Origin of the sequence: Paracoccus lutimaris (assembly GCF_003337565.1) — a bacterium.
In the GTDB taxonomy this organism is placed as follows: Bacteria; Pseudomonadota; Alphaproteobacteria; order Rhodobacterales; family Rhodobacteraceae; genus Paracoccus; species Paracoccus lutimaris.
Genome location: NZ_QPJL01000001.1, coordinates 111615 through 167561, shown reverse-complemented (window position 1 = coordinate 167561; position 55947 = coordinate 111615). Strand labels below are relative to the sequence as shown.

At 65.4% G+C, this 55947-nt stretch carries 54 protein-coding genes, 1 tRNA gene and 1 other RNA gene (2 of these 56 running past the window's edge); 28 read left to right on the top strand and 28 right to left on the bottom strand.

The window, feature by feature from the left end; genetic code table 11:
* Together DFP89_RS00805 and DFP89_RS00800 are read left to right on the top strand one after the other, a co-directional pair.
* Window positions 1-641: the 3' portion of a molecular chaperone DjiA gene (locus tag DFP89_RS00805; protein ID WP_114347481.1), read on the top strand. The gene continues 82 nt to the left of window position 1, outside the view; 641 of the gene's 723 nt are visible here — the last part of the coding sequence; its start codon lies off the left edge, out of view; its stop codon occupies window positions 639-641.
* Window positions 642-698: 57 nt separating this feature from the next.
* A complete protein-coding gene (locus tag DFP89_RS00800) occupies window positions 699-1190 on the top strand; it encodes a hypothetical protein (RefSeq protein ID WP_114347480.1) in 492 nt (163 codons plus the stop codon).
* 22 nt (window positions 1191-1212) lie between these two features.
* Here DFP89_RS00800 and DFP89_RS00795 read toward each other — a convergent pair whose 3' ends face one another.
* From DFP89_RS00795 to DFP89_RS00770, 6 genes are all read right to left on the bottom strand, one after another.
* A complete protein-coding gene (locus DFP89_RS00795) occupies window positions 1213-2430 on the bottom strand; it encodes a glycosyltransferase family 4 protein (protein ID WP_114347479.1) in 1218 nt (405 codons plus the stop codon).
* Window positions 2427-4022: an ABC transporter ATP-binding protein gene (locus DFP89_RS00790; RefSeq protein ID WP_114347478.1), complete on the bottom strand. Its 1596-nt coding sequence runs from the start codon at window positions 4020-4022 to the stop codon at window positions 2427-2429. The genes DFP89_RS00795 and DFP89_RS00790 overlap by 4 nt, the downstream gene beginning before the upstream one ends.
* On the bottom strand, window positions 4019-5125 hold the full coding sequence (locus DFP89_RS00785; RefSeq protein WP_114347477.1) for an ABC transporter permease: 1107 nt from the start codon (window positions 5123-5125) through the stop codon (window positions 4019-4021). The genes DFP89_RS00790 and DFP89_RS00785 overlap by 4 nt, the downstream gene beginning before the upstream one ends.
* Window positions 5125-6267: a microcin C ABC transporter permease YejB gene (locus tag DFP89_RS00780; RefSeq protein WP_114347476.1), complete on the bottom strand. Its 1143-nt coding sequence runs from the start codon at window positions 6265-6267 to the stop codon at window positions 5125-5127. The genes DFP89_RS00785 and DFP89_RS00780 overlap by 1 nt, the downstream gene beginning before the upstream one ends.
* A 36-nt stretch (window positions 6268-6303) precedes the next feature.
* Window positions 6304-8241, bottom strand: a complete 1938-nt coding sequence (locus tag DFP89_RS00775) for an extracellular solute-binding protein (protein ID WP_114347475.1) — start codon at window positions 8239-8241, stop codon at window positions 6304-6306.
* A gap of 211 nt (window positions 8242-8452) precedes the next feature.
* A complete protein-coding gene (locus DFP89_RS00770; RefSeq protein WP_114347474.1) occupies window positions 8453-8995 on the bottom strand; it encodes a c-type cytochrome in 543 nt (180 codons plus the stop codon).
* A gap of 156 nt (window positions 8996-9151) precedes the next feature.
* On the opposite strand from DFP89_RS00770, the gene DFP89_RS00765 reads away from it, so the two are divergent.
* Window positions 9152-10033, top strand: a complete 882-nt coding sequence (locus DFP89_RS00765) for a prephenate dehydratase (RefSeq protein WP_114347473.1) — start codon at window positions 9152-9154, stop codon at window positions 10031-10033.
* A 31-nt stretch (window positions 10034-10064) separates the two neighbouring features.
* Here the strand turns inward: DFP89_RS00765 and DFP89_RS00760 are convergent, their stop codons facing one another.
* A complete protein-coding gene (locus tag DFP89_RS00760) occupies window positions 10065-10526 on the bottom strand; it encodes a hypothetical protein (protein WP_114347472.1) in 462 nt (153 codons plus the stop codon).
* A gap of 149 nt (window positions 10527-10675) precedes the next feature.
* On the opposite strand from DFP89_RS00760, the gene DFP89_RS00755 reads away from it, so the two are divergent.
* Both DFP89_RS00755 and ffs read left to right on the top strand, forming a co-directional pair.
* Window positions 10676-12535: a bifunctional 2',3'-cyclic-nucleotide 2'-phosphodiesterase/3'-nucleotidase gene (locus DFP89_RS00755; protein WP_114347471.1), complete on the top strand. Its 1860-nt coding sequence runs from the start codon at window positions 10676-10678 to the stop codon at window positions 12533-12535.
* A 53-nt stretch (window positions 12536-12588) separates the two neighbouring features.
* An RNA gene (ffs, locus tag DFP89_RS00750) (signal recognition particle sRNA small type) lies at window positions 12589-12685 on the top strand.
* A gap of 73 nt (window positions 12686-12758) precedes the next feature.
* On the opposite strand, the gene DFP89_RS00745 is transcribed toward ffs, so the two are convergent.
* A complete protein-coding gene (locus tag DFP89_RS00745) occupies window positions 12759-13658 on the bottom strand; it encodes a LysR family transcriptional regulator (RefSeq protein ID WP_114347470.1) in 900 nt (299 codons plus the stop codon).
* A gap of 105 nt (window positions 13659-13763) precedes the next feature.
* Here DFP89_RS00745 and DFP89_RS00740 point away from each other — a divergent pair, with 105 nt between their 5' ends.
* The 4 genes from DFP89_RS00740 (at window position 13764) to DFP89_RS00725 (ending at window position 18531) form a co-directional block, all read left to right on the top strand.
* The gene (locus tag DFP89_RS00740) at window positions 13764-14996 is read left to right on the top strand and encodes an aminopeptidase P family protein (RefSeq protein WP_114347469.1); all 1233 of its coding nucleotides are present in this window, start codon (window positions 13764-13766) and stop codon (window positions 14994-14996) included.
* Between the two features lie 164 nt (window positions 14997-15160).
* Window positions 15161-16237, top strand: coding sequence for an ABC transporter substrate-binding protein (locus DFP89_RS00735; protein WP_114347468.1), 1077 nt, complete (start codon window positions 15161-15163; stop codon window positions 16235-16237).
* A gap of 480 nt (window positions 16238-16717) precedes the next feature.
* A complete protein-coding gene (locus DFP89_RS00730) occupies window positions 16718-17611 on the top strand; it encodes a PfkB family carbohydrate kinase (protein WP_114347467.1) in 894 nt (297 codons plus the stop codon).
* Window positions 17611-18531, top strand: a complete 921-nt coding sequence (locus DFP89_RS00725) for a pseudouridine-5'-phosphate glycosidase (RefSeq protein ID WP_114347789.1) — start codon at window positions 17611-17613, stop codon at window positions 18529-18531. The genes DFP89_RS00730 and DFP89_RS00725 overlap by 1 nt, the downstream gene beginning before the upstream one ends.
* A gap of 4 nt (window positions 18532-18535) precedes the next feature.
* Here DFP89_RS00725 and DFP89_RS00720 read toward each other — a convergent pair whose 3' ends face one another.
* From DFP89_RS00720 to DFP89_RS00700, 5 genes are all read right to left on the bottom strand, one after another.
* Window positions 18536-19585, bottom strand: a complete 1050-nt coding sequence (locus DFP89_RS00720; RefSeq protein WP_114347466.1) for a patatin-like phospholipase family protein — start codon at window positions 19583-19585, stop codon at window positions 18536-18538.
* A gap of 123 nt (window positions 19586-19708) precedes the next feature.
* Window positions 19709-20836 carry a peptide chain release factor 2 gene (gene prfB, locus DFP89_RS00715; protein WP_114347465.1) on the bottom strand — a complete coding sequence of 376 codons (1128 nt, stop codon included), beginning with the start codon at window positions 20834-20836 and terminating at the stop codon, window positions 19709-19711.
* Window positions 20837-20936: 100 nt separating this feature from the next.
* The gene (locus DFP89_RS00710; protein ID WP_114347464.1) at window positions 20937-23483 is read right to left on the bottom strand and encodes a penicillin-binding protein 1A; all 2547 of its coding nucleotides are present in this window, start codon (window positions 23481-23483) and stop codon (window positions 20937-20939) included.
* A gap of 70 nt (window positions 23484-23553) precedes the next feature.
* Complete coding sequence (locus DFP89_RS00705) at window positions 23554-24789, bottom strand: N-acetylmuramoyl-L-alanine amidase (RefSeq protein WP_114347463.1); 1236 nt, start codon at window positions 24787-24789, stop codon at window positions 23554-23556.
* The gene (locus tag DFP89_RS00700) at window positions 24786-25922 is read right to left on the bottom strand and encodes a pyridoxal phosphate-dependent aminotransferase (protein ID WP_114347462.1); all 1137 of its coding nucleotides are present in this window, start codon (window positions 25920-25922) and stop codon (window positions 24786-24788) included. The genes DFP89_RS00705 and DFP89_RS00700 overlap by 4 nt, the downstream gene beginning before the upstream one ends.
* A 131-nt stretch (window positions 25923-26053) precedes the next feature.
* On the opposite strand from DFP89_RS00700, the gene DFP89_RS00695 reads away from it, so the two are divergent.
* Window positions 26054-26803, top strand: a complete 750-nt coding sequence (locus DFP89_RS00695) for a DsbA family protein (protein ID WP_114347461.1) — start codon at window positions 26054-26056, stop codon at window positions 26801-26803.
* Window positions 26804-27634: 831 nt separating this feature from the next.
* On the opposite strand, the gene DFP89_RS00685 is transcribed toward DFP89_RS00695, so the two are convergent.
* Window positions 27635-27709, bottom strand: a tRNA-Gln gene (locus DFP89_RS00685).
* Between the two features lie 439 nt (window positions 27710-28148).
* Between DFP89_RS00685 and DFP89_RS00680 the strand changes: the two genes are divergently transcribed.
* Window positions 28149-28961 carry a GNAT family N-acetyltransferase gene (locus DFP89_RS00680; RefSeq protein ID WP_114347459.1) on the top strand — a complete coding sequence of 271 codons (813 nt, stop codon included), beginning with the start codon at window positions 28149-28151 and terminating at the stop codon, window positions 28959-28961.
* Here DFP89_RS00680 and DFP89_RS00675 read toward each other — a convergent pair.
* The 6 genes from DFP89_RS00675 to alr all read right to left on the bottom strand — a co-directional run bounded on the left by DFP89_RS00675 (window position 28958) and on the right by alr (window position 34173).
* Window positions 28958-29890, bottom strand: a complete 933-nt coding sequence (locus tag DFP89_RS00675; protein ID WP_114347458.1) for a CBS domain-containing protein — start codon at window positions 29888-29890, stop codon at window positions 28958-28960. The genes DFP89_RS00680 and DFP89_RS00675 overlap by 4 nt on opposite strands.
* Window positions 29887-30411 carry an rRNA maturation RNase YbeY gene (gene ybeY / locus DFP89_RS00670; RefSeq protein WP_114347457.1) on the bottom strand — a complete coding sequence of 175 codons (525 nt, stop codon included), beginning with the start codon at window positions 30409-30411 and terminating at the stop codon, window positions 29887-29889. Before ybeY ends, DFP89_RS00675 begins: the two co-directional genes overlap by 4 nt.
* Window positions 30404-31513 carry a PhoH family protein gene (locus DFP89_RS00665; RefSeq protein WP_114347456.1) on the bottom strand — a complete coding sequence of 370 codons (1110 nt, stop codon included), beginning with the start codon at window positions 31511-31513 and terminating at the stop codon, window positions 30404-30406. Before DFP89_RS00665 ends, ybeY begins: the two co-directional genes overlap by 8 nt.
* 115 nt (window positions 31514-31628) lie before the next feature.
* Window positions 31629-32399 carry an ABC transporter ATP-binding protein gene (locus tag DFP89_RS00660; protein ID WP_114347455.1) on the bottom strand — a complete coding sequence of 257 codons (771 nt, stop codon included), beginning with the start codon at window positions 32397-32399 and terminating at the stop codon, window positions 31629-31631.
* Entirely contained in the window at window positions 32399-33157 is a 759-nt protein-coding gene (locus DFP89_RS00655; protein ID WP_114347454.1) for an MlaE family ABC transporter permease, read from the bottom strand. The genes DFP89_RS00660 and DFP89_RS00655 overlap by 1 nt, the downstream gene beginning before the upstream one ends.
* A complete protein-coding gene (alr, locus tag DFP89_RS00650) occupies window positions 33154-34173 on the bottom strand; it encodes an alanine racemase (RefSeq protein WP_114347453.1) in 1020 nt (339 codons plus the stop codon). The genes DFP89_RS00655 and alr overlap by 4 nt, the downstream gene beginning before the upstream one ends.
* 162 nt (window positions 34174-34335) lie before the next feature.
* Between alr and DFP89_RS00645 the strand changes: the two genes are divergently transcribed.
* The 8 genes from DFP89_RS00645 to DFP89_RS00615 all read left to right on the top strand — a co-directional run bounded on the left by DFP89_RS00645 (window position 34336) and on the right by DFP89_RS00615 (window position 40907).
* Window positions 34336-35868, top strand: coding sequence for an acyl-CoA carboxylase subunit beta (locus DFP89_RS00645; protein ID WP_114347452.1), 1533 nt, complete (start codon window positions 34336-34338; stop codon window positions 35866-35868).
* Window positions 35869-35877: 9 nt separating this feature from the next.
* Window positions 35878-36555 carry a DUF6497 family protein gene (locus DFP89_RS00640; protein WP_181870202.1) on the top strand — a complete coding sequence of 226 codons (678 nt, stop codon included), beginning with the start codon at window positions 35878-35880 and terminating at the stop codon, window positions 36553-36555.
* 193 nt (window positions 36556-36748) lie between these two features.
* Entirely contained in the window at window positions 36749-36883 is a 135-nt protein-coding gene (locus tag DFP89_RS20970) for a hypothetical protein (RefSeq protein WP_281271178.1), read from the top strand.
* 96 nt (window positions 36884-36979) lie between these two features.
* Window positions 36980-37396, top strand: a complete 417-nt coding sequence (locus DFP89_RS00635; protein ID WP_114347451.1) for a hypothetical protein — start codon at window positions 36980-36982, stop codon at window positions 37394-37396.
* A gap of 130 nt (window positions 37397-37526) precedes the next feature.
* Window positions 37527-37757 (top strand): hypothetical protein, encoded by a 231-nt coding sequence (locus tag DFP89_RS00630; RefSeq protein WP_114347450.1) that lies wholly within the window; start codon window positions 37527-37529, stop codon window positions 37755-37757.
* A 66-nt stretch (window positions 37758-37823) separates the two neighbouring features.
* The gene (locus DFP89_RS00625) at window positions 37824-38036 is read left to right on the top strand and encodes a hypothetical protein (protein WP_114347449.1); all 213 of its coding nucleotides are present in this window, start codon (window positions 37824-37826) and stop codon (window positions 38034-38036) included.
* Window positions 38037-38147: 111 nt separating this feature from the next.
* Window positions 38148-40196 carry an acetyl-CoA carboxylase biotin carboxylase subunit gene (locus DFP89_RS00620; protein ID WP_114347448.1) on the top strand — a complete coding sequence of 683 codons (2049 nt, stop codon included), beginning with the start codon at window positions 38148-38150 and terminating at the stop codon, window positions 40194-40196.
* A gap of 45 nt (window positions 40197-40241) precedes the next feature.
* Complete coding sequence (locus DFP89_RS00615; protein WP_114347447.1) at window positions 40242-40907, top strand: hypothetical protein; 666 nt, start codon at window positions 40242-40244, stop codon at window positions 40905-40907.
* On the opposite strand, the gene DFP89_RS00610 is transcribed toward DFP89_RS00615, so the two are convergent.
* Both DFP89_RS00610 and DFP89_RS00605 read right to left on the bottom strand, forming a co-directional pair.
* Window positions 40873-41067 (bottom strand): hypothetical protein, encoded by a 195-nt coding sequence (locus tag DFP89_RS00610; protein WP_114347446.1) that lies wholly within the window; start codon window positions 41065-41067, stop codon window positions 40873-40875. The two genes, DFP89_RS00615 and DFP89_RS00610, sit on opposite strands and share 35 nt — an antisense overlap.
* A gap of 108 nt (window positions 41068-41175) precedes the next feature.
* Window positions 41176-41688, bottom strand: a complete 513-nt coding sequence (locus DFP89_RS00605) for a DUF4174 domain-containing protein (protein WP_114347788.1) — start codon at window positions 41686-41688, stop codon at window positions 41176-41178.
* Window positions 41689-41745: 57 nt separating this feature from the next.
* Here DFP89_RS00605 and scpA point away from each other — a divergent pair, with 57 nt between their 5' ends.
* The 5 genes from scpA to DFP89_RS00580 all read left to right on the top strand — a co-directional run bounded on the left by scpA (window position 41746) and on the right by DFP89_RS00580 (window position 47321).
* Window positions 41746-43890: a methylmalonyl-CoA mutase gene (gene scpA, locus DFP89_RS00600; RefSeq protein WP_114347445.1), complete on the top strand. Its 2145-nt coding sequence runs from the start codon at window positions 41746-41748 to the stop codon at window positions 43888-43890.
* A gap of 121 nt (window positions 43891-44011) precedes the next feature.
* Complete coding sequence (locus DFP89_RS00595; RefSeq protein ID WP_114347444.1) at window positions 44012-44500, top strand: GNAT family N-acetyltransferase; 489 nt, start codon at window positions 44012-44014, stop codon at window positions 44498-44500.
* A gap of 58 nt (window positions 44501-44558) precedes the next feature.
* The gene (locus tag DFP89_RS00590) at window positions 44559-45383 is read left to right on the top strand and encodes a glycosyl transferase (protein ID WP_114347443.1); all 825 of its coding nucleotides are present in this window, start codon (window positions 44559-44561) and stop codon (window positions 45381-45383) included.
* Window positions 45371-45904, top strand: a complete 534-nt coding sequence (locus DFP89_RS00585) for a hypothetical protein (RefSeq protein ID WP_114347442.1) — start codon at window positions 45371-45373, stop codon at window positions 45902-45904. Before DFP89_RS00590 ends, DFP89_RS00585 begins: the two co-directional genes overlap by 13 nt.
* A 100-nt stretch (window positions 45905-46004) precedes the next feature.
* A complete protein-coding gene (locus tag DFP89_RS00580; RefSeq protein WP_114347441.1) occupies window positions 46005-47321 on the top strand; it encodes a homoserine dehydrogenase in 1317 nt (438 codons plus the stop codon).
* Between the two features lie 63 nt (window positions 47322-47384).
* Here the strand turns inward: DFP89_RS00580 and DFP89_RS00575 are convergent, their stop codons facing one another.
* Both DFP89_RS00575 and DFP89_RS00570 read right to left on the bottom strand, forming a co-directional pair.
* Entirely contained in the window at window positions 47385-48044 is a 660-nt protein-coding gene (locus DFP89_RS00575) for a GntR family transcriptional regulator (RefSeq protein WP_114347440.1), read from the bottom strand.
* A 30-nt stretch (window positions 48045-48074) separates the two neighbouring features.
* Window positions 48075-48788, bottom strand: a complete 714-nt coding sequence (locus DFP89_RS00570) for a M48 family metallopeptidase (RefSeq protein ID WP_114347439.1) — start codon at window positions 48786-48788, stop codon at window positions 48075-48077.
* A gap of 168 nt (window positions 48789-48956) precedes the next feature.
* Here DFP89_RS00570 and DFP89_RS00565 point away from each other — a divergent pair, with 168 nt between their 5' ends.
* Window positions 48957-49280: a TIGR02300 family protein gene (locus DFP89_RS00565; protein WP_114347438.1), complete on the top strand. Its 324-nt coding sequence runs from the start codon at window positions 48957-48959 to the stop codon at window positions 49278-49280.
* A gap of 223 nt (window positions 49281-49503) precedes the next feature.
* On the opposite strand, the gene DFP89_RS00560 is transcribed toward DFP89_RS00565, so the two are convergent.
* Window positions 49504-50937, bottom strand: coding sequence for a cobyric acid synthase (locus DFP89_RS00560; protein ID WP_114347437.1), 1434 nt, complete (start codon window positions 50935-50937; stop codon window positions 49504-49506).
* 54 nt (window positions 50938-50991) lie between these two features.
* On the opposite strand from DFP89_RS00560, the gene secG reads away from it, so the two are divergent.
* Together secG and DFP89_RS00550 are read left to right on the top strand one after the other, a co-directional pair.
* Entirely contained in the window at window positions 50992-51513 is a 522-nt protein-coding gene (secG, locus tag DFP89_RS00555; RefSeq protein ID WP_114347436.1) for a preprotein translocase subunit SecG, read from the top strand.
* Between the two features lie 145 nt (window positions 51514-51658).
* Window positions 51659-53302, top strand: a complete 1644-nt coding sequence (locus DFP89_RS00550) for a CTP synthase (RefSeq protein WP_114347435.1) — start codon at window positions 51659-51661, stop codon at window positions 53300-53302.
* A 192-nt stretch (window positions 53303-53494) separates the two neighbouring features.
* Here the strand turns inward: DFP89_RS00550 and DFP89_RS00545 are convergent, their stop codons facing one another.
* From DFP89_RS00545 to gmk, 3 genes are read right to left on the bottom strand one after another with little or no spacing between them, the layout of a single operon-like run.
* On the bottom strand, window positions 53495-54547 hold the full coding sequence (locus DFP89_RS00545; RefSeq protein WP_114347434.1) for an ATP-binding protein: 1053 nt from the start codon (window positions 54545-54547) through the stop codon (window positions 53495-53497).
* Window positions 54544-55071, bottom strand: coding sequence for a gamma carbonic anhydrase family protein (locus DFP89_RS00540; protein ID WP_114347433.1), 528 nt, complete (start codon window positions 55069-55071; stop codon window positions 54544-54546). Before DFP89_RS00540 ends, DFP89_RS00545 begins: the two co-directional genes overlap by 4 nt.
* Window positions 55068-55709, bottom strand: coding sequence for a guanylate kinase (gene gmk, locus DFP89_RS00535; RefSeq protein ID WP_114347432.1), 642 nt, complete (start codon window positions 55707-55709; stop codon window positions 55068-55070). Before gmk ends, DFP89_RS00540 begins: the two co-directional genes overlap by 4 nt.
* Window positions 55710-55885: 176 nt before the next feature.
* On the opposite strand from gmk, the gene DFP89_RS00530 reads away from it, so the two are divergent.
* Window positions 55886-55947, top strand: the 5' end (the start) of a protein-coding gene (locus tag DFP89_RS00530) for a PAS domain-containing protein (RefSeq protein WP_114347787.1). Its footprint extends 718 nt past the window's final position; the window shows 62 of its 780 coding nt (coding positions 1-62); its start codon is at window positions 55886-55888; its stop codon lies beyond the right edge, outside the window.

Here is a 55947-nt window from a genome sequence, read left to right as displayed (position 1 = left end):
TGGCGGCGATCATCGGCGCGCGACGTCCCGCCACCCCGCCCGAGAAATCCGTGGCCTTTTCGATCGCGGTGATCTCGCTGGGGGCAAAGCTGGCCAAGGCCGACGGCACCGTCGGCCGCTCCGAGGTCGCGGCCTTCCGACGGCTGTTCATCATCCCCCGCGCCGAGGAAAAGAATGCCGGGCGGGTCTTTGATCTGGCGCGGCAGGACGTCGCCGGTTTCGACGCCTGGGCGCGGCGCATCGCGGCGATGTTTCCCAAGGGCGATCCGGTGCTGTCGGACGTGATCGAGGGGCTCTTCATCATCGCCCTGGCCGACAGCGAGTTGCATGAGAACGAGATCATCTTCATCGACGAGGTCGCCCGCATCTTCGGCCTCCCTGAACAAGAGGTGGCGACGATCCGCGCCCGTCATGACCGCAGCCATGGCTGCGCCTCATGCGAGGTGCTGGGCATTGCCCCCGACACGCCCCTGCCCGAGGCGCGCAAGCGCTGGCGCGACTTGATCCGCGAGAACCATCCCGACCGCGCCATCGCCCGTGGCCTGCCCCCCGAGGCGATCCGACTGGCCGAGACCCGCACCCGCGCCCTGAACGAGGCATGGGACGCTTTCCGCAGCATGCGGACCATGCGCACCGCCTGACGGGAACCGAGAGGGGCTGCCGGGGGTTTTACCCCCAGCAGTTTTCAGGACCATTCCATGCGCAGATTTCCCGCCCTGATCCTTGCCGCCGCGCTGTCCTTGCCGGTGGTCGTCATCGCCCAGCAATGGACGCCGCCCGGCGCCGATCAGGACCCCGCCCCCGAAAGCGATTCCGGTGGCAGCATTTTTGAACGCGGCATGGAAAGCTTCATGCAGAATATGCTGAAAGAGGCCGAGCCGCATCTGGACCGGCTGGGCCGCGATCTGGGCGACACGGTCAATTCGCTGCGCCCGGTTCTGGGCGATATCGGCGCGCTGATGGATGATGTGAAGAATTATCAGGCGCCCGAGCGGCTGGAGAATGGCGACATCCTGATCCGCCGCCGTGCCGATGCGCCGCCGCCGCCCCCGGTCGGCAATGCCCTGCGCGACATGCTGCGCCCCGCGCCCGAGGACGATCCGAGCCTGCCCCCGCCCGACGGCGCGGCACCCCGCGTCCCCGACCAGCCCCTTCCCGAGGCCGAGCCGGGCACCGAGATCGAACTTTGAGATCGAACTTTGAGATCGAACTTTAGGGCGCGAAGCTTTCCACCCAGTCGATCAGCCGCGGCAGCGTCCCGGTCTTGAGGTCATAGCCATCGACGATGACCTTGCGCGCGGCCTGGGTGATCCGCTCGCGCTCGGGATCGCCCGCAAGCCCCTTGATCAGCGCCGCCTCAAGCGCGGGCTGGTCGAAGAAGGGCACCAGCCGCCCGGTCTCGCCATCGCGGAGCAGCTCGCGCACCGGCTCGGTATCCGATCCGACGATATAGCAGCCCGCCGCCATCGCCTCGGTCATCGACCAGCTGAGGACGAACGGATAAGTCAGGTAGCAATGCACGCGGCTGACCTGCAAAAGCGACAGATATTGCGGATAAGGCACCCGGCCCATGAAATGGATGCGCGACAGGTCCAGCTGGCCGTCCAGCTCGGCCAGCATCTTGGCCTTCCAGCTTTCGGCATCCTTGGGCTTGGCACCATAGCTGACGCCATCGCCGCCAACCAGTACCACCTGCGCATCCGGCCGCGCCCGCATCACCCCAGGCAGCGCCCGCATGAAGCGGTGAAAGCCGCGATAAGGTTCCAGAGAACGCGAGACATAGGTCAGGATTTCCTGGCCCGCGTGCAGTTTGCGGCCATCGGGCAGCAGGAACTCGGCTTGCGGATTGGGGCGAACCTTTTCGGTGTCGATCCCGTCATGGATCACCGTCAGTTTCTGGCGCAGCTCGGGCGGGAAAGAGCTGGCCTGATACTCGGTCGGCGAAAGCCCGGCATCGGCCTGCACCAGCCCCTGGATCAGATGCGCCGAGCGTGCGACCGTGCCGGCGCGCGCCTCGTCGCTGTCCGAGCCGACCTCGGGATCGAAGCCCACGTCCTGACCGCGCGTGCGGTAAAGCAGCTCGGCATAGACCAGAAGCTTGGCGTCGGGGAAGATCTCGCGCAGGAACAGCGTCTCGCCCCAGCCGCTATGGCCGAAGATCAGATCGGGCCTGAAATTGTGCTTGTCGCGCAGGGCACGGCAACCGCGCGCCGCCAGCCAGCCGCGATCGGTATGTTCGCAATAGGTCCGGCCCAGCATCGGCGGCATCTTGGTCTCGGGCGGGGCCTTGTAGCGCACGACATTGACCGGTGACGGGCGCTGGTTCTTTTCATCCGTCAGCGCCAGAACCTCATGGCCGCGGGCGGCCAGAGCGGGGGCAAGATGCAGGAACTGGCCGGGGAAGTTCTGGTGAACAAACAGGATTTTCATGCGCTTTTCGTCAGGAAGGCCGCATCGATCAGGCGGCGGGTGTAATCATTCTTGGGGTGATCGAATACTTCGTCCGTGCTGCCCTGCTCAACCACTTCTCCGGCGCGCATGACCATGATCTGATGCGACATGGCACGAACGACACGCAGGTCGTGGCTGATGAACAGGAAGGCCAGCCCGTGCTTGCGCTGCAAACGGCGCAACAGCTCGACGATCTGGACCTGCACGGTCATATCCAGCGCGCTGGTCGGCTCATCCAGAACCACCAGCTTGGGTTTCAGGATCATGGCGCGGGCAATGGCGATGCGCTGGCGCTGGCCGCCCGAAAATTCGTGCGGATAGCGGTGCATGCTGGCCGGGTCCAACCCCACCTCGCGCATGATCTCGTCGACCATCTCGCGGCGGTCGCGGCCCGGCTCGACGCCGTGGACGCCCAGGCCTTCGGCGATGATCTGCTCGACCGTCATGCGCGGCGACAGGCTGCCGTAGGGGTCCTGAAAGACGATCTGCATGTCGCGGCGCAATTCGCGCAGCGCCCGGCCTGGCACGCCCGCGATATCGCGGCCCATATAGACGATCGGCCCGTCGCTTTCGATCAGCCGCATGATCGCCAGCGCAAGCGTGGTCTTGCCCGATCCGGATTCGCCCACGATCCCCAGCGTCTCGCCGGCGCGGACCGACAGCGTGGCGCCGTTGACGGCCTTGATATGGCCGACCGTGCGGCGTAGGAAGCCACGCTTGATCGGGAACCAGACCTTGAGGTCCTTGGTCGCCGCGACCTCGGGGGCGTCCTCGGGCAGCGGGTCAGCGCGGCCCCGCGGTTCGGCCGCCAGCAGCATGCGGGTATATTCGTGCTGCGGATCGGCAAAGATCTGTTCGACCGGCCCCTGTTCGACGATCTCGCCCCCCTTCATCACGCAGACCCGGTCGGCGATGCGGCGCACCAGCCCCAGATCATGGCTGATGAACAGCATGGACAGGTTCTCGGCCGCCTTGAGCTCGGCCAGCAGGTCCATGATCTGGGCCTGAATGGTGACGTCCAGCGCCGTCGTCGGCTCATCCGCGATCAAAAGCTCCGGGCCATTCGCCAGCGCCATGGCGATCATCACCCGCTGGCGCTGCCCGCCCGAAAGCTGATGCGGATAATCCGCCAGCCGCGTTTCCGGGTCGCGGATGCCGACGCGGGTCAGCAGCTCGATGATGCGCGCCCGGACCGCCGAACCGCGCAGGTCCTGATGCAGGGTCAGGCTTTCCGCCAATTGCTGTTCCAGCGTGTGCAACGGGTTCAGCGAGGTCATCGGTTCCTGAAAGATGAAGCTGATATCGTTGCCGCGCACCCGGCGCAGTTCGGATTCGGATGCGCCGACCAGCTCGCGCCCCTCATAGCGGACCGAGCCGGTCAGCTGCGCCGATTCCCCCAGAAGGCCCACGGTGGACAGCGCCGTGACCGACTTGCCCGAACCGGATTCGCCCACCAGCGCCACCGTCTCGCCCTTGCCGACGGCAAAGCTGACGCCCTTGACCGCCGGCACCACCTGCCCGTCCTGCCTAAACCCGATGCGCAGGTCTTTGACGTCCAGAACCGGGGTCATCGGAAGGTCTTTCTTGGGTCGAATGCGTCGCGAATCCCCTCGAAGATAAAGATCAGCAGCGACAGCATGATGGCAAAGGAAAAGAACGCGGTGAAGCCCAGCCAGGGCGCCTGCAGGTTCTGCTTGGCCTGCAGGGCCAGTTCCCCCAGCGACGGCGCCGAGGTCGGCAGGCCGTAGCCCAGATAATCCAGCGCCGCCAAGGACGAGATGACCCCGGTGACCACGAAAGGCAGCATGGTCAGCGTCGCCACCATGGCATTGGGCAGGATGTGGCGGAACATGATCTTGCGGTCCGAGACCCCCAGCGCGCGGGCCGCGCGGACATATTCAAAGTTCCGCGCCCGCAGGAATTCGGCCCGCACCACACCCACCAGTGCCGGCCAGCCGAACAGGATCGACACGAACACCAGAAGCCAGAAGCTGCGCCCCAGGATCGCAAACAGGATGATGATGACGAAAAGCGAGGGGGTCGAGCTCCAGATTTCCAGCAGGCGCTGGAAGATCAGGTCAGTGCGCCCGCCGAAATAGCCCTGGATCGCCCCCGCCGAAATCCCGATCACCGAGGCCACGACCGTGACGATCAGCGTGAACAGGATCGACAGCCGGAAACCATAGATCACCCGCGCCAGCACATCGCGCGAAGTGTCATCCGTGCCCAGAAGATGCGCGCTATCGGGGGCGCTGGGGGCGGTGCCCACATTGTTGATGGTGCGGTAGTGATAGGGAATCGGCGGCCAGAGCATCCAGCCCGCCTCGACCGGCTGGCCCGCGATCATGCCGGTTTCTGCCGCCTCGCGCGCGACGCCCTCGGGGTCGTCCCAGCATTCCGGGCGTCCGCCGGTCTTGATCAGGCATTGCACGCCGGGATCGGTATAGATCGCCTCGGTGCCGAAATCGCCGCCAAAGGCGGTTTCCGGGTAAAAGCGATAGACCGGGAAATAATATTCGCCCTTGTAGCTGACCATGATCGGCCGGTCATTGGCGATGAGTTCCGCGAAAAGCGAGGCCACGAACAGCACCGAAAACAGGATCAGCGACCAGAAGGCGCGCCTGTTGCGGCGGAAATTCCGCAGGCGGCGGCGGTTCAGTTCCGACATGGCCATCAGCCGGCCCTCCGCTCGAAATCGATGCGGGGATCGACCAGCACATACATCAGATCCGACAGGATCCCGACCAGCAGGCCCAGCAGGCCAAAGACGTAAAGCGTGCCGAAGATCACCGGATAATCGCGCTGCACGGCGGCCTCGAAGCCCAGCCGGCCAAGGCCATCCAATGAGAAGATCGTCTCGATCAGGATCGAGCTGCCGAAGAACACGCCCAGAAACATCGCCGGAAAACCCGCGATGACGATCAGCATGGCATTGCGGAAGACATGGCCGTAAAGGACGCGCCGCTCGGTCAGGCCCTTGGCGCGGGCGGTCATGACATATTGCTTGTTGATCTCGTCCAGAAAGCTGTTCTTGGTCAGCAGGGTCAGGGTGGCAAAGCTGGAAATCGTCGTCGCCACCACCGGCAGGGTGATGTGCCACAGGTAATCCTTGATCTTGCCGATCAGGCTGAGGCTGTCGAAATTCTCGCTGGTCAGGCCGCGCAGCGGGAAGATCTGCCAATAGCTGCCGCCGGCGAACAGCACCATCAGCAGGACCGCGAACAGAAACGCCGGGATCGCATAGCCGATGATGATGATGCCGCTGGTCCAGGTGTCAAAGGCCGAGCCGTTCCTGACCGCCTTGCGGATGCCCAGCGGGATCGAGATCAGATAGGCGATCAGCGTCGACCACAGCCCCAGCGTGATCGAGACCGGCATCTTTTCCACCACCAGATCGATGACCGAGATCGAGCGGAAGAAGCTGGTCCCGAAATCAAAGCGCAGATAATTGCCCATCATGATCAGGAAGCGTTCGACCGCGCCGATCTTTTCCTTGTGGCATTCGGGCGATTTCAGGTCCGGCTCGCCCTGATGGGCGGGGGTGCAGGTGATGCGGGCAAAGCCCATCTGCACCTCAAGCTGGTCCAGAAGCTCGGGCGGGATGCCGCGGGCGCCGGCATATTCGCTTTGCTGCTGCTGGGTGTCGCCCCCCGCACCGGCGATATTGCGGAATGCGTCGCCCTCGCCCTGGACGCGGGCGATGATCTGTTCGATCGGGCCGCCGGGGACGAATTGCGTCAGGGTGAAGTTGACCAGCATGATGCCGATCAACGTCGGTATGATCAGCAGCAATCGCCGCAGGATATAGGCTGCCATCCGACTGTCTCTTGCGCCCCGCCTGTTTCGCAGCCCTTAGCGCAGCGCGCCAGACTGTTTCAGCTTTGCAGCCTTATCCGCGTCATACCACCAGAAATCAAGCTCACCCAGATCATAGGGGGGCATGTTCTGGGGATGGGCAAAGATATCGTAATAGGCGAGCGTGTATTCCGCCTTGTACCATTGCGGCACCCAGAAGCGCAGCGCGCGCAGGCTGCGGTCCAGCGCCTTGATGACGGCGTCGTTTTCCTCGCGCGTGATGGCCTCGATGCCCTTCTGGATCAGCGCGTCGATGGCCGGGTTCGCCAGCCCCATCGGGTTGAAGACGTCCCCCACATTGGCCGAGCCAAAGGTCTGCTCGTCGCCGCCGCCGACCGTATAGCCCTGCGGGAACTGTTCGGTGACCATGTCGAAATTATGGCTGCGGGTGCGGGTCTCCATCTCGGCATCATCGACGCGGGCATTCACCGCATCGATGCCAAGCGCGCGCAGGTTCTGCACGAAGGGGTTGATGATACGGTCAACGCTTTGATTGTCGTTCAGGATTTCCAGCGTCAGCTTTTCGCCCTTGGCATTGGCACGCATGCCGTCCGGCCCGGCTTTCCATCCCGCCTCATCGAGCAGTGCCGAGGCCCGGCGCAGGTTCTTGCGGTCAAGCTGGGTCTTGCCCGAAACCGGCTGGATCACCGCATCCGCAGTCAGGATCCCGTCCGGCAGATGCTTCAGCAGCGGCTCAAGCAGCAGGCGCTCGGCCTCGGTCGGTTTGCCCACGGCCTTCAGCTCGCTATTGTCCCAGAAAGAGTTGATGCGCGTGTTCAGGCTGTAGAGCAGCGTCTCGTTCGACCATTCGAAATTGAACATCAGCCCGATGGCCTCGCGCACACGGATGTCCTGAAACTTGGCGCGGCGCAGGTTGAAGACCCAGGACTGGCCGCTGGCGACGCCGCCCCGGGGCAGCAGCTCCTGCTTGACCGTGCCAGCTTTCAGCGCCGGAAAATCATAGCGCGTCGCCCAGTGGATCGACGAGACCTCGTTGCGGAAGGTATAGACGCCGGCCTTGAAGGCCTCGAAGGCGGCATCGTAATCGCCGAAATATTCCAGCCGGATCTTGTCGAAATTATGCCGCCCGACATTGATCGGCAGATCCTTACCCCAGTAGTCGGGGTTGCGCCGCACGCTGGCCCAACGCCCCATCTCGGCGGCATCGGCCATATAGGGCCCCGAGCCGATAAAGGGCTTGTCGCTGGATTGTTCGATGTCGCGCTTGTTCTTGCGGAAATCCTCGCGCGAAAAGACGATCTGGCTGCCGACCTGCTGGATCACGTCGCGGCGTGGATAGCCCGGCTGGAAATAGAACTTGATCCGGTGGTCGTCCAGCACCTCGGCCTTGGCCACCATCTTGGCGATGCCGGTGCGATATGAGGACAGGCCCTTGTCGCGCAGGAGTTCGAACGAGAACAGCACGTCATGCGCGGTCAGGGGCGAGCCGTCCGAGAACTTCGCCTCGGGGCGCAGGTTGAAGATCACCCAATCGCGGCTTTCGGGATATTCGATGGTCTCGCAAAGCAGGCAATAGGCGCTGTCGGTTTCATCCGCCGTGCCCTCCATCAGCCGTTCCAGCATGATGACCGACAGGAAATTCGCCCGCCCGCGATGGGTAAAGGGGTTGTAGCTGTCAAAGCCGCCAATGCCGGATTGCGAAATCTCGCCGCCCTTGGGCGCATCGGGGTTCACATAGCGCAGATGCTTGAAATCGGCGGGCAGCTCGGGTTCGCCAAAGGTCGCGATGCCATGGGCGACGGTGATGCCGGGCTTTGGCGCCTGCGCGGGGGGTTGCCCGGCGGTCTGCCCAGCAGTCTGTGCCGGGGCTTGCGCTGGGGTCTGCTGGGGCTGCTGATCTTGGGCAAGGCCAAGACCGGGCAGGACGGCAAGCATCAGGGCCAGCGGGGCATGTCGCAGGAAGGGCGTCGTCATCGGGTCTTTGTGATCCTCTTGGCTCGTCTTGGCTCATCGGGCCCGTTGGTCCGGGCCGCCTCGGGCGCAAGGCTAGCAGGCATCGCCCCGGGTTCAACAAGCAAATGCGTGATCCGCCGCGAGGGTGCCGCGACCGGAGGCCCCGGCCCGCGCGCCAAAAGAAAAGGGCGCCCCAATGGGACGCCCGTGACCTTGTTGCAAGTGCAGGATGTTACGGCTGGCTTTGCAGATAGGCGATCAGGTTGGCGCGGTCCTGCACCTTGGGCAGGCCGGCAAAGGCCATCTTGGTGCCCTTCACGGCGGCTTTCGGGTTCAGCAGGAAATGCTCGAGTGCCTCGGGGGTCCAGTTCGGCGCCTCGGCAGCATGGGCCTTCATCCCGTCGGAATAGCCAAAGCCGCTGACGCTGGCCACGGCGCGGTCGACGACGCCGTTCAGATGCGGGCCGGTGCCGTCGGCGCCATCGAGCTTGTGGCAGGCCTTGCACTTGCCAAAGACCTTTTCGCCGGCAGCGGCATCGGCCGAAGCCATGACGGTGGCGAAGTCGGGGCCTTCCTCGGCTGCGGCGGCCTCATCGCCACCACCCGCATCCTCGACGGCGATGGTATAGGCCTGGGCGTGCTCTTCGCCCTCGCCGTGACCGCCGCTGGTGCCGATATGGTAAATGCCCGAGGCCGCCCAGGTCATCAGCAAAAGGAACAGAAGCGAGCCGATCAGCGCCCCGGCCGCCTTGGTGATGGTCATGGTATCGAACATGTCTGCGGGCCCCTTGTGCGGTCTGTCCGTGGATTTGGCTGTATCTACCCGCTTTTGTTCCGCCGGTTCAAGGTATAGTTGTCGCCCCGACATGACAAAACCGACGGCGTCGCCGTCCCGACACGGGCGCAAGACCCCCAGAGCAAGGTGCGATCCATGACCGATGCCCCGACCCAGAACGTCATCGCATTCCAGGGCGAACCCGGCGCCTACAGCCATCAGGCCTGCCGCTCGTATCGCCCGCAGATGGAGGCGCTGCCCTGCCGCACCTTCGAGGACGTGATCGAGGCCGTGCGCAGCGGGCGGGCCGAACTGGCGATGCTGCCGGTCGAAAACTCCACCTATGGCCGGGTTGCCGACATCCACCACCTGCTGCCCGAAAGCGGGCTGCACATCATCGACGAGGGCTTCGTGCGCGTCCGCATCAGCCTGATGGGCGTGCCGGGCACCAGGCTTGCCGACGTCACCGACGCCATGAGCCACCCGGTCCTGCTGGGCCAGTGCCGGGGCTTCATGCGCCGCCACGGGATTCGCGGCATCGTCGGCGCGGACACGGCCGGCTCGGCGATGGAGATCGCGCGCCGCGGCGAAAAGTCGCTGGCAGCCCTTGCCGCGCCGCTCGCCGCCGAGATCTACGGGCTTGAGGAGTTGGCCGCCGATATCGAGGACCGCCACAACAACACCACGCGCTTCCTGATCATGTCGCGCCAGCCCGATTTCAGCCGCCGGCCCAACAGCGAGGGCGACGGCACCATGATGACCACCTTCGTGTTCCGCGTCCGCAACATCCCCGCCGCGCTTTACAAGGCGATGGGCGGCTTTGCGACCAATGGCGTGAACATGACCAAGCTGGAAAGCTACATGGTGGACGGGGTCTTCACCGCGACCCAGTTCTATGCCGATATCGAGGGCCATCCCGAGGACCCCCATGTCGCCCGCGCGCTTGAAGAACTGGACTATTTCACCTCAAGCCTGAACGTGCTGGGTGTCTATCCGGCCGATCCGCTGCGCGCCCTGCAGGCCGCGGCCGGGGACTGAGGCAAACGCACCGGCACTGCGCGGCCGGCCATCAGACCGTCTGCGCGGCGACAAGCTGGTCGACGAATTCGGCGATTCTTCGGTCGAATTTCCGGTCAAGCTGCGGCTTGCCCAGCTTGGCGGTCTGCAGCAACAGCCGCGCCTTCATGCCGCGCGGCAGAATGTCGGTTTCAAAGATCAGCCGCGATCTGACCGGCGACAGTGCAACGACCGTCATCCGGATCGTCAGGTCGAAATGTTCGGACTGGCCCTGCAGCTCCAGCGTTTCCGGCGGGTCATGGCGCGTCAACTCAAGCGCGATTTCGCGCCGGCGACCGCGCCAGTCGAAATCGATGCGCCAGTTCATTCCGGTGCCCGGCTCGGACAGCGAATCCAGCCTGCGGACCGAGGCGCCCTTGCGTGACAGCGACCGCTCCATGACGTCGAAGTTGCTGATGGTGCGAAACAGCGTGGCTGCCGGGATATCGGCCTCGTGGCGCGTCGAGAACTTCATGTGTTGCGACCGAATTCCTGGCTGTTGCAGTCACGGTTTCTTCCCATGTCGCGACACGGCATGCAAGCATGCCACATGGCTTGCATGGTTTCGCATTTCATATACAATCATAAGTTGCATACAGTCGATGCTGGCCAGCCGCAGGTTTCATGACGTCAGACGCCCGATCCAACGCCACAGACCAGTTCCGCGATCGTATCGATTTGCGGATCATGGCGACGACCGATCTGCATATGCATGTGCTGGGCTATGACTATCTTGCCAACCGCCCCTCGACCCGGCTGGGCCTGTCGCGGACGGCGGCGCTGATCGCGCGCGAACGCAAGACCGCCACGAACAGCCTGCTTTTCGACAATGGCGATTTCCTGCAGGGCAGCCCCATGGGCGACTATCTTGCCGCCGCCGATGACATCGCGCCGCGTCGCCCGCATCCCGCCATCGCGGCCATGAATGCGCTTGATTATGATGCCGGCACCATCGGCAATCATGATTTCAGCTTCGGCATGGGTTTCCTGCGCCGCACTTTGGAAGGCGCAAGCTTTCCCTTCGTGGCGACCAACCTTGTTTCGCGCCGCCCCCTGCCCAGCTTTCCCGACATCCTGCTGCCGCGCAAGTTCCGCGACCGCGCCGGGCGGACGCATCTGCTGCAGATCGGCGTCCTCGGCTTCATGCCGCCGCAGACCGTCGAATGGGAGCCGGAGCTGAAGACCGAGATCCGGGTCGAGGATATCCTGACCGCCGCCCGGGCCGGGATCGCGCGGCTGCAGGCCGCCGGCGCTGATCTGATTCTGGCGCTCTCCCATAGTGGCATCGGCGCATTGGAGCCCGGCCCGATGATGGAGAACGCCGCGACCGCACTGGCCGCCCTGCCCGGCATCGATATGGTGATCGCCGGACATACGCATCGGGTCTTTCCGGCCGCCGATCATCCCAGCGGCCCCGGCATCGATGCGGGCATCGGGACGCTGGCAGGCAAGCCCGCGGTGATGCCGGGTTTCTGGGGATCGCATCTTGGGGTGATCGATCTTGGCCTTGAGCCCGAGGGCGCGGGCTGGCGCATCGCCGAGTTCCGCTGCCGCGCCGAGCCGGTCGACGGCAATGAGGACCATCCCGCCGTCACCGCGCCGGCCATGCCCGCCCATCGCGGAACCCTGCGCCATTTCCGCCGCCGCGTCGGGCGGACCGAGCTGCCGCTCAGCAGCTACTTCACCCTGATCGGCGAGGATCCGGGCCTGCGTCTGGTGACCATGGCGCAGCGCTGGCATGTGCGGCGCGCCCTGCGCGGCACGCGCTGGGAAAGCTTGCCGATCCTGTCGGCGGCGGCGCCGTTTCGCGCCGGCGGCCGTGGTGGCCCCGATCACTATACCGATGTGCCCGCCGGCCGGCTGACCCTGCGCAATATCGCCGATATCTACCTGTTTCCGAATCGCATCTGCGCCATCCGGATCTGCGGCGGCGATGTTCTGGAATGGCTCGAACGTTCGGCCAGCCTGTTTCGCCGCATCGAACCGGGTCAGGCCGACCAGCCGCTGATCGACCCCGAGTTTCCAAGCTATAACTTTGACATCATCGACGGGCTGGACTGGCAGATCGATTTGACGCGACCGCCGCGCTATGCCCCGGACGGGCGTCTGGCCTGCGCCGACTCGCACCGGATCACCGCGCCGACGCATCGCGGCCGGCCGCTGGATCCGGCGCAGGAATTCATTCTGGTGACCAACAGTTTCCGTCTCTCCGATTGCGGCATGTTCGCGCCACTGGTCGCCGGGCGGCCGGTGCTGCTGGACGGCACCTCGCGCACGCGCGAGGTCTTGCAGCGCTATATCGCGCGCCGCCGGGTTCTGGCCCCCGAAGGCGGCGCGGGCTGGCGTTTCGCGCCGATGTCGGGCACCTCGGTGCTGTTCGGGACCAGCCCCGCCGCCGCCCCGCATCTGCACCGCCTGAGCAGGCCGGTCGAGACGGTCGGCATGGATGACAGCGGCTTCCTGCAGCTGCGGCTGCATCTGTAAGATGGCCGCCAACGGGCTTGCATCCCGCCGCGCGCGCGCATATCTAACGCCCCGAGAGGTTGGCGCGGGCGAGCGCCTCGCCAACCCGGTCAGGTCCGGAAGGAAGCAGCCGTAACGAGTCCCGCTTGGGTCGTTGTCCAGCCTCTCACCCCATCCCCAAAGCGTCGAAATTTTGTCCCGGCCCCCGGCCTTCAGGGACCTTTGCCGCAAGCGATGCGCGCGGCTAGCCCGCGGCCTGTTCGGATCTTATCCATGACAGCAAGGTCTGCCTCGCCCGGCGCCGCGCGCCGTCGAGCTGGGGCGCGCCGGATTGCGTCAGGTAATAGTCGAAGTTCTCAAGGACGGATATGGTCGACAGCTGGACAAGCCGTCCCTCGGCCAGATCGGGCCGCACCATCGCCAGCGAGCAAAGCGCGACCCCCTGTCCGGCAAGGGCGGCGGCGCGCAAGAGGTTGAAGTCCTCAAAGACTGCGCCCGGCAACCGATCGGGAACGGCCTGACCGGCGCGGCTGAGCCAGGTCCGCCAGCCCGACAGATCGCTGTCATGCAAAAGCCCGACCTTTAGCAGCCATTGGCTTGTCAGCTGCGCGGGCGACGATCCGAGCAGCGCGGGGCTGGCCACCGGCACGCTGCGCCCGGACAGAAAGGGCTCGGACACGATACCGTCGCCTACCGGGCAGGATTCGGCAAAGGTGAAGGCCAGGTCGGTCGTAGCGAAGTCAATGTCATGACCATGATGGGCATAGATCACCCGCAGCTGGACTTCCGGATGCTGCGCCCGAAAACGCGGCAGTCGCGGAATCAGCCAGCAGATCGCCACCGACGGAATGGCCGCCACGACCAGCGCGCTCTCCGAGGCGGCAGGCCGTGCCCGGCGGCAGGCCGCCTCGATCGCATCAAAGGCCATGGTCAGATCGCGCGCCAGCGATGCGCCTCGGGGCAGCAGCGTCGGAACCCTGCCGCTGCGATCAAACAGCGGCGCCCCGACCCATTGTTCCAGATGTTTCACCTGATGGCTGATGGCGGGTTGGGTCACGAAAAGACTGTCGGCGGCGGCCCGGAAACTGCCGGTCCGGGCAACGGCCTCGAAGGCGCGCAGGGCGTTCAGCGGTGGTTGGGTCATGCGTCTTTTACATGAGAAAATCTAATCATCAGATTACAAAACCTCTTTTGACGACAGCCATCGGCAGATGACACCCTGCAGGAAATCTAACGCAAGGAGGGGCCAATGGCCAAGCGCGAAAGACTACAGAACTTTGTCGACAACGGCGAGAAGGCCAAGGGCACGTTCTCGGCCGGTGAAATGCAGCGCCGGCTGGACGCGATCCGCAAGCACATGGCCGATAGCGCCATCGACGCGGCGCTGTTCACGTCCTACCACAACATCAATTACTATGCCGATTTCATGTATTGCCAGTTCGGGCGGCGCTACGGCTTCTTCGTCGATCAGGACCATGCGACATCGATCAGCGCCGGCATCGATGGCGGCCAGCCCTGGCGCCGGACCTTTGGCGGCAGGAACCTGACCTATACCGACTGGCAGAAGGACAATTACTTCCACGCCATCCGCCAGATCATTGGCACCGCGAAACGCATCGGGATCGAGTTCGACCACGTCAATATCGACCTGCTGGCGCTGCTCAGGGCCGAGTTTGCGGGCGTGGAATTCGTCGATATCGCCGCCCCCGCCATGCGCCTGCGGATGATCAAGTCGGCCGAAGAGATCGCCCATATCACCGAGATGGCCCGCATCGCCGATCTGGGCGGGGCGGCCTGTGTCGAGGCGACCGCCGTCGGCACCCCCGAACACGAGGTCGCGCTGCACTCGACCGCCACCATGGTCCGCGAGATCGCCAGGACCTGGCCGGATGGCGAATTGCTGGACACCTGGACCTGGTTCCAGTCCGGCATCAACACCGATGGCGCGCATAACCCGGTCACCTCGCGCCGGATCGAAGGTGGCGATATCCTGTCGCTGAACTGCTTCCCGATGGTCGCGGGCTATTACGTCGCGCTGGAGCGCACGCTGTTTGCCGAACATGCCAGCGACGAGCATATCCGCCTGTGGGAATTCAACTGCAAGGTCCATGACCGCGGCAAGGAGCTGCTGGTGCCCGGCGCGAAATGCTCGGACATCGCGGCCGAGCTGAACGAGATGTATGCGGCCAGAAACCTGCTGCAATATCGCAGTTTCGGCTATGGCCACAGCTTCGGCGTGCTGTCGCATTACTACGGCCGCGAGGCAGGGCTGGAGCTGCGCGAGGATTGCGACACCGTGCTGGAACCCGGCATGGTCGTCTCGATGGAGCCGATGATCACCCTTCCCGAGGGCATGCCCGGCGCCGGCGGCTACCGCGAACACGACATTCTGGTGATCGAGGACAGCGGCAATCGCAACATCACCGGCTTTCCCTATGGCCCCGAACATCTGATCGTGAAGGGCAAGGCCAAGGCCGCCTGAACGCGCGCAGGCTGCCCCGGCAGCGGCGTCATCTCCGGTGCCCCGGTGACGACCGGGACACCGGCCCATCACATCACGACCCCGGCCGCCCATGGCCCGCAATCATCCCGGCCCGGGCAGCCGTGCCGATGTGAACACAAAAACAATCAACAGGAGAGCCAATCATGCACCGCAAGATCATCCTGACCTCCGCGATGACGCTTCTTGCCACCACCGTCATGGCCGCCGAGATCACCGTCATGTCCTGGGGCGGCACCTATGGCCAAAGCCAGGTCGAAGCCTATCACAAGCCCTTCACCGCCCAGACCGGGATCAATATCGTCGCGCTTGACAGCGACAACCCGGCGATCCCGATCAAGGCGCAGGTCGAGGCGGGCAATGTCACCACGAACGTCGCCGATGTCGAATATGCCGACGCGATCCGGCTTTGCGACGAAGGCCTGCTGGAGCCGATCGATCCGGCGATCCTGCCGCCCGCCCCCGACGGCACCCCCGCGACCGAGGATTTCCTGCCGCAGGGTCTCAGCGATTGCGCAGTCGGCTCGATCGTGTTCTCGACGGTCTTTGCCTATGACCGGAGCAAGTTCCCCGACGCCAAGCCGCAAACCATCTTAGACTTCTTCGACACCCAGAAATTCCCCGGCAAGCGCGGGATCAAGAAAGTGCCCAAGGCCGTGCTGGAAATGGCGCTGATGGGGGACGGGGTTCCGGCGGATCAGGTCTATGCGCAGCTTGCGACCAAAGACGGCGTTGACCGCGCTTTCGCCAAGCTCGACAGCATCAAGAAGGACATCGTCTGGTGGGAGACCGGCGCCCAGCCGCCGCAGCTTCTGGCCGATGGCGAGGTGGCGATGACCATGGCCTATAACGGCCGCATCTTTGGCGCCGCCGTTGCCGAGGGCAAACCCTTCGAGATCGTCTGGGACGGGCAGGTTTATGAATACAACCTGTTCGTCATTCCGAAGGGCGCGCAGAAGCAGGAAGAGGCGCTGGAGTTCATCAAATTCGCCACCGGCACGCAACGGCTGGCGGATCAGGCGAAATGGATCAGCTATGGTCCGGCACGCAAGTCCTCGGCCGGCCTCGTCGGACTCTATCAGGACGGCAAGACCGAGATGGCTCCGCATATGCCGACCAACCCGGCCAATATGCAGAACGCGCTTGGATCATCCTACGAGTTCTGGGTCGACCATGAGGCGGAACTGGCCGAACGCTTCAGCGCATGGCTCAGCCAGAGCTGAGGGATGGGACATGGGCGGGCGCACGGGTTTCGATCGCTGATGAGCGGATTTCGATTGCGCCGTGCCGTCCCGCGCCATGGGAAGCGACAAGCTGCGCAGGTCGGTGCTGTCCCACCGACCTGCCCTGCCTTTGCCGCAGCTCAACCTGCCTGAGCCGGGGAGATCCAAACGGTCTGGACGCATGGGAGATGGCGGGGCCTCGCGGGATCGGCCTTGGAGCGGGCAGGTTCAGGTAGACCAGCCCCCACGCCGCTTGTCACGGCCCTTGAACTGACGTAAGCCGTGACATGTGCCCTTGTTCCTGCGGGGGCCATCTCCGTCCGCGTCTCAGGTTGCCTGTATATTCCTGCGTAACAATTTGAAAATATTTCCATCCGCACGCGCACCGAGAGTTCCGACCTCTCGCCCCACTCTCCGCGAAACACCAGCCGGCCTGCCGTCAAGGGTTCCCTGCAGGCCCCTCGGGAAGGGCCGACCGTCATGACCGACATCCCCAGGATCATCTGCGCAGGCGCGATGCTTTGGGACGTGATCGGCCACAGCCCGACACGGCTGAACCTGGGCGATGACGTTGCCGGCCGCATCAGACGCTTTCCCGGCGGTGTCGCAACGAATATCGGACTGGCGCTGACGCGACGGGGGCACCGTCCGGCCATGCTGTCCAGCGTCGGACATGATGCGCCGGGCGATCTGCTGGTCGCCGATGCCATGCGGCTGGGCCTCGACATGCGCTGGGTCCGGCGTGACACCGACCTGCCGACCGGCATGTATATCGCTGTCGAAAGCCCGGACGGGCTGGTCGCCGCTATCGCCGATGTGCGCGCGCTCGAGGCCGCAGGAACCGGGATCTTCGCACCGCTGCGCGACGGTCGGCTGGGCGATGCCGCCACCCCCTGGCGCGGCACGCTGGTCCTTGACGGCAACCTGACGCTTGCGGTGATCTCGTCGCTTGCGCGTGACCCGTGTCTTGCCGGTGCCGCGCTGTGCATCGCCCCCGCAAGCCCCGACAAGGTGACGCGGCTCTGGCCACTGCTCGGCCTGCCGGAGGCGACCTTCTACCTGAACCGGCGCGAGGCCGAGGCTCTGACCGGTCGCAGCTTTCGCAGCATCGCCCGCGCCGCCGAGGCGGTGATTGCGCTGGGCGCGCGCCGGGTCTTGGTGACCGATAGCGCCAATGCCGTGGCCGATGCCTTGAAGGGCGAGGCGACGCTGACCGAAACACCGCCGCAGGTCGCCGCGATCCGCGTGACCGGTGCCGGCGATGCCTTTGTCGCCGCCCATATCGCCGCCGAGCTGACCGGCACCGGCCGCGCCGAGGCCTTGACCGCCGCGCTTCGCGCCGGCGCAAGCCATGTTGCAGGAATGGAGCAATGATGAACGATCTGATCGCACGCGCGCCCGAAGTCGCTCAGGCTCAGGCCGAGGGCCGGCCCGTCGTGGCGCTGGAATCGACCATCATCACCCATGGCATGCCCTATCCGCAGAACCTCGAAACCGCGCAGAGGGTCGAGGCCGAGGTGCGCGCCGCCGGTGCCGTACCGGCCACCATCGCGGTCATGGACGGGCGGATCCGGGTCGGGCTTGATGCCGATTCTCTCGAGGCACTGGCCTCGACGCCGGGCACGCAGGTCATGAAGCTGTCGCGCGCCGATCTGGCCGCCTGCCTTGCGCTGCGCCGCACCGGCGCGACGACCGTCGCCGCCACCATGATCTGCGCCGATCTGGCCGGCATCCAGACCTTTGCCACCGGCGGCATCGGCGGCGTGCATCGCGGTGCGGAAACCAGCTTCGACGTCTCTGCCGATCTGCAGGAACTGGCGCGCACGCCCGTCACCGTGGTCGCCGCCGGGGCCAAGGCGATTCTCGACCTGCCCAAGACGCTTGAGGTGCTGGAAACGCTGGGCGTGCCGGTCATCGCCTTCGGCCAGGACCAGTTGCCGGCCTTCTGGTCGCGCGAATCGGGCCTGACCGCGCCGCTGCGCATGGACGATCCGGCGCAGATCGCGGCCTCGGCCCGGCTGCGCCGCAGGCTGGGGCTTGGCGGCGGTCAGCTGGTGGTGAACCCGATCCCGCGGGATGCCGAGATTTCTCGCGCGCAGATGATCCCGGTGGTCGAGCAGGCATTGGCCGAGGCCGAGGCGCAGGGCATCGCCGCCAAGACCGTGACCCCGTTTCTTCTGCAGCGCATCTATGAGCTGACCGAGGGTCGCTCGCTTGTCGCCAATATCGCGCTGGTGCTGAACAATGCCCGTCTTGCGGCGCGGATCGCCGCCGCCATGGCCGAGGACGCCTGAGGGATCAGCGAAACAGCTGCGAGATGTCGTAGCTGTCGCGCAGACCGATATCCTTGGCGCCGGTTTCCAGAAAATGATCGGCGGCGGCCTTGCCGGCGGCGCGCATGCTTTCCAGAAGGCCCGGCTTGGGAATCAGCTTGGTGCTGGCGCTCAGCGAATTCATCAGCTCTTCGTCCATGATCGCATGCAGCAGCACGTTCTTCATCGGCCGCCCGGTCAGCCGGTCTTCGGCATGCAGGCGCTTGACGAAGTTGATGGCGCGCAGTTCCGCCAGCAGCGACGAGTTGAAGCTGATCTCGTTCACCCGGTCCTGGATCGCCGAAGGGGTCTTCGGGATCGCATCGCGCAGCATCGGGTTGATGTTCACGATGACGATGTCGCGCGGCAGGTCCGGGCGATACAGCGGGAACAGCGCCGGATTGCCGGAATAGCCGCCATCCCAATAGGCCTCGCGCCGTCCGGTCTTGGGGTCGTCGATCTCGACGGCGCGAAACAGCTCGGGCAGGCAGGCCGAGGCCAGGATCGTGTCCACCGTCACCTCGGCCCCGCCAAAGACGCGGATCAGCCCGGTGCGCACATTGGTGGCCGAAACAAAGAATGCCGGCCCCTCGGAACGGCCCAGCTGCGGATGCGGCATCTCGCGCAGGATCGCCGATAGCGGGTTCGAATAGAACGGCCCGGAATCATAGGGGCTGATCACCCGGGTCAGCGTTTCCAACCAGGCCACGGGTGAAAAGATCTCGGTCAGGCGCTGCCAGGCGCGCGGAATGGGAAACATCGAATGCAGCCAGCGCACGACGCTGTTGTCGCTGACCTCGCCGACCTCGGACCAGATATAGGCGAGGTTCTCGCGCGCCGCCTGGCGCCCGCGCGCGCCCGGCCCGCAAGCCAGCCCCGCCGCCAGGGCCGCCCCGTTCAGCGCCCCGGCCGAGGTGCCGCTGATCCCCGAGATCTCGATCTCGGGCTCATCCAGAAGCCGGTCCAGAACACCCCAGGCGAATGCGCCATGCGCGCCGCCGCCCTGCAAGGCCAGATTGATCCGCTGCTTTGCCATCACGCCCTCCGCAATGATAATCCTATCCGCAGAGCGCGCCGCCCGCGTGTTTCTTCTTCATAAAAATATCCATATCGCGATCGTGTCGACGGGCATGACGGCTCGCCGGTCCGAGCCCCCGGATCAATCCTCGGCCTGCGCCTCGGCCCGCGACTTCCCGGCCACATCGAGCGCCAGCGTCGCCGCCATGAACGCGTCCAGATCGCCGTCCAGCACCCCTTGCGTATCGGATGTCTCATGCGAGGTGCGCAGATCCTTCACCATCTGATAGGGATGCAGCACATAGGACCGGATCTGGTTGCCCCAGCCCGCATCGCCCTTGGCATCATGTTGGGCATTGATCTCGGCATTGCGCTTGTCGAGCTCCAGCTGGTAAAGCCGCGCGCGCAAGGCGTTCATCGCCGCCTCGCGGTTCTGGTGCTGGGATTTCATCGAACTGGTCACCACGATGCCGGTCGGCAGGTGGGTGATGCGCACCGCCGAGTCGGTGGTGTTGACGTGCTGGCCACCCGCCCCGGACGAGCGATAGGTGTCGATCCTGATGTCGTTGTCGGGGATGTTGATCTCGATATTGTCATCCACCACCGGATAGACCCAGATCGAGCTGAACGAGGTGTGCCGCCGCGCCGCCGAATCGTAAGGCGAGATGCGCACCAGCCGGTGCACACCCGATTCCGATTTCAGCCAGCCATAGGCATTGGGGCCGGAAATCTTGTAGGCGGCGGAACGGATGCCGGCCTCTTCGCCGGCCGTTTCCGAAAGCAGCTCGACATTGTAGCCCTTTTTCTCGGCCCAGCGGACATACATGCGCGCCAGCATGCTGGCCCAGTCGGCGCTTTCCGTGCCGCCAGCGCCGGCATTGATCTCAAGGAAGGTGTCGTTGCCATCGGCCTCGCCGTTCAGCAGCGCCTCCAGCTCTTTTTGCGCGGCCATCTCGGCCAGCGCCTTCAGCGTCGCCTCGGCATCGGCGACGATCTCGCCATCGCCCTCGGCCTCGCCCAGTTCGATCAGTTCGGCACTGTCGCGAAGTTCGGTATCGATGCGGCGATAGGTCTCGACGGCATCCGACAGCTTCTGGCGGTCGCGCATCAGCTTTTGCGCGCGGGCCTGATCGGACCAGATGTCGCCGGCCTCGATCATCGCGTTCAGCTCTTCCAGCCGGTGCGGCGCGGTTTCCCAGTCCATGCGCTGGCCGAGCAGTTTCAGCGATTTGCGGATCGCCTCGATCGTGGCTTGGGTTTCGGCGCGCATGGGCACTCTCTTTCAGGTCGGAATTTCGGACGGGTGCGGACAGATAACGCGGGTGGCGGGCGCCTTCAAGCGCCCTGCCCCCGGAAAACCATGGGTCAACTTAGTAGAGCCCGCCCGAGGACAGTGTGCCGAAATCGGCCTTTTTCGGAATGACCTTCTTTTTCCCGGTTGAGGTGGTGACCGCCTGCCCGGTATCGCGCGCCTCGGTGAAAAGCGGCAGCGTGGCGGGATCGGCGCGGCCAAAGCCGCCATCGACCAGCCCCAGACCGCTGGTATCCTGACCGTCGCGGAAATATTCGGCGATGACATTCGGGCCCTTGGCATCGGGGCCAAGGATCGCGCCCGAGAAACGGTCGATGTTCACGAAATGCCCGCCCGGCGGCACGGCGAATGTGGTGCCGCCGAATTCCTTGACCGCTTCCTGCATGAATTCGTTGAAGACCGGCACGCAAAGCGTCCCGCCATAGGCGTTCTGGCCCAGCGTGCGCGGCTGGTCATAGCCCAGATAGCAGCCGGCAACGATATTCGAGGTAAAGCCGATGAACCACACGTCCTTGGCGTCATTGGTGGTCCCGGTCTTGCCGGCGACCGGCACCGGCAGTTCGACCCCGCGCCCCGAGCCTCGCTTGACCACCCCCTCCATCATCGAGGTGAGCTGATAGGCGGTGATCGCATCCATCACCCGTTCGCGATTCGAGCGGATCGAGGGCGAGGACCCGGCCGGCAGCGTCGCCTGATCGCAATTGACGCATTCGCGCTGGTCATGGCGATAGATGGTGCGGCCATAGCGGTCCTGCACGCGGTCGACCAAGGTCGGCTCGACCCGCTCGCCGCCATTGGCGAACATCGCATAGGCCGCGACCATCTTGAACAGCGTGGTTTCCTGCGCGCCAAGGCTGTTGGCCAGGAAATGCCCGAGATGGTCATAGACGCCGAATTTCTCGGCATATTTCGCCACCGTATCCATGCCGACGCCCTGCGCGATCCGGATGGTCATCAGGTTCCGGGACTGTTCGATCCCGGTGCGCATCGGCGTCGGGCCATAGAACTTGCCGCTGGCATTCTTGGGCGTCCATAGCCCCTGCGGCGTGTTCAGGGTGATCGGCTCGTCAACGATGATGGTCGCGGGCGAAAAGCCCGAATCCAGCGCCGCCGCATAAACGAAGGGCTTGAAGCTGGAACCGGGCTGGCGCTGCGCCTGCGTCGCGCGGTTGAAGACCGAGCTTTGATAGCTGAAGCCCCCCTGCATCGAGATGACGCGGCCGGTATTGACGTCCATGGCCATGAAGCCGCCCTGAACCTCGGGCACCTGCCGCAGGGTCCAGCGGATGAAGCTGCCATCGCTGTCATTGGTCATCTGCCGGACCAGCACCACATCGCCCACCTCAAGCAGGTCCGAGGCGACACTGGCCTTGCGCCCCAGCTTGCCATCCGCCAGCCGCTTGCGCGCCCATTGCACGTCCTTGGCCGGGATCCAGTGGCCGTCCTCGTCCTCATCGACGCCCTCGATGCCGATGCGGGCGTCGCTGTCGCTCAGCGACAGGACCACGGCGGGGTGCCAGCTCTCGATGTCGCGGGGCACCTCGGCCTCGGCCAGTGCGGCGCGCCAGTCGGGTTCCGCGCCCAGCTTGTCGGCGGGGATGGTGACGCGGGTGCCCCGCCAGACGCCACGGCCACGGTCATATTGCTCCAGCGCCTTTTGCAGCGCGCGGGCAGCGACCTTTTGCAGGCGCGGCTCGACGGTGGCGCGGATGGCAAGGCCGCCGCCAAAGAACTCGTCCTCGCCGAATTCGCGCGAAAGCTGGCGGCGGATCTCGTCGGTGAAATAGTCGCGCGGCGGCAATTGCTGCTGAAGCGCCGGGAAGTCGCCGTTCTGGACCGAGCGCAGCGGCAGCGCGACCTCGGACTTATAGGTCGCCTCGTCGATAAAGCCGTTCTGCCACATCTCGCGCAGCACATAATCGCGCCGCTCGGTCACCCGCTCCTTGGCGCGGACGGGGTGATAGCGGCCCGGTGCCTGCGGCATCGCGGCCAGCATTGCCGCCTCATGCGGGGCCAGATCGGTCAGCGGCTTGTTGAAATAGGTCTGCGCGGCGGCGGCGACACCAAAACTGTTCTGGCCAAGAAAGATCTCGTTCAGATACAGCTCAAGGATCTGGTCCTTGCTCAGCGTGGTTTCCAGCCGCGTCGCCAGGATCAGTTCCTTGATCTTGCGCTCGACGCTGCGGTCGCTGGAGAGCAGGAAGTTCTTCATCACCTGCTGTGTGATGGTCGAGGCGCCGCGCACATTGGCCCCGCCCGACTTCACCGCCTGAACCAGCGCCCCCATCATGCCGCGCGGGTCAAAGCCGTGATGGTGATAGAAGTTCTTGTCCTCGGCGCTGATGAAGGCCTGTTTCACCAGCGGCGGGATCTCTTCGATCGGGACATAGATGCGGCGTTCCTGCGCGAATTCGTCGATCAGGCGGCCTTCGCCGGAATAGATGCGGCTGATGGTCTTGGGCGAATATTGCGCCAGCTGCGTGTGGCTGGGCAGGTCGCGCGAATACATCCAGAACACCGCCCCCAGAGTCAGGGCGACGAAGAAAACAGCGGTGACGATCCAGGCAAAGATACCGCCAAGGAAGGACAGGACGAAACGGAACAATGGGCAAGCCTCTGGGGATAACCTGGGTCTCTATAGATATCGGGGAACGTCCCGTCAAAGCAACCTTGCGCTACCTGCGCGAAAGTGCGGCTCGGGCGGCGTCGTCCTGCGACCAGCCACCGATGGCGCGCGCCAGTGCCCGCGCCGTCTCGGCCCGCCAGTCCGGGTCGAACAGATTGGCGCGGTCGCCGGGATCGGTCAGAAAACCCAGCTCGATCAGCACCGAAGGGATATCGGGCGATTTCAGGACCGAGAAGGCCGCCCCGCGCACCGGGCGGCGATGCATGGCAACGCCGGCGCGGTTCAGCTCGGAGACGGCGAATTTCGCGAAGGCCTCGGAACGGGGATGGGTTTCCAGCCGCGCCAGATCCATCAGCACATCCGCCACCCCGTCATCGGTGCCGACAAGATCCAGCCCGCCGACCAGATCGGCCCGGTCATGACGCATCGCCAGATCGCGCGTGGCCCGGTCATCGGCATCGGGGTCCCAGGTATAGATCGACATGCCCGCCGCCTCGCCCGCCGGCAGCGCATCGGCATGCAGCGAGATGAACAGATCCGCCCCCGCCGCGCGGGCAATGGTCATGCGCCGCTCCAGCGGGATGAAGCTGTCATCCTGACGGGTGGTCACGACCTCGAACCCCTCGCGGGTCAAAAGCTCGGCCAGCTCCTGCGCAAAGCCCAGCATCACCGCCGCCTCGCTGATCGCGCCGACCTGCGCGCCGGGGTCATGGCCGCCATGGCCGGGATCAAGGGCAATGCGCAGCCGGTCGCCGGGCTTTGCGGCAGGCGCAGTGTTTCCCGTGACGGGCTGAGGCAGATCCCAAAGCGCCGACAACGCATTGCCGCGGGTGACGAAGTCGTCCTGATCGACCGGATCAAGCCGCAGGTGCAGCAGTGCACCGCCCGCGCCGCCCTCGGCCGGGGATTGCAGCGCGACGTTCAGCGCATAGGGGCCGGAAAGTTCCATCACCAGCCGCGACCAGCCCGGCCGGAACTTGCCCCAGCGCAACGCCGGCACCAGATCCGAACCGGGCAGCGACTTTGTGTCCGCGCGCGAAAAATCGACCTGCCGGAAATCGACGACCAGACGCGGCGGGGCGTCCAGAAAATAGACCCGGTAAGGCACGGGCTGGGTCAGGCTCAGCCGCAGGTCCAGCGGGCGCGGCTTGCCGCGATCGCGCCCCTCGGCCTGCAGCGAGGATTGCGCCAGATCGACCCGCGCCAGCGCCGCGCGGCCATTGCCATCGGCCTGCCCCGGCAGCGCCAGCGTGAGCAGCAGAAGGAACGCGCACAGCCATCTCATCGCGCGGCCATGAAAGCGGCCAGCCGGTCCAGCCCCTCAGCAATGTCGGCACTTGCGCCAGCATAGCTGAAGCGCAGCGTGCGCGCCCCGCGCCGGGGATCGAAGTCTAGGCCCGGAGTCACCGCGACGCCCGCCTTTTCAAGGATTTCCGCGGCAAAGCTCAGGCTGTCATCGGTCAGTTCCGAGACATCGGCATAGATATAGAAGGCGCCTTCGGGGGGCGCGATGCGGTCAAAGCCGATCTGCGGCAGGCGCTCAAGCAGCATCTGGCGATTGGCGGCATAGACGGCAAGGTTCGCCTCGGCCTCATCGACGCAATCCAGCGCCGCCAGTGCCGCGACCTGGCTGGCATGGGGCGGGCAGATGAACATGTTCTGGGCGATGCGCTCGACGGTGCGGATCATCGGCTCGGGGACCACCATCCAGCCGATGCGCCAGCCGGTCATGCTGAAATATTTGGAGAAACTGTTGATGACCACGACATCATCCGTGACCTCAAGCGCCGAGTGGAACCCCGCGCCGTAATCCAGCCCGTGATAAATCTCGTCCGAGATCACGCTGACGCCAAGCGCGGCCGCACGCGTGGTCAGCGCCGCCAGTTCCTCGCGGCGCAGGACGGTTCCGGACGGGTTTCCGGGCGAGGCAAGGATCAGGCCCTGCACGTCACCCGGCAGATCCTCGGGACGGGGTTGATAACGGTCCTCGATCCGGGTGGGAATGCCAACGGGCTCCAAGGACATGGCGCGCAGGATCTGGCGATAGCTCGGGTAGCCCGGCTCGCCCAGGGCGACGCGGTCGCCGGCATCGAATAGCGCCGAGAAAGCAAGGATGAAGGCGCCGCTGGAGCCGGGCGTGACCACCACCCGCGCCGGGTCAAGATCGACCCCGTACCAGCGCTGGTAAAGCGCGGCGATGCCCTGACGCAGCGCGGGCAGACCCAGTGCCACGGTATAGCCCAGCGGTTGTTCCAGCGTCCGCGCCAGCGCCTGACGCGCGCCTTTGGGGGCCGGGGTGGCGGGCTGGCCCACCTCCATATGGATGATGCGCCGGCCGGCGGCCTCGGCCTTGCGGGCGGCCTCCATCACATCCATGACGATGAACGGATCGACCTGTCCGCGCTGCGACGTCTTCATCTCTGCCTCATCGTTTTGGGCGGGTATCGGGCCTATGGCCCCTTGGGTCAAGCCCGCGTGAACAGCCGTGCACCGGCTTGCAACGCCGGCGCCGCCGGGCCAAGCTTTGCGCCGATACGAAAGGACCCCGGATGAAAGCCATTCTGACCGCCGCGCTGATGACGGCAACCGCCCTGCCCGCCCTTGCCTTTGACCCCGCAAACATGAGCGAGGCCGAAAAGGACGCCTTTGGCACCGCCGTGCGCGAATATCTGATGGCAAATCCCGAGGTTCTGGTCGAATCGATCAACGTGCTGGAAACCCGCCGCGCCGCGGACGAGGCCAGCAACGACAAGCTGCTGGTCCAGAACAACAAGGACGCGATCTTTGACGACGGCCATAGCTGGGTCGGCGGCAATCCCGAAGGCGACATCACCATGGTCGAGTTCATCGATTACCGTTGCGGCTATTGCAAACAGATCAACCCAGCCGTCGAGAAGCTGCTGAAGGATGACGGCAATATCCGCTGGATCATCAAGGAATTCCCGATCCTGAGCCAGGAAAGCGACATGGCCGCGCGCTTTGCTGTCGCTGTCCAGCAAGAGGCCGGCGCGGATGCCTATAAACAGGCCCATGACGCGCTGATGGAATCGCGCGGACCGGTCAATCTGGAAAGCCTTGGCGCGCTGGCCGACAAGCTGGGGGTGGACAGCAAGGCGGTGCTGAACCGGATGAACACCGAGGAGGTCTCGGCGGTCATTCGCAAGAACCACCAATTGGCCGAGCAGATGCGGATCATGGGCACGCCCACCTTCATCATCGAGGGCGAGATGCTGCGCGGCGTGCCGGCCGACGGGCTGGAGCCGATCGTCGCGCAGATCCGGGCGGCAAAGCAGGGCTGAAGACCCTGCCGTCACGCGGGATGCGCGGGCGGCATGGATATTTGGATGAAGAAGAAAAGACGGGGGCGTCAGACGCTGACGCCTGGCGGGAGCAGCTGCGGCAGGCATTTGTGTCTTGATAAATGCAGTCGCGCTTTGCTGACGGCGCTGGCGGGTCGTTGCGCCGGGGTCTGATTGCGGCCGTCTTCTGATGCATGACGCTACGCCGCGGCCGCGCGAAGGTATCGAGAGGGTGCAGGGGCGAGTATCGGGCGGGGCCCTGCCGGACCGGCTGTGACGGATGACGCGGGCAAGAGCGAAATCACCATGCCCTCCTTTCGTCCCGGGTTGGATTGAATGGAACAGCCCGCGCCACGGGACATGTTCAGATGGGGTTGCATGGCAAAAGGTAATCGAGACCGGGCTGGGCTTAAGTCAAGCTGAACTCTCTCGCGCGGCTCATGAGGCTGCGGAGGTTCCGTTTTCCTGTCAAAGGCAAGCAGCCAGATTCCTTGCTGTTCAGCCTTGGTGTTCCTCCCGAGCTTGCTGCCGATCCATCCGGTGGCAGAGGCGACAGCTGCACCAGCACCTCGCGCAGTGCGCGACAAGCTGGCAACCATGGAGTTCTGTTCATCCAGCGATCGGATAAACCGCTCGATCGCCATCTTCTCTTGTTCGTCCAGTCGGCCACCGCCACGGCAAATGCCGGGCAAAAGCTGGGGCACCTCATGTCTGCCCCTCAAATGCCACCATGATCCCGGGCGATCTTGATGCCTGTCAAACAGATGAGAGTGCAGGAAAAAAACCGGACTCTGTCCAGAACCTGTCTTATTATCAACATCTTGGATGATTTGGCTGGGGCGGTAGGATTCGAACCTACGGTACACGGTACCAAAAACCGTTGCCTTACCACTTGGCCACGCCCCAACTGTGGAGGCGTATCTACCCAAGCCCATGGATGGGTGCAAGGGCAAAATCCGACATTTTTGACAGCATCTTCGTGAAGATTGGCAGGGCCTGACGCAGGACCGGAAAATGATGTGAAGGGACGCTCTCATGCACGGATCGCGGCCGCCACGGCTGGCTCAGGGGACCGCGAATCCGGCGCCATTCGCATTGCCGCCACAGACGCAAAACACCCAAATCATGTCACCTGAGGTCGGTTCCCGCACCAACCGACCTGTTCAATTAGTCAGATCGGGATATCAGGCTTTGACATTGCGGCGCTGCCTTGGCACCAAATAACAAGCGGAGTTTCGCCGATCCGTCCCGACGCCGGATTATTCATTTTTCTCGCTCCGCTCCGGCGATTCTGTGCTGCGTCACACGACCTGTAACGAATAAAGTTGTAACGAAGGAAATCGTCATGACCTGCGCTTGTGGATCACACCACAGACATGTCCAGCCCATCACCCCGGCCGGCGAGGAGATCATTCTGGATGCCCCGATGCTGTCGTTGTCGGGACAATTGCGCTGCTCAGATCTCGGGCAGTTGCTCAAGGCTCTTGAACTGCTGCCTGAACATGCCGAACTGAGCCGGGCCGAGCCGGGAAACCTGCGCTTTGATCTTGCCCAGACCGACAACCCGCTGATCTTTGCCCTGAATGAGCTATATGCCGATGACGAGGCCTTTCAGGCCCATCGCACCCGGCTGCGCGGCGCCCGCTGGGGCGCGGAAAGCAAAGGCATCGGACGCGCGCTTGAACTGCACGAGATCATGCCCCGGTTGCGGGCCGAGATGTATCACGATCAGGACGCGATCTCGGAACTGCTGCTGCGGGTCTTCGGCGGCCCGGAGGAGGCGCGCCTGGTCGACATGCTGCGCCGTGACGGCCATCTGGCGCTGTCCTTGGTCGCCGAGGCCGCCGGCACCGTCATCGGCCATGTCGCGCTGTCGCCCATCGTCGCGGATATCCCGGCGCTGGCGCTGGCGCCGGTCGCGGTGCATCCGGCCATGCAGGGGCGCGGTATCGGCTCGGCGCTGATCCGGGCCGCGCAAGAGGCCTTTGCCGACCACGCCATCATCGTATTGGGCGACCCGGATTATTACGGCCGCTTTGGCTTTGCGCCGGTCGATCTGGCCTCGCCCTATGCCGGTCCGCATCTGATGGGCACGGGCTGCGACGGGCTGCCGCCCGGCAGCCGCATCGCCCATGCGCCGGCCTTTTCGATGATCTAGGGCTTTTCGCCTGCCCTGCCGCCCTCATCGCGCGGCAGGCGCAGTCGGACCCGTTTCAGGCGGCGCGGATCGGCATCGACGATCTCGAACTCGGCACCGCTTTCATGCGGGATCACCTCGCCGCGCACCGGTACCCGGCCGGTCAGCATGAAGATCAGCCCGCCCAGCGTGTCGATCTCTTCGTCCTCCTCGTCCGAGGCGAGGCGCAAGCCGGTTTCGGCCTCGACATCCTCCAGGGGCGCGCGGGCCTGGATCAGCCATTGGCCGGGCTTTTCCTGCACCCACAGGCCGCCTTCGATCTCGTCATGTTCGTCCTCGATCTCACCGATGACCTGCTCGATCAGGTCCTCGATGGTCACCAGACCGTCCACACCGCCATATTCGTCGATCACCAGCGCCATATGGATGCGTTTTTGCTGCATCTGCTGCAGCAGTACGCCAATCGGCATCGAGGGCGGCACGTAAAGCAGCGGCCGCAGCATCGGGCGCAGGTTGAACTTGACCGGGGTCTTGGCGCCAAAGCCGTATTTCAGCGCAAGGTCTTTCAGGTGGATCAGGCCCAGCGGACTGTCCAGCGTGCCGCGAAAGACGGGAATGCGGGAAAAGCCGTGTTCGCCGAACATCTCGACCAGTTCCGGCAGGGTGGCGGTGACGGGGGCGGCGATGATTTCCGCCTTGGGGATCGCCACGTCATCGACGCGCATACGCCGCAGATTGACCATGCCCGGCACGCCTGCGGCCGGAAGGCTTGCGCCCTTGTCGCCGGCATCGGGCGTCTCGGGCTCCGTATCGCCGCCGCCAAAGGCGCCGAGAATCCGTCCCAGAAAGCCGCGTGATTGCGGCAGGTCACGCCCATCCCCGCCAATGCCATCCGCCCATGAGGCGGGATCGGCGGCAACGGGCGTGTCGGGACTTCGGTCGTTACTCATGTCTCGTGTTCCAGATAAGGGTCGGGAATGCCCAGCCGCGAGAGAATCGCGCGCTCGGAATCCTCCATGGTCTCGGCGTCCTGATCATCAATATGATCATAACCCGCCAGATGCAAAATCGCATGCACAAGAAGATGTGTGGCGTGATCGGCAAAGGGCTTTTTCTGCGCCAGCGCCTCGCGCTGGCAGGTGTCATAGGAAATGGCGATATCGCCCAGTTCCTCGATCTCGGGCAATTCGGGGCGGGTGCCGGGCTGGCGGGGGCCGAATTCGATGGCGGGCCAGCTCAGCACATTGGTCGGCTTGGGCTTGCCGCGAAACTCGGCATTCAGCTCGGCGATGCGCTTGTCGTCGCAGCCCATGACCACGACCTGAAACTCGCCCAGATCCAGCCATTCGCCGACCGCGCGGGCGGCGCGTTCGGCCATGGCGGGCAGGCCGGCATCCTCCCAGCGGTCATCCTCAAGGACGATGTCGACGATCTCCAGCGGCGCGGGGCGCGGCGGGTCCAGATCATCCATCGCCCTGCCCCCCGTTCTGGACCGCGCTGGCCAGACGCGGTTCGCGCCGGGGGATGCGCTGACCGCGATCATCGACAGGTTCGCCGCGCGCAAGGGCGGCCTCGGCCTCGACGTCATAGGCCTCGATGATGCGGGCGACCAGCGGGTGGCGCACGACATCCTTGGCGGTGAAATAGCTGAAGCTGATGCCCTTGACGTCCTTCAGGATCTTTTCGGCATCGGTCAGGCCGGAATGCACGCCGCGCGGCAGGTCGATCTGGGTGCGGTCGCCGGTGATGACCATGCGCGAGCCCTCGCCCAGACGGGTCAGGAACATCTTCATCTGCATGGTGGTGGCGTTCTGCGCCTCGTCCAGCACCACGAAGGCATTGGCCAGCGTACGCCCGCGCATGAAGGCCAGAGGCGCGATCTCGATGCGCTTTTCCTCCATCAGCTTGGCCAGTTGCTTGCCGGGCAGGAAATCGTTCAGCGCGTCGTAAAGCGGCTGCATGTAGGGATCGACCTTTTCCTTCATGTCGCCGGGCAGAAAGCCCAGACGCTCGCCCGCCTCGACGGCCGGGCGCGACAGGATGATCTTGTCGACATGGCCACCGATCAGCATGGTGACGCCCACCGCAACCGCCAGATAGGTCTTGCCGGTGCCCGCAGGTCCGATGCCAAAGGCCAGTTCATTGGCAAACAGCGCCCGCACATAGTCCTTTTGCGCGTCGGTGCGCGGCTCGACGGTCTTTTTGCGGGTGCGCAGCTCGATCGGGCCGGACTGGAACATTTCCAGCTGCTCGGCCGGGCTTGGCCCCTCGGCGACCGGCTCGACCCCCATGCGCAGGGCGGCCTCGACCTCGGCCATCTCGACCGGGCGGCCCTGTTCCAGACGGGCGTAAAGCGCGTTCAGCACCTGCGCCGCCTCGGCCTGCGCATCGGCGCGGCCCACGACCGACAAAAGATTGCCACGGCGCAGGATATGGACCTTCAGCGCCTCCTCGATCCGGGCCAGATGCCGGTCATGGGGGCCGCAGAGGTCGATCAGCAGCCGGTTGTCGTGAAATTCCAGCAGGGTTTCGCCGGGGGCGGTGCTTGCGGGGTTGGTCGGGGTCAGACCCAAATGTCTCTCCGAAGATCGGGTTCTCGGTAACCCATGGTTGCAACTGCGCGGGATTCGCACAAGGGGTTGGGGGCGGCTAATCCGGCTTTCCCTGCCAATGCGCAGGAAACAGGCATCATTCGCGGCCCAAGGTCGGATCCGGGGCCAGATCCAGGGCCGGTCCGCGCGCCATCGGGCGGGCGCGGCCGGCGATGAAATCGCGCAGGTAATCGTCCTGGGCCGTGTCCATCTGCGCCACTGTGCCCTGCCAACGCAGCCGCCCGCGATCCAGCAGCGCGACCCGGTCGGCAATCGCGCGCACCGAACTCATGTCATGGGTGATGGTGATGGCGGTGGCGCCGGTCTCATCGACGATGCCGCGGATCAACTCGTTGATGGTCGCAGCCCGGATCGGGTCAAGCCCGGTCGTCGGCTCGTCGAAAAAGATCACGCGGGGATCGGCGGCGATGGCGCGCGCCAGCCCCGCGCGCTTGCGCATGCCGCCCGACAGCTCGGCCGGGTAAAGATCGGCGACCTCGGGGCCAAGGCCGACGCGGGCCAGCTTCTCGACCGCGATGTCGCGGGCGCGGGCCTTCGGCATCTGGCGCAGCAGCCGAAAGGCCACGTTGCGCCAGACCGGCAGGCTATCAAACAGTGCGGCGTTCTGAAAGAGCATCCCGAATTCGTCCATGAACTCGGCCCGTCCCTCGGCCAGCGGTCGGTCGCGCCACAGGATTTCGCCCGCATCAGGGGTCTCAAGGCCAAGGATGCAGCGCAGCAGCACCGATTTCCCGGTGCCCGAGCCGCCGATGACGACAAGGCTTTCACCCGTCGCCAGATCCAGATCGACCCCGTCCAGCACCCGCTTGGGGCCAAAGGTCTTGCTCAGGCCGCGCACGCTCAGCATCAGAAGAACAGCCCCGTCAGCGCGAAATTCGCGGCCAATATCCCGACCGAGGCCGCGACCACCGCATTCGTCGTGGCCCGCCCGACGCCCGCCGCGCCGCCGCCCGCGCGCATCCCGAACCAGCAGCCCGCCAGCGCCACGATCAGGCCAAAGAAGGCGCCCTTGATCAGACCCGACACCACGTCCCAGCTTTCCAGATAAGCCCACGAATTCGCAAGATAAGTGGTCGAGTTGAACCCCAGCGCCTGCACCCCGATGATCCAGCCGCCCATGATGCCGATGATGTCGCCGACGCCCACCAGCACCGGCACACACAGCACCCCCGCCCAGAGCCGGGGCGAGACCAGCCAGCCGATCGGGTCGGTCGAGAGTGTCACCAGCGCGTCGATCTGTTCGGTCACCCGCATGGTGCCCAGTTCCGCCGCGATGGCGCTGGCGACGCGCGCGGCGACCATCAGCCCGCCCAGAACCGGGCCAAGCTCGCGCGCCATGCCGATGGCGACAATGGCCGGAACCACGTCACCGGCCTGAAATCGCTCGCCCCCGGAATGGATCTGCAGGGCCAGCGCCGCGCCGGTGAAGAGCGCCGTCAAACCGACCACGGGCAGCGACAGCCAGCCGATATGCAGCATCTGCCGCGCCAGTTCGGACGGGTGCGCGCCGACCCGCGCCAGCCCGCGCCCGGCAAAGATCGTGACCCGCCCGATCATCCGGGTCAGGCCGATAGCCGCCCTGCCCGTCAGCCGGACCGGCTTCACAGATAGGTCCGCTCGTAGCGCCGGCCCAGCGAGGTCAGGATCTCGTAGCCGATGGTGCCGCCAAGCGCGGCCAGCGCATCGACGCCCTGCCGCGCGTTCAGGATCTCAAGCGCCGGCGGCACGTCGGGCAGGTCGGTCACATCGACCGTGATCAGGTCCATCGAAATGCGTCCGATCACCGGGCAGGCGCGCTCGCCCGCCCAAAGCCGCAGCTTGCCCTCGCGGCCAAGGGCGCGGTGCAGCCCGTCGGCATAACCCGCCGCCACCGTCGCCACGCGCGATGGCCGCGTCGCGGTCCAGCTATAGCCGTAGCCCACGGATTCGCCGGGGCGGACATCGCGGGTCTGGACGATGGGCAGGGCCAGCGTGACGACCGGCTGCGCATCCGTGAAGGGCTCGGCCCCATACATGCCGATGCCGGGCCGCACGAGGTCGAAGTGATAGTCCGACCCCAGCAGGATGCCCCCCGTCGCGGCCAGCGAACGCGGCGCGGTCACGCCCTCGGTCATGGCGCGGAAGGCGGCGAGTTGCTGGGCATTGGCGGCGTGGTCCGGCTCATCGGCGCAGGCCAGATGCGACATCACCAGTTGCGGGCCAGCGGCCAGCGCCTCGCTGCGGATGGCGGCCCATTCGCCGGCCTCCATGCCCAGACGGTTCATGCCGCTGTCAAGCTGGATGGCAAAGGGCCCGCGCGCGCGCAGCGCACGGTCGCGAAAGAACTGCTCGGGGCTGTTCAGGACCGGGACCAGCCCGGTCAGGTCCGCCCCCTCCATATGGCCCGACAGCACGAAGATGCGCGCGTCATCCGCCAGATGCGGACGGATCGCGCGGCCCTCGCTGGCCAGCGCGACGAAGAAATCGCGCGCGCCCGCCTGATAGAGCGCCGGCGCCACGCGCACCGCGCCCAGACCGTAAGCGTCAGCCTTGACCACGGCGCCCGGACGGGCCGATCCGGCCCGCGCGCCAAGCGCCTTCCAATTGGCCACGAGGGCCGGAATATCTATGACGAGTCCCATGTCTGCGGCATGGCCCCTGCCCCCTGCTCCGTCAAGGGACTTTGCCAATTTTGCTATTTGCAGCGCCGCGAGATAGCATATTTTGCAAATATTCGCCTTTCCGCTTCCCGCCTGCCCCCCGAGCCGGTAACTTGGTCCAAATCCATGCGGGAGGGGCAGCTCATGAAGGACATTCTCGGCGAACTCGAGACGCGCCGGCGCGAGGCCCGACTGGGCGGCGGACAGCGGCGCATCGGCGCCCAGCACGCCCGCGGCAAGCTGACCGCCCGCGAACGGCTGGAGCTGCTGCTGGACGAAGGCAGCTTTGAGGAATTCGACATGTTCGTGCGCCACCGCTCAACCGATTTCGGCATGGAGGCGGACCGCCCCTATGGCGACGGCGTGGTCACCGGCTGGGGCACGATCAACGGCCGCATGGTCTATGCCTATTCGCAGGACTTCACCGTATTCGGCGGCTCGCTGTCGGAAACCCACGCCCAAAAGATCTGCAAGATCATGGACATGGCGATGCAGAACGGCGCGCCGGTGATCGGGCTGAACGACTCGGGCGGCGCCCGCATTCAGGAGGGCGTGGCCAGCCTTGCCGGCTATGCCGAGGTGTTCCAGCGCAATATCATGGCCTCGGGCGTGGTGCCGCAGATCAGCGTCATCATGGGCCCCTGCGCGGGCGGCGCGGTCTATAGCCCGGCGATGACCGACTTCATCTTCATGGTCAAGGACACGTCCTATATGTTCGTGACCGGCCCCGATGTGGTCAAGACCGTCACCAACGAGATCGTCACCGCCGAGCAATTGGGCGGGGCCTCGACCCATACGAAGAAAAGCTCGGTCGCGGATGGCGCCTTTGAAAACGACGTCGAGGCGATGTCCGAGATTCGCCGGCTGGTCGATTTCCTGCCGCTGAACAACCGCGAAAACGCCCCGACCCGGCCGTTCTTTGACGACCCCAAGCGCATCGAGGCCAGTCTGGACACGCTGGTGCCCGACAACCCGAACCAGCCCTATGACATGAAGGAACTGATCCACAAGGTCGCCGATGAGGGCGATTTCTACGAGATCCAGAGGGATTTCGCCGCCAATATCATTACCGGCTTCATCCGGCTTGAGGGCCAGACCGTCGGCGTCGTCGCCAACCAGCCGATGGTGCTGGCGGGCTGTCTGGACATCGACAGCTCGCGCAAGGCGGCGCGTTTCGTGCGCTTTTGCGATGCGTTCGAGATTCCGATCCTGACGCTGGTCGATGTGCCGGGCTTTCTGCCCGGCACCAGCCAGGAATATGGCGGCGTCATCAAGCATGGCGCGAAACTGCTGTTTGCCTATGGCGAGGCGACGGTGCCGAAAGTCACGGTCATCACCCGCAAGGCCTATGGCGGCGCCTATGACGTCATGTCCTCAAAGCACCTGCGCGGCGATTTCAACTATGCCTGGCCCACGGCGGAAATCGCGGTGATGGGCGCCAAGGGTGCGGTCGAGATTCTGATGCGCGCCGATCTGGGCGACAAGGACAAGATCGCCAAGCACACCCAGACTTATGAGGAACGCTTTGCAAACCCCTTTGTCGCCGCCGAAAAAGGCTTCATCGACGAGGTGATCCAGCCGCATTCGACCCGCTTCCGCGTGGCCCGCGCATTTGCGAGCCTGCGCGGCAAGCGCCAGTCGAATCCGTGGAAGAAACACGACAATATCCCGCTGTAAGCAGACGCGATGCCTGGGACCAGAACGATCCGCAAATCGATGGCGCAAGGGGCGCTGCTGGTGCTGATGGCGCCGGCAGCCGGTGCATCGGATGAAAAGCCGAACGGGGTCAAGATCACCCTGCCCTCGGGCGCGGAGGTCTTTTGGCAGGAAACCCTGCATGACACGGCGGGCGGTCAGGGCCTGACCTCGCGGTTCCGCTTTGTTATGCCGGATCTGGCGCAGCGCGTGCCCTCGACCAGCGGTCCGGCCTCGGATTTCGCCGAAGAGGAAGAGCGCGGCCCCATCGATATCGACACCGAAAGCGGCGAGGTCGCGGGCGAAGAGACCGGCGGGGAAACCGGCGCGGCCACCGAATATGCCGACACCGCTCAGCCCGATGCCGAGGCCGGAGAAATGGCCGAGGACGGCACCGAGCAAGCCGCCGATACACTGATCGAGGCGCCCGCCCTACCCGCCGCACCCGACGTGCTGGCGCAGGACCCCGTACATCAGGATGTCGTGTGGCTTTGTGAGAATTGGGCACTGCCGCGCATCGCCAGCCCGGCGCCGCGTCCCGCGCAGATCGTCATCAGCCTGGCCGACAAGGCGATCCCTTTTGCCGCCTATGACCCTGATGTCGTGCAGCTTTTCGAAGCTTTCCGGCTGCCGCCCGATCGCGATGCCTGCGAATGGGAGCCGTGGTAATGGCCGCGCAAACCGCCCCGGCAGCGCATGATGCAAGCCTGCCACATCGGCTGAAACCCGCTGCTTTTCGGTTGCGGGGAGCCTGTTTCCCGGCGACGGGCACAGCTATGATGCTTGCCGGGTCGTATTTTGCGGCCGAATCTCAACCGAGCAGTCGGGAATATCCCGTTCCGCTAAACAGGAGCACGACTCAATGTCGAAAAAGCTTGCCCTCGCCCTCGTCCTCGTTGGCCTCGCCGCCGCTTGCGCCAAAAAAGAACCGGAAGTCGTTCCGGTTGCGACCGTTCAGCCCGAGCCGGTCTACCAGGGCAAATACGGCGCCAACTAAGCCGAATGCCGTGCGCGGGCTGCCAGGCGGCCCGCGCCAACCGCGCGCCCGTCTGATCCTGCGTTCTTCCGCAAGCTATCAGAAAAGAGGCGCAACATGCTGAAGCATCGCGGCTTTCCCGGCCGTCTTCCCAGCAGCGATTTCCAGTTCACCATCCGCCGCGCCAATAAAAAGGGCGCCACGCCGCTGATCCGGCGCGAGCGCTTTCGCGACCGCAAGGTTGCCGACCGCCGTGCCGACACGGCCTTTCTTGCGGCGCTGATCGCACATTTCGGCGAAGAACCCTTCGTCCGCGGCAATCTGGATGCCGGCCGGCTGTCATGGCTTTTGGGCCGCGAGGTGATCGCCGTCGGCAAACTGAATCCGACCGATTACGAACAGTTGCTGCGCGTCGACATGAAGCGCGCCGAGGCCGGCTTTCCCGAACTTTTCGCCGCCGATGCGCCCGAATTCGACTGGGACGATGAGGATTTCGACGACGAGGATTTCGACGACGACGAGGGGGGCGGCTGATGGGCGGATTGCCGCGTAGCTGCCGTTTTTCACATGGTTGTCAGTTCCTTCAGGGAACCCCGCATGCGATATTGACGTTTCAGTTCGCATCGACGGTCCAATCCCGGACCCATAATACAGGCAATAAACTATGCAAAAATCTGTCGCCCTGCGCCTTGCCGGCGCCGTTCTTCTGGTCGCCGGTCTCTCGGCTTGTGACGGTAGCGGGCTTTCGCCCGACACCCAGCGCGCCGCCGGCGGCGCCGTGGCTGGCGCAGTGGTCGCCAAAGCGATCGACGGCGATGTCGCGACCGGCGCCCTCATCGGCGCGGCCGGTGGCGCGCTCTGTGACGACGCCGGCGTCTGCCAGCGCCGCTACTGAATGTAACCGGGCAGCCGGCGCCGCCTTTGGCCTGCGCGCCGGCACCCACATCCCGGAGCTAACCAAATGTCGAAAAAACTCGTCCTGGCACTCGGGCTGGGTCTTGTCGGCCTTGCCGGCTGCACCCAGAACATCAATCCGACCGACATGGATCGCGGCCTCATCGGCGCGGGTGTCGGCGCAACCGCAGCCTATGTCGGCGGCCATAGCGTCGCCAAGGGCGCGGCCATCGGTGCGGTCGGCGGCGCGCTTTGCGACGACGTGCGGCTTTGCCAATAACGACCTGACCGGCGCGCGTCGCACGTCGCGCGCAGTCACCTCATTCATGACCGTCCGGGGCCTTGCGGCCACGGACGGTTTTTTCATGTCCGCAGCCCGGGGGGAGCGCCCATGTTCAAGAAAATCCTGATCGCCAATCGGGGCGAGATCGCCTGCCGGGTCATCAAGACCGCCCGCAAGATGGGCATCAAGACGGTCGCCGTCTATTCCGATGCGGACCGCAATGCGCTGCATGTGAAGATGGCCGACGAGGCCGTCCATATCGGCCCCTCGCCCGCCAACCAGTCCTATATCGTCATCGACAGGATCATGGACGCCATCCGCCAGACCGGCGCCGAGGCCGTCCATCCCGGCTATGGCTTCCTGTCGGAAAACATGAAATTCGCCGAGGCGCTGGAGGCCGAGGGCGTCGCCTTCATCGGCCCGCCCTCGCCCGCCATCGAGGCGATGGGCGACAAGATCACCTCGAAAAAGATCGCGCAGGAGGCCGGCGTTTCCACGGTCCCCGGCTATATGGGCCTGATCGCCGATGCCGAGGAGGCGGTGAAGATCTCGAACCAGATCGGCTATCCGGTGATGATCAAGGCATCGGCCGGCGGCGGCGGCAAGGGCATGCGCATCGCCTGGAACGACCAAGAGGCCCGCGAAGGCTTTGAATCCTCGAAGAACGAGGCCGCGAACAGCTTTGGCGACGACCGCATCTTCATCGAGAAATTCGTGACCCAGCCCCGGCACATCGAAATTCAGGTGCTGGCCGACAAGCATGGCAACGCCGTCTATCTGCATGAACGCGAATGCTCGATCCAGCGCCGCAACCAGAAGGTCATCGAGGAAGCGCCCTCGCCCTTTCTTGACGAGGCGACCCGCAAGGCCATGGGCGAGCAGGCCGTGGCGCTGGCCAAGGCCGTGGGCTATTCCAGCGCCGGCACGGTCGAATTCATCGTCGATGGCCAGAAGAATTTCTACTTTCTGGAAATGAACACCCGCCTGCAGGTCGAACACCCGGTGACCGAGCTGATCACCGGCGTCGATCTGGTCGAGCAGATGATCCGCGTGGCCGATGGCGAGCCGCTGCCCTTTACCCAGTCCGACCTCAAGATCAACGGCTGGGCCATCGAAAGCCGGCTTTACGCCGAGGACCCCTATCGCAACTTCCTGCCCTCGATCGGGCGGCTGACGCGTTATCGCCCGCCGGCCGAGGTCGCCGCCGGTCCGCTGAAAGCCGCCGGCAACTGGGTCAATGACAGCGAGCCGGGCGACAGCCCCGTCGCCGTGCGCAACGATACCGGCGTCTATGAGGGCGGCGAGATCAGCATGTTCTATGACCCGATGATCGCGAAACTCTGCACCTGGGCGCCGACGCGGGCCGAGGCCATCGAGGCGATGCGGCTGGCGCTGGACCAGTTCGAGGTCGAGGGCATCGGCCACAACCTGCCGTTCCTCTCGGCGGTGATGGACCATCCGCGCTTTGTCTCGGGCGATATCTCGACCGCCTTTATCGCCGAGGAATATCCCGAGGGCTTCACCGGCGCGACCCTGCCGGAATCCGAACTGATCCGCATCGCCGCCTCGGCCGCCGCCATGCACCGCGTCGCCGAGATCCGCCGCACCCGCATCACCGGGCGGCTGGACAATCATGAACGCCATGTCGGCGAGCATTGGGTGGTCAAGGTCGGCGAGCAGGAATTCCCCGTCCGCATCACCGCCGATCGGAAAGGCTCGACCGTCGAGATCGCCGGGCGCGAGCTGCGCGTCGAAAGCGACTGGTTGCCGGGGCAAAGTCTGGCGCGGCTGATGGTCAATGGCGCGCCCTTGGTGATGAAGGTCGAGCGCCTGCCCTCGGGCTATCGGCTGCGGGTGCGGGGTGCCGACCTGAAAACCTTTGTCCGCCGCCCGCGCGCCGCCGAACTGGCGCGGCTGATGCCGGAAAAGCTGCCGCCCGATACGTCGAAGTTCCTGCTCTGTCCGATGCCGGGCCTGATCGTCAAGGTCAATGTCGGTCCGGGCGACGAGGTGCAGGAGGGTCAGGCCTTGGCCACCGTCGAGGCGATGAAGATGGAGAACATCCTGCGCGCCGAGAAAAAGGCCGTGGTCAAATCCGTCAGTGCCGCGCCGGGGCAAAGCCTCAAGGTCGACGACGTCATTCTGGAGTTCGAGTGATGTCGGCCAAGGCCCCGGCCGCAGGCATGCCGCAAGGGGGGCGCCGTGTCCGCGCCGCTTGACGACTGGCTCAATCCCACGGTGCAGGCGGCGCTGGTCGCGGCCACCGTCGCCGTGGGCGGCTGGGTCTATAATGGTCGCCAGAATCGCCGTCTGGCCACGCAACTGCGCACCGAGCGCGTGGACGACATCCAGCGCGCCGTGCTGGCCGAGATCCGCGCCCATGTCGTGGCGCTGGAAAACCAGCAGCTATCGCCCGGCGAACAAAGCGACCTGACCCAGCGGGTCCGTCAGGGCGGCTATATCCCCGCCCTGCCGACCGAGGCCAATGACCGCATCTTTCGCGCCATCACCGCCGAGGTGCATCTGTTGCCCGCCCGGGTCATCGACCCGGTGGTGATCTATTACCGGCTGCTGGCGATCATGTCCTCGCTCGCGGGCGATCTGCGGCTGATGGCCGTGCAGGACCCGGCACGCGCCGCCGACATGTTCGAGGATTACCTGAGCCTGACCGACGAGACGCTCTATTCAGGCCGTTATGCGATGGTGATTCTGTCGGCGCGTCTGGACGGCGGCGATGAGGCGGTCGATGCGCTGCTGGATGAGGCGGTCAACGAAGAGGCCGCGCAGATCGCGGCCGGCCTGCCTCAGGAACTGGAAGAATTGCGCGCGCGCCTCAATAGGCGATCTTCGGACCGGAGCGACCTTTGATGGGGCGCAGGCCGATGACATTGGTGATTTCATTGGCGGTGCGGGCACGGGCCAGCCGCTGCACCAGCGTGGCCGTCGCGGCATCCGGCCGCGACCGTTTGGCGCTAGCAGGTGCATCAGCCCCGGGCGAACTTTTGCGCGGCGAGGTCGATTTGGCCATTGCGGGCTCCTTTCCCAGCGGGCGCTGCATGGCCCGCACTTCAAAGGTAGTCATTTGTTTCGATTATCGCAACATCCGCGTAAGCAGCGTACGCCCTGTTGCGATGCTTTATTGCACCCCGGCGCGGCCGATTTCCTGCAGCCGCAGCGGGAACTTGTCGATGGCGCGGGTGATCTCGCGCACCGACCATGGCACGGGCTTGCGCTGCTTGACCTGCCCGTCCTTGTCCATCAGCACCAGCGAAAACCCCTCGGGGCGCAATTGCTGCCGCCATGGGCTGGTTACCGACGGGTCGGTATCGGTGATCACCACCACGTCGCGCAGCAAAAGCGGCAGCGGATCGCGCCGCAGGGCGGCCAATTGCTCGACAAAGGCCGGATCGGCGGCGGTATCGGCGAAGATCACCACCGGCCGCGCCTGCCACATGAATTCCGCCGGATCGGCCTCGGATGCGGCCAGCACGCTGAGCTCATTGCCGGGCAGCTCGCGCGCCGGGGCCTCGGCCCGGGCGGCAGGCACCTCGCCGCGCACATATCGCTGCTCGGCCTCGCCATCCGGCTTGCCCCCCATTGCCGCAACCAGCGGCACCGCCATCAGAAAAATCAACCGTTTCAGTTTCATCATCCCCCTGTCTCTTACCCAATATAAGAGCCGGGCGGCCATGGGAAAGGATGCAAGATGACCAAAAGCCCGCAAACCGGCCTTGAAGAGTGGCGCAAGCTCGCCAGCAAGGAGTTGAAAGGCGCCGATCCTGACAGCCTGACCTGGCACACGCTGGAAGGAATCGAGGTCAAACCGCTTTACACCGCCGAGGATACCAGGGGCCTGCCGCATCTGGGCAGCCTGCCGGGGATCGAGCCCTTTACCCGCGGCCCGCGCGCGACCATGTATGCCGGCCGGCCCTGGACGATCCGCCAATATGCGGGGTTTTCGACCGCAGAAGAATCGAACGCATTTTATCGAAAAGCCTTGGCTGCGGGCCAGCAGGGCGTCTCGGTCGCCTTCGATCTGGCGACGCATCGGGGCTATGACAGCGACCATCCCCGCGTCGAGGGGGATGTGGGCAAGGCCGGCGTCGCCATCGATTCGGTCGAGGACATGAAGATTCTCTTCGACGGCATCCCGCTGGACAAGGTTTCGGTCTCGATGACCATGAACGGCGCGGTGATCCCGATTCTGGCGAATTTCATCGTCACCGGCGAGGAACAGGGCCATCCCCGCGCCGTGCTGTCGGGCACGATCCAGAACGACATCCTGAAAGAGTTCATGGTCCGCAACACCTATATCTATCCGCCCGAACCCTCGATGCGGATCATTTCGGACATCATCGAATACACCAGCAATGAGATGCCGAAGTTCAACTCGATCTCGATCTCTGGCTATCACATGCAGGAGGCGGGCGCGAACCTCGTGCAGGAGCTGGCCTATACGCTGGCCGACGGGCGCGAATATGTGCGCGCGGCGATCGCGGCGGGGATGGATGTGGATGCCTTTGCCGGGCGGCTGTCGTTCTTCTTTGCCATCGGCATGAACGTCTTCATGGAAGCGGCGAAGCTGCGCGCAGCGCGGCTTTTGTGGACGCGGATCATGAAGGAATTCGCGCCGAAAAAGGCCTCCAGCCTGATGCTGCGCACGCATTGCCAGACCTCGGGCGTCAGCCTGCAGGAACAGGACCCCTATAATAATGTCGTGCGCACCGCCTATGAGGCGCTGGCGGCGGCACTGGGCGGCACGCAATCGCTGCACACGAACGCGCTCGATGAGGCGATTGCGCTGCCCACCGAATTCAGCGCCCGCATCGCCCGCAACACCCAGTTGATCCTGCAGGAGGAAACCGGCATCACCCATGTCGTCGATCCCTTGGCCGGCAGCTATTACGTCGAAAGCCTGACCGCCGAACTGGCCGACAAGGCCTGGGCCCTGATCGAAGAGGTCGAGGAAATGGGCGGCATGACCAAGGCCGTCGCCAGCGGCATGCCCAAGCTGCGCATCGAGGAAACCGCCGCGCGGCGTCAGGCGCTGATCGATCGCGGCGAGGAGGTCATCGTCGGCGTGAACAAGTATCGGCTGGCCAAGCAGGACCCGATCGACATTCTGGATATCGACAACGTCAAGGTGCGCGAGGCGCAGATCGCGCGACTGAAGACCATGCGCGCGACCCGGGACGAGGCCGCCTGTCAGGCGGCGCTGGACGAGCTGGCGCGCCGGGCGCGCACTGGCAGCAATCTTCTGGAAGCGGCGGTCGAGGCCGCGCGGGCGCGGGCATCGGTGGGGGAAATCAGCATGGCGATGGAAAAGGAATTCGGCCGTCACCGTGCCGAGGTCAAGACCCTGGCCGGGGTTTACGGCGCGGCTTACGAAGGCGATGACGAGTTCGCCCAGATCCAGCGCGACGTCGAGAAATTCGCCGAGGAAGAAGGCCGCCGCCCGCGCATGCTGGTGGTGAAAATGGGGCAGGACGGCCATGACCGCGGCGCCAAGGTCATTGCCACCGCCTTCGCCGATATCGGCTTTGACGTCGATGTGGGGCCGCTGTTCCAGACCCCCGAAGAGGCCGCGCAGGACGCCATCGACAATGATGTGCACGTGGTGGGCATCAGCTCGCAGGCGGCGGGGCACAAGACGCTGGCCCCCAAGCTGATCGCGGCGCTGAAGGATCAGGGCGCGGGCGATATCATCGTCATCTGCGGCGGCGTCATTCCCCAGCAGGATTACGATTTCCTGAAAAAGGCTGGGGTCAAGGCGATCTTCGGGCCCGGGACGAATATTCCCGCCGCTGCCAAGGACATCCTGTCGCTGATCCGCGAGGCCCGCAGCGCCTGAAATGGCGGCTTGAGGCGGCGGGCGCGGCTCTTGCCGGCGCGGTCGCATGGATATTTATTGCATGAAAGAAGCACCCGTCGCGCCATCCCGGTCGCGGCGGGTTTCGATTGCGAGGCAGCGGATGACCATCAGACCCGTCAGGGACAGCGATCTTGCGGCAATCCTTGCTTTTTGGAACCCGCTGATCCGCGAGACCACGATCACCTTTTCATCCGAGGAAAAGACGGCCGAGGGGTTGACCGCGATGATCGCGGCGCGGCGTAGCATGGGGCGCGAGTTTCTGGTCGCCGAGATCGGCGGCGCGGTGCTGGGTTTTGCCAGCTATGACCAGTTTCGCGCCGGTAACGGCTATGTCCATGCCATGGAACATACCGTCATTCTGGCCCCCGAGGCCCATGGCCGGGGGCTGGGGCGGGTGCTGATGGCGGGGACCGAGGATCACGCGAAGGCGCGCGGTGCGCATGTCATGGTCGCCGGGGTCTCGGGTGAGAATGCCGTAGGGATCGCCTTTCACCGGGCGTTGGGTTACGCGCAGACCGGGGTCATGCCGCAGACCGGGCGCAAGTTCGGCCGCTGGCTGGATCTGGTCCTGATGCAGAAACAGCTTTGAGCGCCGCTTGTCAGGGCCCGGGGGCTGTGAAAGACTCGCTCCAAAACGCGAGGACAGCATGAACGACGGGCGCAACGGCACGATCAAGCAGATCATCTGTATCAAATGGGGCACCAAGTTCGGCCCCGAATTCGTGAACCGCCTGCATGCGATGATCGCGCGCAACATCACGCCGCCGTTCCGGCTTTATTGCTTTACCGATGACGGCAGCGGGCTGCATCCCCATATCGCCATCCGGCCCCTGCCCGAATTCGCGTATCAGGCGCCGGTCAATACGCGCGGCAAATGGCCGAAATCGCGGCTTTGGGGCGATCTGGGCGATGTGACGGGCGTGGTGCTGTTTCTGGACCTGGACGTCATCGTTACCGGCAGCCTTGACGATTTCTTCAGCTTTGGCGATCCGGACGACACCGTGGTCGGGCTGAACCCGAATACGCCCCTGGAAAAGATGGGCCAGACCTCGGTCTATCGGATGCGGGTGGGCAAGCTGAAACCCCTGCAGGACATCTTTCGCGCCGATCCGCAGGCGGCGGCGGACAAGTACAAATACGAGCAGCGCTTTGTCACCCGCAACGCGCCGGGGGGCGTCAAGTTCTGGCCCAAGGGCTGGCTCGCGCATTTCCGCATGCATTGCGTGCCGAACTTTCCGTTGAACTATTTCCGCGAGGCGCGCATTCCCGCCGGCACCCGGATCGTGATCTTCCCGGGCAACCTGAACCCGCCCGACGCCATTGCCGGACGCTGGAGCGACCGCGACGACCACCTTAGCCCCATGGATCACCTGCGCGCCACATTCGACGGGCGCAGACGCGAAGGGGTCTTCAAGCACCTGCGCCATTACCTGCTGCCGGTCAGCTGGGTCGAAAAGCTGTGGCGCGAATAGGCGCGCCGCCCGAGACGCATTACACTTTGCCGCCGGAATTCGCGGCAGCCCTGGGGCAATGCGTGGCGAATTTCGGCTGGCTTGAGGAAATCATCAAGCGCACCATCTATGCACTGGACCGCGCGCGGCTGGCCGATGACCTGACGCAAGAGGAATTGCAGACCTGGCTGACCCATATCGGGCAGATCGCCGACGATTCCATGGGCACGCAGATCGACCAGCTGGATGCTGCCATGCGCCGCTATCCGGGCTTGCGCGACCGCAACCGCATCACCGACCGCCTGGCCGCGATCCGGCTGCATCGCAATCTTCTGTGCCATGCCTCGTGGCGCCCGACCGAGGACAAGACCCGCTGGCATCCGGCCTTTGTCAATACCAAGGGCGAGGTCTTTGACCACGGGCTGAGCCTTACCGATCTGGAGACCATCAGCGCCGACACGGTCGAGATCGGCACCCGCGTCTTGCGCGTCATGCGCGCCACCGGGGTCGAGGGCTATTGGGCCGGCGATGACGAGGCGTAAGCTTGGGCGTAAGCTTGCGCGCAACCCTGCGCGCAAGCCCCGCGTTGCAAGACCGCGCGCCATCCGCTAACACCGCCTCACCCATAGATAAGAGTGTTCCATGTCCGCCCAGAAACCGGGGCAAAACGCCTCTCCGCTTCGTCTCGGCATCGCAGGTCTCGGGACGGTCGGCACCGGCACCGTCAAGATCATCCAGAAACATGCCGCGATGCTCAGCTCGCGCGCAGGTCGTCCGGTGGCGATCACCGCCGTCAGCGCCCGCGACCGGATGAAGAACCGCGATGTGGACCTGTCCGGCTATGCCTGGGAAACCGATGCCCGCGCGCTGGCCGTGCGCGATGATATCGACGTCTTCGTCGAACTGATCGGCGGCGATGAGGGCATTGCCCGCGAGGCGGTGACCGCCGCGCTGAAGGCCGGCAAGGATGTCGTCACCGCCAACAAGGCGCTGCTGGCGATCCACGGTCAGGAACTGGCGGAACTGGCCGAGGCGCATGGCCGCGTCATCCGCTTCGAGGCCGCCGTCGCCGGTGGCATCCCGATCATCAAGACGATGACCGAGTCGCTCGCCGGCAACGAGATCCGCCGCGTCATGGGCGTGATGAACGGCACCTGCAACTATATCCTGACCCGGATGGAGAATGCCGGCCTGCCCTATGAGACGGTCTTCGAAGAGGCCCGCCAGCTTGGCTATCTTGAGGCCGATCCGACGCTGGACGTGGGCGGGATTGACGCCAGCCACAAGCTGGCGCTGCTGGCCGCCATCGCCTTTGGCGCCAAGCCCAGCTTCGGCGCCGTCGAGATCGAGGGGATCGAGCGCGTCAGCATCGACGATATCCGCCGCGCCGCCGACATGGGCTATCGCATCAAGCTGCTGGGCGTGGCGCAGATGACCGGGCGCGGGCTGGAACAGCGCATGTCGCCCTGTCTCGTGCCCGCCGAAAGCCCGCTGGGGCAATTGCAGGGCGGCACCAACATGGTCGTGGTCGAGGGCGACTCGGTCGGCCAGATCGTCTTGCGCGGCGCCGGCGCCGGCGAAGGCCCGACCGCCAGCGCGGTCATGTCCGACGTGGTCGAGATCGCGCGCGGCGTGCGCATGCCCAGCTTTGGCCAGCCGGCATCAGAGCTTGCCACCCCGCAGGCGGCGCGCACCGCCGTGCCGGCCGCCTATTACATCCGTCTGCAACTGACCGACAAGCCGGGCGCACTGGCCAAGGTCGCCTCAGTCCTGGGCGAGGCCGGGATTTCGATCGACCGCATGCGCCAATACGGCCATTCGGAAACGGCGGGCATCGCGCCCGTGCTGATCGTGACCCACAAGACCACGCCCGACGCCATCGATCACGCCATCGAGGCCCTGCCCAAGACCGGCGTCATCGCCGGCGAGCCGGTCGAGCTGCGCATCGAGGAAGTCTGACAGGACGAACACGTCCGACCGGAAAACGGGGCGCGCGGGTCTGCCGGGCGCCCTTTTTCGTGGTCAGCGCGCGGCCTGACCCTCGGTGCCCAGATGGCGCAGCCCGTGGGTCACGTCGGCGCGCACCGCCAGCCGCAGCCCCGGCTCGTCCCCGGCGCGCAGCGAGGCCAGGATCATGCGGTGATGGCGCGGCGGCTCGTGCCGCTTCACCCGGCCATAGAGCGCCCGCATCGTCGGCCCCAGTTGCAGCCAGACCGTTTCCACGATGGCCAGCATCGCCGGGGCCTGCGCGCGCAGGTAAAGGATGCGGTGAAACTCCAGATTGGTGCGGATATAGCCCACGGCGTCGTGACGCTCGACCGCCTCGCCGATGGCGGCGTTGATGACCGCCATGCGCTCGATCAGCGCCTGATGGGCGCGCGGCAGCGCCCGCGCCGCCAGTTCCGGCTCGATCAGCCCGCGCAGCGCCGCCAATTCCTCGATCCGCTCGACCGACAGTTCCGGCGTCGCAATCCGCCCCGATGAGGACAGCGTCAGCGCGCCTTCGGCCACCAGCCGCCGCACCGCCTCACGCGCGGGGGTCATCGAGACGCGATGCTCGGCCGCGATTCCGCGCAGGGTCATCGGCAGGCCGGGCGGCAATTCCCCCAGCATGATGCGCTGACGCAGGTTGCGGTAAAGCCGCTCATGGGCCGAGGTCTCGGGGGGGCGCGAGGCGTTCATGCGCCCATGTGATCACAAAATCCGGCGCCGTCAATCGCCGCTGTCATCGCCGTCATCCCCCTCGTCGCGAAAGCGCCAGGCCAGCAGCTCATGGCCATGGCTGCGCAGCCAGGCGCGGTGGTGGGCATAGTCGGGCATCAGCCGTGCCGTGGCCGCCCAGAAGGCCGGGGAATGATCCATATGGGCCAGATGTGCGACCTCATGCGCGGCGACGTAATCCAGCACCTCGGGCGGGGCCATGGCCAGCCGCCATGAGAACATCAGCCGCCCGTCATGGGTGCAGCTGCCCCAGCGCGAGCGGGTGTCGCGCAGCGACAGGGCGTGGAAAGGGCGCCCCAGCGCGGCGGCATGGCGGTCGCAGGCGGCACTCAGCCGCGCATGGGCCAGATGCTTGAGAAAGGCCGCCACGACCACGCCCACGGGCCGGCCCTGCGGCACCAGCAGGCGGTCATCGGTCAGCGCGACCCGGCGCCCTTCGGTCGGGGTGACCAGCCGTGCCACGCCCTCGACCGGCAGGTTTGCGCCAAGACCCGCAAGCTGCAGCCTCGGCATCTGCGCGCGCATCTGGCGCAGCCATTCGGTCCGCGATTCGGCAAAGGCGCGGCCGTCCTGCACGCTGGCGCGCTGGGGCAACGTCAGCACCACCTCGCCGCCCGCACGCGCGACGCGCAGGGTCATCCGCCGCGCCCGGGCCGAGCGGCGCAGGGTCACCGGAATGTCGCCTCCGACCAGAATGCTGCTCATCGTCCCCGCATCGTTTGGTGTTTTCATGTGTCTTGACGGGCGCTGTTTCCGCCCATGCCATCCGATCCTGCCGCGCATTCCACCGCAAGGGGGAAAAGCCTTTGACACCCCGCACCGGCTGTGGCAGGGGACAGCGGATTTACCTAACCGTGGCAGAAAGAGAATACCATGCCCAAAGAGGAATGGGGCACGAAACGCCTTTGCCCCCACTGCAATACGCGCTTCTATGACCTGATGAACGACCCGATGACCTGCCCGGCTTGCGGTGCGGAATTCACCCTTGAAAGCCTGACCAGCGGCCGCGCGCGCTCGCTGATCTCGGAAAAGACCGCCGCACGTGACACCGACCAGACCGATCTGGTCGATGACGAGGATCTGGACGATGACGCCGATGGCGGCGATCTGGACGACGATCTGCTGGATGACGACGATGATGACGGCGACGTGTCGCTGGACGAGATCGCCGACATGCCCGACAGCGACGACGACTGATCGCATTTGCGGGGATCACCGCGCCCGGCGCGGGTCCCTGACGCATTCCGGCCTTGAGACCGTGAACATGACGCCTGCCGAGTTTCATCCCGGCAGGCGTTTGCCTGTCTTGGGCTTTCTCGGCGAAAAGGTCAGGCCCAGATTCGCATCATCGCCAAAGCATGGCGGGCGCTCTGCCCTGGTGGCTTGCCCCCGGGGACCGGTCGCAGCGTGGCGGCGGGCCTCACCCGGCCAGAGCTAACAGCCGGTCGACGTCGAGATGCGCCTCGAGATGCTGGGCAAGACGGTCCAGGACCTTATCGACGCCGGCGCCGTAATCCAGCGCGGATGACGTCCCGAACCCGGAAAGCCAGGCGGCGCGAAAGGCGTCGCTGGCAAAAAGCCCGTGCAGATAGGTGCCCGCGACACGGCCATCGGAGCTGACCGCGCCGTCTGGCTGCGGAATATGGGCAAAGGGGCGGGCGCAATCGGGGCCGGTGGTGCGGCCCATATGGATCTCATAGCCCTCGATCGGCTGGCCTTGGGCGTGGCCTTCGATCCGGGTCAGGCGCTTGTCGGGGGCCATATGGGTTTCCACGTCCAGAAGCCCCAGGCCGGGATCGCTGCCCGGCGCGCCGTCATGGCCATGCGGGTCGTGGATCATGCGGCCCAGCATCTGATAGCCGCCACAGATGCCCAGCACCCGTCCGCCCCGCCGCAGATGCGCCGCCAGATCAATGTCCCAGCCTTGCGCGCGCAGGAAGGCCAGATCGCCGCGCGTCGATTTGCTGCCGGGAAGCACGACCAGATCGGCATCGCCCGGCAGCGCCTGTCCCGGCGAAACCATGCTTAGCCGGACGCCCGGCTCGGCCGCCAAAGGATCCAGATCGTCGAAATTCGCGATCCGCGACAGCATCGGGCAGGCGATGTGCAAGGCACCTGCCCCGGAACTGCGGCGCAGATCGGCCGCATCCTCGGCCGGCAAGCGGGCGGCATCGGGAAACCACGGCACAAGGCCCAGATCGGGCCAGCCGGTGCGCTCGGCGATAAAGGCGCGTCCGGCATCGAACAGCGCCGGATCACCCCGGAAACGGTTGATCAGGAAACCCCGGATCATCGCCGCGTCCTCCGGATCGATCACCGCCTGCGTGCCGACGATCTGCGCGATCACCCCGCCCCGGTCGATATCGCCCGCCAGCACAACCGGCACATTGGCGGCGCGGGCGAATCCCATATTGGCAATGTCGCGGGCGCGCAGATTGACCTCGGCCGGGCTGCCGGCGCCTTCGACCAGCACCAGATCATGCGCGGCGGAGAGGCGCTGGAAGCTGTCCAGAACCGCCCCCATCAGCTGCGGCTTCAGCCCCGCGTAATCCGCCGCCGCAGCCCGCGTCACCGCGCGGCCCTGCACGACGACCTGCGCAGCGCGGTCGGTTTCGGGCTTGAGCAGCACCGGGTTCATGTGGACCGAGGGCTCAAGCCCCGCCGCACGGGCCTGCAGGGCCTGCGCGCGGCCGATCTCGCCCCCGTCCGGGGTCACGGCAGCGTTGTTCGACATGTTCTGCGGCTTGAAAGGCGCGACGCGGATTCCGCGCAGCCTTGCGGCACGACATAGTCCCGCCACCAGCAGCGATTTCCCGACATTCGAGCCGGTTCCCTGAATCATCAGCGCGACCATTGCCGCCCCCGCTTGCCAATCCCCGCCTTGGTGACTAGATAGGCGCGTCGCTGAATGAAAGGCCCCGTGGTGGAAAACGTCGTCCTTACCGTGCATCTGATCCTTGCAGTCCTGCTGATCGGAGTGGTGCTTTTGCAGCGGTCCGAAGGCGGCGGCCTTGGCATGGGTGGTGGCGGAGGCGGTGTCATGACCGGCCGTCAGGCCGCCAATGCCCTGTCGCGCCTGACCTGGATCTTTGCCATCGGCTTCATCATCACCTCGGTCACGCTGACCGTCATCGCAGCGCGCAATGCCTCGAACGGCTCGATCGTGGACCAGCTGGACCTTGGCGGCACGGCGACCGCGCCGACGACCGACCTGCCCGCCGGGCTTGAAAACTATGCCCCGCCGCCCGGCGCCGGCCAGCCCGTGGTTCCGGGCGCAGCCCAGCCGGTCACGCCTCCGGCAGCCGAGGCGCCCGCTGCTGAGGCGCCCGCCGCTCCGGCGGAAAGCGCCGCCCCCGTGACCCCGCCCGCCACCCCGGCACCGGCCGAGGCACCCGCGGCGGAAACGCCGGCTCCGGCGCCCACGAACTGACACCAGAATTTGGGGGCGCAAATCGCGCCCCTTACAACAAGTAGCGGTCCGTTGCGGCCACGGGACAAATCGGATATAGATCGGGTCCCGTGATGCCGCCCAGATTCGGGCCGCGATCATCTATTTGATTACTCACGGGGGCCTCATGGCGCGTTATATCTTCATCACCGGCGGTGTGGTTTCTTCCCTTGGCAAGGGGCTGGCATCGGCGGCGCTGGGGGCGCTGTTGCAGGCGCGCGGCTATACGGTCCGGCTGCGCAAACTCGACCCCTATCTGAACGTCGATCCCGGCACCATGAGCCCCTTTGAGCATGGCGAGGTCTTCGTCACCGATGACGGCGCCGAGACCGATCTGGACCTTGGCCATTACGAGCGTTTCACCGGGGTTTCGGCGCGCAGGACCGACTCGGTTTCCTCGGGGCGGATCTATTCCAACGTGCTGGAAAAGGAACGCCGCGGCGAATATCTGGGCAAGACCATTCAGGTCATCCCCCACGTTACCAATGAAATCAAAGACTTCCTGTCAATTGGCGAGGATGAGGTCGATTTCATGCTCTGCGAGATCGGCGGCACGGTCGGCGATATCGAGGGCCTGCCCTTTTTCGAGGCGATCCGGCAATTCGCGCAGGACCGCCCGCGCGGGCGCTGCATCTTCATGCATCTGACCCTGCTGCCCTATCTGGCCGCGTCGGGCGAACTGAAGACCAAGCCCACCCAGCACAGCGTCAAGGAACTGCGCTCGATCGGGCTTCAGCCCGATGTGCTGGTCTGCCGCAGCGAACATCCGATCCCGGAAAAGGAACGCGCCAAGATCGCGCTGTTCTGTAACGTCCGCCCCGATGCGGTGATCCCGGCCTATGACCTGAAATCCATCTATGAGGCGCCCTTGGCCTATCACCGCGCCGGTCTTGACCAAGCGGTGCTGGACGCCTTCCAGATCAGCCCGGCGCCGCGTCCCGACCTTTCGCGCTGGGAAGATGTGATGGACCGCCTGATCCATGCCGAGGGCCGCGTCCGCGTCGCCATCGTCGGCAAATACACCCAGCTTGAGGATGCCTATAAATCCATCGCCGAGGCCCTGACCCATGGCGGCATGGCCAACCGCGTCCGCGTCAAGGCCGACTGGGTGGACAGCGAGAAGCTGGAGGGCGAAGGCGCGCATCTGCTGGACGGCTATAACGGCATCATCGTGCCCGGCGGCTTTGGCGAGCGCGGCACCGAAGGCATGGTCGCGGCGGCGAAATACGCCCGCGAAAAGAACGTGCCCTATCTCGGCATCTGTCTGGGCATGCAGATGGCGGTGATCGAGGCCGCGCGCAATCTGGCCGGCATGCCCGATGCCGGCTCCGAGGAATTCGACCACGAGGCCGGCGAGACCCGCTTCACCCCGGTCGTCTATCACCTGAAGGAATGGGTGCAGGGCAACTATACCGTTCAGCGCAAGCTCACCGACGACAAGGGCGGCACCATGCGTCTGGGCGCCTATACGGCCGTGCTGACCCCCGGCTCGAAGATTTCGGACATCTATGGCGGCGCGACCGAGATCGAGGACCGCCACCGCCACCGCTACGAGGTCGACGCCACCTATCGCGACCAGCTCGAGGGTGCGGGGCTCAGCTTTTCGGGCATGTCGCCGGACGGCCGCCTGCCCGAGGTGGTGGAATATCGCGACCATCCGTGGTTCATCGGCGTGCAGTCCCATCCCGAACTGAAATCCAAACCCTTCGAGCCGGCACCGCTGTTTGCGGGCTTCGTCCGGGCGGCGATGGAGAATGAGCGGCTGGTCTGAGGATCAGCCTGAATTCCCCGCCCCCGGCGGGTTCCAAAGCTGCTTGCCGTCACGGTTTCAACCCGGCCATTGAAAGCCGAGGTCGCGCTTGTCCGATCGGGTGAAACCGGCGCGCGGATGGTGATTGCCTTGCCGCCCGCGCGCATGCGGGACCGGCGGTCAAGCGCGGCTCGCCGGGGGCGGCAATCCGCCTTACACCCGCCCGACCGTCTCGGGCAACAGTACGGTAAAGCGGCTGCCCTGCCCGATCTCGCTTTCGATCCGCAGCCTTCCCCGATGACGGCTGACGATGTGCTTGACGATGGCCAGCCCCAGCCCGGTGCCGCCCTTTTCGCGCGAGCGATGGGTGTCCACGCGGTAGAACCGTTCGGTCAGGCGCGGCAGGTGCTGGGATTCGATCCCCTCGCCCTTGTCGGCCACGCTTACCGACCATGCCGGGCCGCGCAGCACCGGCTCATGATCCAGATGCGCCAGCGTCACCGTGACCACGCCGCCGCTGCCGCCATATTTCACCGCATTCTCGATCAGATTGCGAAAGACCTGCACCAGCTGGTCACCGTCGCCCGGCACCATGACCTTGTTGCCGGCGCCCTTCAGTTCCAGCCGAACCCCCGCCGCTGCGGCCGCCGGGGTCAGCGTCGCCACTTCGGAGCGCAGCAGCCCCGCCAGCTCGACATTCTGCACCGGGCGGCGGCGCTCGTCCTGCTCGACCCGGCTCAGCGACAGAAGGTCGGCGACAAGCCGGTTCATGCGCCCCGCCTCGCGCTCCATGATGTTCAGGAAACGGTCGCGGGCGTCTGGATCGTTGCGCGCCGGGCCGCGCAGCGTCTCGATGAAGCCCATCAGCGCGGTCAGCGGCGTGCGCAGCTCATGGCTGACATTGGCGACGAAATCGCGGCGCATCTGCTCGGTCTCCTCGTCGCGCGAGCGGTCCTCGATGCTGATCGCGGCACCTTGCAGGCCCGGACCGGCCAGCCGCGTCACCGTCACCTCGCACAGGACGCGGTGATCGGCGAGGTTCAGCGTCACGTTCAGCCGCGCCCGGTCCTGCCCGGCCAGAACCGCGTCCAGCGCGGCGTTCACTTCGGGCTGGCGCAGCACGGTGACAAAAGGGCGCGTGGCGGGCACCGGCCCCAGCAACGCCTCGGCCGGCTCATTGGCGCCAAGGATGCGCGCATCCTGATCGACAACCAGAAGCGCGACCGGCACCGTGCGCAGCAGCGCCGCAAGCGTGGCGTCGGTCATCCCTGCGGCGCCGGCACCATGCCCTTGCGGAACCGCGCGGCATTCTGCTGATAGCGCCGGGCGCTTTCGATCAGCCCGGCGCGGGCCTTGTCGTCCAGCTCGCGGATGATCTTGCCGGGGGCGCCCATGACCAGCGCGCCGGGCGGGATCTCCTTGTTCTCGGCCACCAGTGCGCCGGCGCCGATCAGCGCCCCGGCGCCGATTTTCGCGCCGTTCAGGATGATCGCGCCCATGCCGACCAGCGTGCCGTCGCCGATGGTGCAGCCATGCAGGATGGCGCGGTGGCCGATGGTGCAATTCTCGCCCACGGTCAGCGGATAGCCGGGATCGGTATGGCAGACGCAAAGATCCTGGATGTTCGAGCCGCGCCCCAGCCGGATTTCCTCATTGTCGCCGCGCAGGACGGCGCCGAACCAGACGCTTGCATCCTCCTCCAGCACGACGCGGCCCATCAGCTGCGCATCCGGCGCAACCCACGCCGCCGCCGCGATGCGCGGCGCGATTCCATCCAGATCCCAGATCATCGGCCTTCCTCCTGCATAAGGGCGCGCACGAACGGACCAAGCCCGGCCTGACGTTCGCGGCGCAGCCGCTCGGCGGTCAGGATGGTGATCAGCGCGTCGGTGCTGCGCTCGATATCGTCATTGACGATGACATAATCATATTCGGCCCAATGGCTGATCTCTGCACGGCTTTTTTCCATGCGGCCGGCGATCACCTCGGGCGTATCCTGCTGGCGCGAGACCAGCCGGCGTTCCAGTTCCGTCAGGCTGGGCGGCAGCACGAAGATCGAGACTACATGCGCCCCAAGGCTTGAGGCCCGGATCTGCTGGCCGCCCTGCCAGTCCACATCGAACAGCGTGTCGCGCCCGGCGCGCATCGCCGCCTCGACCGGGCCGCGCGGCGTGCCGTAGAAATTGCCGAAGACCTCGGCATGTTCCAGCATCTCGCCCTTGCCGACCATGTCGCGGAATTCGTCGGGGCTGCGGAAATAGTAATGCTCGCCCTCGACCTCGCCGGGGCGTGGCTTGCGGGTGGTCGCGGAAACCGAAAAGCGCAAGCTGGGGTCCCAGGCCATCAGCCGCCGCGCCAGCGTCGATTTTCCCGCCCCCGAGGGCGAGGACAGGATCACCAGAAGCCCGCTGCGTTCGATCTCTGTCATCCCTGCCCCCTGACTGTCTGGCCGCCTGAATGGCCCCGCGCCGCATCCGGGTCAAGACCTGCCAAAAAGGTTATCTCTTTAACCATCGGTCAAGAATTTGCTCGGAACAGATGAACAGAAGGTCTAGATTGCAACCATGTTCAGGTACGAGTTTGACGTTTTCAAGCCGAGGGATGATGTCGCAGGACTTCGACAAGGATCAGGACGGCGATTCTGGCCGCATTCCTGTCCTGCACAA

Excerpts from the sequence above, each read along its gene's own strand:
- DFP89_RS00645 (WP_114347452.1), top strand. The coding sequence starts at position 34,336 with ATGAAGGACATTCTCGGCGAACTCGAGACGCGCCGGCGCGAGGCCCGA.
- DFP89_RS00675 (WP_114347458.1), bottom strand. The coding sequence starts at position 29,890 with ATGAGTAACGACCGAAGTCCCGACACGCCCGTTGCCGCCGATCCCGCC.
- DFP89_RS00610 (WP_114347446.1), bottom strand. The coding sequence starts at position 41,067 with ATGGCCAAATCGACCTCGCCGCGCAAAAGTTCGCCCGGGGCTGATGCA.
- gmk (WP_114347432.1), bottom strand. The coding sequence starts at position 55,709 with ATGACAGAGATCGAACGCAGCGGGCTTCTGGTGATCCTGTCCTCGCCC.
- DFP89_RS00595 (WP_114347444.1), top strand. The coding sequence starts at position 44,012 with ATGACCATCAGACCCGTCAGGGACAGCGATCTTGCGGCAATCCTTGCT.
- DFP89_RS00795 (WP_114347479.1), bottom strand. The coding sequence starts at position 2,430 with ATGAAAATCCTGTTTGTTCACCAGAACTTCCCCGGCCAGTTCCTGCAT.
- DFP89_RS00765 (WP_114347473.1), top strand. The coding sequence starts at position 9,152 with ATGACCGATGCCCCGACCCAGAACGTCATCGCATTCCAGGGCGAACCC.
- ybeY (WP_114347457.1), bottom strand. The coding sequence starts at position 30,411 with ATGGATGATCTGGACCCGCCGCGCCCCGCGCCGCTGGAGATCGTCGAC.
- DFP89_RS00635 (WP_114347451.1), top strand. The coding sequence starts at position 36,980 with ATGCTGAAGCATCGCGGCTTTCCCGGCCGTCTTCCCAGCAGCGATTTC.
- DFP89_RS00680 (WP_114347459.1), top strand. The coding sequence starts at position 28,149 with ATGACCTGCGCTTGTGGATCACACCACAGACATGTCCAGCCCATCACC.
- DFP89_RS00760 (WP_114347472.1), bottom strand. The coding sequence starts at position 10,526 with ATGAAGTTCTCGACGCGCCACGAGGCCGATATCCCGGCAGCCACGCTG.
- DFP89_RS00640 (WP_181870202.1), top strand. The coding sequence starts at position 35,878 with ATGCCTGGGACCAGAACGATCCGCAAATCGATGGCGCAAGGGGCGCTG.
- DFP89_RS00755 (WP_114347471.1), top strand. The coding sequence starts at position 10,676 with ATGACGTCAGACGCCCGATCCAACGCCACAGACCAGTTCCGCGATCGT.
- DFP89_RS00620 (WP_114347448.1), top strand. The coding sequence starts at position 38,148 with ATGTTCAAGAAAATCCTGATCGCCAATCGGGGCGAGATCGCCTGCCGG.
- DFP89_RS00735 (WP_114347468.1), top strand. The coding sequence starts at position 15,161 with ATGCACCGCAAGATCATCCTGACCTCCGCGATGACGCTTCTTGCCACC.
- alr (WP_114347453.1), bottom strand. The coding sequence starts at position 34,173 with ATGGGACTCGTCATAGATATTCCGGCCCTCGTGGCCAATTGGAAGGCG.
- DFP89_RS00545 (WP_114347434.1), bottom strand. The coding sequence starts at position 54,547 with ATGACCGACGCCACGCTTGCGGCGCTGCTGCGCACGGTGCCGGTCGCG.
- DFP89_RS00625 (WP_114347449.1), top strand. The coding sequence starts at position 37,824 with ATGTCGAAAAAACTCGTCCTGGCACTCGGGCTGGGTCTTGTCGGCCTT.
- DFP89_RS00560 (WP_114347437.1), bottom strand. The coding sequence starts at position 50,937 with ATGGTCGCGCTGATGATTCAGGGAACCGGCTCGAATGTCGGGAAATCG.
- DFP89_RS00575 (WP_114347440.1), bottom strand. The coding sequence starts at position 48,044 with ATGAACGCCTCGCGCCCCCCCGAGACCTCGGCCCATGAGCGGCTTTAC.
- DFP89_RS00745 (WP_114347470.1), bottom strand. The coding sequence starts at position 13,658 with ATGACCCAACCACCGCTGAACGCCCTGCGCGCCTTCGAGGCCGTTGCC.
- secG (WP_114347436.1), top strand. The coding sequence starts at position 50,992 with ATGAAAGGCCCCGTGGTGGAAAACGTCGTCCTTACCGTGCATCTGATC.
- prfB (WP_114347465.1), bottom strand. The coding sequence starts at position 20,836 with ATGCGCGCCGAAACCCAAGCCACGATCGAGGCGATCCGCAAATCGCTG.
- DFP89_RS00700 (WP_114347462.1), bottom strand. The coding sequence starts at position 25,922 with ATGAAGACGTCGCAGCGCGGACAGGTCGATCCGTTCATCGTCATGGAT.
- DFP89_RS00790 (WP_114347478.1), bottom strand. The coding sequence starts at position 4,022 with ATGACCCCGGTTCTGGACGTCAAAGACCTGCGCATCGGGTTTAGGCAG.
- DFP89_RS00725 (WP_114347789.1), top strand. The coding sequence starts at position 17,611 with ATGAACGATCTGATCGCACGCGCGCCCGAAGTCGCTCAGGCTCAGGCC.
- DFP89_RS00565 (WP_114347438.1), top strand. The coding sequence starts at position 48,957 with ATGCCCAAAGAGGAATGGGGCACGAAACGCCTTTGCCCCCACTGCAAT.
- DFP89_RS00540 (WP_114347433.1), bottom strand. The coding sequence starts at position 55,071 with ATGATCTGGGATCTGGATGGAATCGCGCCGCGCATCGCGGCGGCGGCG.
- DFP89_RS00590 (WP_114347443.1), top strand. The coding sequence starts at position 44,559 with ATGAACGACGGGCGCAACGGCACGATCAAGCAGATCATCTGTATCAAA.
- DFP89_RS00695 (WP_114347461.1), top strand. The coding sequence starts at position 26,054 with ATGAAAGCCATTCTGACCGCCGCGCTGATGACGGCAACCGCCCTGCCC.
- DFP89_RS00550 (WP_114347435.1), top strand. The coding sequence starts at position 51,659 with ATGGCGCGTTATATCTTCATCACCGGCGGTGTGGTTTCTTCCCTTGGC.
- DFP89_RS00705 (WP_114347463.1), bottom strand. The coding sequence starts at position 24,789 with ATGAGATGGCTGTGCGCGTTCCTTCTGCTGCTCACGCTGGCGCTGCCG.
- DFP89_RS00780 (WP_114347476.1), bottom strand. The coding sequence starts at position 6,267 with ATGGCAGCCTATATCCTGCGGCGATTGCTGCTGATCATACCGACGTTG.
- DFP89_RS20970 (WP_281271178.1), top strand. The coding sequence starts at position 36,749 with ATGTCGAAAAAGCTTGCCCTCGCCCTCGTCCTCGTTGGCCTCGCCGCC.
- DFP89_RS00785 (WP_114347477.1), bottom strand. The coding sequence starts at position 5,125 with ATGGCCATGTCGGAACTGAACCGCCGCCGCCTGCGGAATTTCCGCCGC.
- DFP89_RS00730 (WP_114347467.1), top strand. The coding sequence starts at position 16,718 with ATGACCGACATCCCCAGGATCATCTGCGCAGGCGCGATGCTTTGGGAC.
- scpA (WP_114347445.1), top strand. The coding sequence starts at position 41,746 with ATGACCAAAAGCCCGCAAACCGGCCTTGAAGAGTGGCGCAAGCTCGCC.
- DFP89_RS00580 (WP_114347441.1), top strand. The coding sequence starts at position 46,005 with ATGTCCGCCCAGAAACCGGGGCAAAACGCCTCTCCGCTTCGTCTCGGC.
- DFP89_RS00800 (WP_114347480.1), top strand. The coding sequence starts at position 699 with ATGCGCAGATTTCCCGCCCTGATCCTTGCCGCCGCGCTGTCCTTGCCG.
- DFP89_RS00660 (WP_114347455.1), bottom strand. The coding sequence starts at position 32,399 with ATGCTGAGCGTGCGCGGCCTGAGCAAGACCTTTGGCCCCAAGCGGGTG.
- DFP89_RS00720 (WP_114347466.1), bottom strand. The coding sequence starts at position 19,585 with ATGGCAAAGCAGCGGATCAATCTGGCCTTGCAGGGCGGCGGCGCGCAT.
- DFP89_RS00605 (WP_114347788.1), bottom strand. The coding sequence starts at position 41,688 with ATGAAACTGAAACGGTTGATTTTTCTGATGGCGGTGCCGCTGGTTGCG.
- DFP89_RS00770 (WP_114347474.1), bottom strand. The coding sequence starts at position 8,995 with ATGTTCGATACCATGACCATCACCAAGGCGGCCGGGGCGCTGATCGGC.
- DFP89_RS00740 (WP_114347469.1), top strand. The coding sequence starts at position 13,764 with ATGGCCAAGCGCGAAAGACTACAGAACTTTGTCGACAACGGCGAGAAG.
- DFP89_RS00775 (WP_114347475.1), bottom strand. The coding sequence starts at position 8,241 with ATGACGACGCCCTTCCTGCGACATGCCCCGCTGGCCCTGATGCTTGCC.
- DFP89_RS00570 (WP_114347439.1), bottom strand. The coding sequence starts at position 48,788 with ATGAGCAGCATTCTGGTCGGAGGCGACATTCCGGTGACCCTGCGCCGC.
- DFP89_RS00630 (WP_114347450.1), top strand. The coding sequence starts at position 37,527 with ATGCAAAAATCTGTCGCCCTGCGCCTTGCCGGCGCCGTTCTTCTGGTC.